General features: G+C 65.8%; 41 protein-coding genes and 1 pseudogene (1 of these 42 running past the window's edge). 21 read left to right on the top strand and 21 right to left on the bottom strand.

Annotation, left to right across the window (positions count from 1 at the left end; translation table 11 throughout):
- From AC24YW_RS14130 to AC24YW_RS14105, 6 genes are all read left to right on the top strand, one after another.
- The coding region (locus tag AC24YW_RS14130; protein WP_487483288.1) for a response regulator at positions 1-313 on the top strand (313 nt) is incomplete at its 5' end.
- A gap of 27 nt (positions 314-340) precedes the next feature.
- Complete coding sequence (locus tag AC24YW_RS14125) at positions 341-817, top strand: chemotaxis protein CheW (RefSeq protein WP_487483287.1); 477 nt, start codon at positions 341-343, stop codon at positions 815-817.
- 31 nt (positions 818-848) lie between these two features.
- Positions 849-1,235, top strand: a complete 387-nt coding sequence (locus tag AC24YW_RS14120; protein ID WP_018321619.1) for a response regulator — start codon at positions 849-851, stop codon at positions 1,233-1,235.
- A 61-nt stretch (positions 1,236-1,296) separates the two neighbouring features.
- Positions 1,297-2,175 (top strand): CheR family methyltransferase, encoded by an 879-nt coding sequence (locus tag AC24YW_RS14115; protein WP_487483286.1) that lies wholly within the window; start codon positions 1,297-1,299, stop codon positions 2,173-2,175.
- Between the two features lie 2 nt (positions 2,176-2,177).
- Positions 2,178-2,495: a hypothetical protein gene (locus AC24YW_RS14110; RefSeq protein WP_011083221.1), complete on the top strand. Its 318-nt coding sequence runs from the start codon at positions 2,178-2,180 to the stop codon at positions 2,493-2,495.
- A gap of 140 nt (positions 2,496-2,635) precedes the next feature.
- On the top strand, positions 2,636-3,139 hold the full coding sequence (locus tag AC24YW_RS14105) for a response regulator (protein ID WP_487483285.1): 504 nt from the start codon (positions 2,636-2,638) through the stop codon (positions 3,137-3,139).
- Positions 3,140-3,160: 21 nt separating this feature from the next.
- On the opposite strand, the gene AC24YW_RS14100 is transcribed toward AC24YW_RS14105, so the two are convergent.
- Positions 3,161-3,463: a hypothetical protein gene (locus AC24YW_RS14100; RefSeq protein WP_487483284.1), complete on the bottom strand. Its 303-nt coding sequence runs from the start codon at positions 3,461-3,463 to the stop codon at positions 3,161-3,163.
- 149 nt (positions 3,464-3,612) lie between these two features.
- On the opposite strand from AC24YW_RS14100, the gene AC24YW_RS14095 reads away from it, so the two are divergent.
- Positions 3,613-4,248 (top strand): response regulator transcription factor, encoded by a 636-nt coding sequence (locus AC24YW_RS14095; RefSeq protein ID WP_026202588.1) that lies wholly within the window; start codon positions 3,613-3,615, stop codon positions 4,246-4,248.
- 72 nt (positions 4,249-4,320) lie between these two features.
- Here AC24YW_RS14095 and AC24YW_RS14090 read toward each other — a convergent pair whose 3' ends face one another.
- Positions 4,321-7,929 (bottom strand): PAS domain S-box protein, encoded by a 3,609-nt coding sequence (locus AC24YW_RS14090; RefSeq protein WP_487483283.1) that lies wholly within the window; start codon positions 7,927-7,929, stop codon positions 4,321-4,323.
- Positions 7,907-8,326: a response regulator gene (locus AC24YW_RS14085; RefSeq protein WP_487483282.1), complete on the bottom strand. Its 420-nt coding sequence runs from the start codon at positions 8,324-8,326 to the stop codon at positions 7,907-7,909. The genes AC24YW_RS14090 and AC24YW_RS14085 overlap by 23 nt, the downstream gene beginning before the upstream one ends.
- A gap of 265 nt (positions 8,327-8,591) precedes the next feature.
- Here AC24YW_RS14085 and araD point away from each other — a divergent pair, with 265 nt between their 5' ends.
- Both araD and AC24YW_RS14075 read left to right on the top strand, forming a co-directional pair.
- Positions 8,592-10,331 (top strand): L-arabinonate dehydratase, encoded by a 1,740-nt coding sequence (gene araD / locus AC24YW_RS14080; protein WP_487483281.1) that lies wholly within the window; start codon positions 8,592-8,594, stop codon positions 10,329-10,331.
- Between the two features lie 96 nt (positions 10,332-10,427).
- Complete coding sequence (locus AC24YW_RS14075) at positions 10,428-11,147, top strand: ribonuclease activity regulator RraA (RefSeq protein WP_487483280.1); 720 nt, start codon at positions 10,428-10,430, stop codon at positions 11,145-11,147.
- Here AC24YW_RS14075 and AC24YW_RS14070 read toward each other — a convergent pair whose 3' ends face one another.
- Entirely contained in the window at positions 11,148-13,247 is a 2,100-nt protein-coding gene (locus AC24YW_RS14070; protein WP_487483279.1) for a S9 family peptidase, read from the bottom strand.
- 304 nt (positions 13,248-13,551) lie between these two features.
- On the opposite strand from AC24YW_RS14070, the gene AC24YW_RS14065 reads away from it, so the two are divergent.
- Positions 13,552-14,988, top strand: coding sequence for an MBOAT family O-acyltransferase (locus AC24YW_RS14065; RefSeq protein ID WP_487483278.1), 1,437 nt, complete (start codon positions 13,552-13,554; stop codon positions 14,986-14,988).
- The gene (locus AC24YW_RS14060) at positions 14,988-16,094 is read left to right on the top strand and encodes a hypothetical protein (protein ID WP_487483277.1); all 1,107 of its coding nucleotides are present in this window, start codon (positions 14,988-14,990) and stop codon (positions 16,092-16,094) included. Before AC24YW_RS14065 ends, AC24YW_RS14060 begins: the two co-directional genes overlap by 1 nt.
- 178 nt (positions 16,095-16,272) lie before the next feature.
- Here AC24YW_RS14060 and AC24YW_RS14055 read toward each other — a convergent pair whose 3' ends face one another.
- The 3 genes from AC24YW_RS14055 to AC24YW_RS14045 all read right to left on the bottom strand — a co-directional run bounded on the left by AC24YW_RS14055 (position 16,273) and on the right by AC24YW_RS14045 (position 20,284).
- The gene (locus AC24YW_RS14055; RefSeq protein ID WP_487483276.1) at positions 16,273-17,460 is read right to left on the bottom strand and encodes a pyridoxal-phosphate-dependent aminotransferase family protein; all 1,188 of its coding nucleotides are present in this window, start codon (positions 17,458-17,460) and stop codon (positions 16,273-16,275) included.
- Positions 17,461-17,566: 106 nt separating this feature from the next.
- On the bottom strand, positions 17,567-18,292 hold the full coding sequence (locus AC24YW_RS14050) for a thermonuclease family protein (RefSeq protein WP_487483275.1): 726 nt from the start codon (positions 18,290-18,292) through the stop codon (positions 17,567-17,569).
- A gap of 264 nt (positions 18,293-18,556) precedes the next feature.
- Positions 18,557-20,284: a hypothetical protein gene (locus AC24YW_RS14045; protein ID WP_487483317.1), complete on the bottom strand. Its 1,728-nt coding sequence runs from the start codon at positions 20,282-20,284 to the stop codon at positions 18,557-18,559.
- Between the two features lie 422 nt (positions 20,285-20,706).
- On the opposite strand from AC24YW_RS14045, the gene AC24YW_RS14040 reads away from it, so the two are divergent.
- Positions 20,707-21,555, top strand: coding sequence for a caspase family protein (locus tag AC24YW_RS14040; protein ID WP_487483274.1), 849 nt, complete (start codon positions 20,707-20,709; stop codon positions 21,553-21,555).
- A 186-nt stretch (positions 21,556-21,741) separates the two neighbouring features.
- Here the strand turns inward: AC24YW_RS14040 and AC24YW_RS14035 are convergent, their stop codons facing one another.
- From AC24YW_RS14035 to AC24YW_RS14020, 4 genes are all read right to left on the bottom strand, one after another.
- A complete protein-coding gene (locus tag AC24YW_RS14035; RefSeq protein ID WP_487483273.1) occupies positions 21,742-22,635 on the bottom strand; it encodes an efflux RND transporter periplasmic adaptor subunit in 894 nt (297 codons plus the stop codon).
- A gap of 206 nt (positions 22,636-22,841) precedes the next feature.
- Complete coding sequence (locus tag AC24YW_RS14030) at positions 22,842-23,012, bottom strand: hypothetical protein (protein WP_487483272.1); 171 nt, start codon at positions 23,010-23,012, stop codon at positions 22,842-22,844.
- 68 nt (positions 23,013-23,080) lie between these two features.
- Positions 23,081-24,202: a lactonase family protein gene (locus tag AC24YW_RS14025; protein WP_487483271.1), complete on the bottom strand. Its 1,122-nt coding sequence runs from the start codon at positions 24,200-24,202 to the stop codon at positions 23,081-23,083.
- Between the two features lie 128 nt (positions 24,203-24,330).
- Positions 24,331-24,462 carry a hypothetical protein gene (locus AC24YW_RS14020; protein WP_487483270.1) on the bottom strand — a complete coding sequence of 44 codons (132 nt, stop codon included), beginning with the start codon at positions 24,460-24,462 and terminating at the stop codon, positions 24,331-24,333.
- A 139-nt stretch (positions 24,463-24,601) separates the two neighbouring features.
- Here AC24YW_RS14020 and AC24YW_RS14015 point away from each other — a divergent pair, with 139 nt between their 5' ends.
- The 3 genes from AC24YW_RS14015 (at position 24,602) to AC24YW_RS14005 (ending at position 27,349) form a co-directional block, all read left to right on the top strand.
- Positions 24,602-24,778 carry a hypothetical protein gene (locus AC24YW_RS14015; protein ID WP_487483269.1) on the top strand — a complete coding sequence of 59 codons (177 nt, stop codon included), beginning with the start codon at positions 24,602-24,604 and terminating at the stop codon, positions 24,776-24,778.
- Between the two features lie 101 nt (positions 24,779-24,879).
- Positions 24,880-25,002: a hypothetical protein gene (locus AC24YW_RS14010; RefSeq protein WP_256375387.1), complete on the top strand. Its 123-nt coding sequence runs from the start codon at positions 24,880-24,882 to the stop codon at positions 25,000-25,002.
- Between the two features lie 166 nt (positions 25,003-25,168).
- Positions 25,169-27,349: a PAS domain-containing sensor histidine kinase gene (locus AC24YW_RS14005; protein WP_487483268.1), complete on the top strand. Its 2,181-nt coding sequence runs from the start codon at positions 25,169-25,171 to the stop codon at positions 27,347-27,349.
- A gap of 282 nt (positions 27,350-27,631) precedes the next feature.
- On the opposite strand, the gene AC24YW_RS14000 is transcribed toward AC24YW_RS14005, so the two are convergent.
- Both AC24YW_RS14000 and AC24YW_RS13995 read right to left on the bottom strand, forming a co-directional pair.
- The gene (locus AC24YW_RS14000) at positions 27,632-30,295 is read right to left on the bottom strand and encodes a bifunctional diguanylate cyclase/phosphodiesterase (protein ID WP_487483267.1); all 2,664 of its coding nucleotides are present in this window, start codon (positions 30,293-30,295) and stop codon (positions 27,632-27,634) included.
- A gap of 138 nt (positions 30,296-30,433) precedes the next feature.
- Complete coding sequence (locus tag AC24YW_RS13995) at positions 30,434-31,177, bottom strand: hypothetical protein (protein WP_487483266.1); 744 nt, start codon at positions 31,175-31,177, stop codon at positions 30,434-30,436.
- A 127-nt stretch (positions 31,178-31,304) separates the two neighbouring features.
- On the opposite strand from AC24YW_RS13995, the gene AC24YW_RS13990 reads away from it, so the two are divergent.
- Complete coding sequence (locus AC24YW_RS13990) at positions 31,305-32,336, top strand: LysM peptidoglycan-binding domain-containing protein (protein ID WP_487483265.1); 1,032 nt, start codon at positions 31,305-31,307, stop codon at positions 32,334-32,336.
- A 221-nt stretch (positions 32,337-32,557) separates the two neighbouring features.
- Positions 32,558-33,880 carry a Spy/CpxP family protein refolding chaperone gene (locus AC24YW_RS13985; protein WP_487483264.1) on the top strand — a complete coding sequence of 441 codons (1,323 nt, stop codon included), beginning with the start codon at positions 32,558-32,560 and terminating at the stop codon, positions 33,878-33,880.
- On the opposite strand, the gene AC24YW_RS13980 is transcribed toward AC24YW_RS13985, so the two are convergent.
- Positions 33,881-34,747, bottom strand: a complete 867-nt coding sequence (locus AC24YW_RS13980; RefSeq protein ID WP_487483263.1) for a hypothetical protein — start codon at positions 34,745-34,747, stop codon at positions 33,881-33,883.
- A 190-nt stretch (positions 34,748-34,937) separates the two neighbouring features.
- Between AC24YW_RS13980 and AC24YW_RS13975 the strand changes: the two are divergent.
- From AC24YW_RS13975 to AC24YW_RS13965, 3 genes and pseudogenes are all read left to right on the top strand, one after another.
- Positions 34,938-35,081: pseudogene (locus AC24YW_RS13975) on the top strand (BrnT family toxin); the annotation flags it as partial.
- Between the two features lie 246 nt (positions 35,082-35,327).
- Positions 35,328-35,717, top strand: a complete 390-nt coding sequence (locus AC24YW_RS13970; RefSeq protein ID WP_487483262.1) for a GIY-YIG nuclease family protein — start codon at positions 35,328-35,330, stop codon at positions 35,715-35,717.
- Entirely contained in the window at positions 35,714-35,869 is a 156-nt protein-coding gene (locus AC24YW_RS13965) for an AbrB/MazE/SpoVT family DNA-binding domain-containing protein (protein ID WP_487483261.1), read from the top strand. The genes AC24YW_RS13970 and AC24YW_RS13965 overlap by 4 nt, the downstream gene beginning before the upstream one ends.
- Positions 35,870-36,131: 262 nt before the next feature.
- Here the strand turns inward: AC24YW_RS13965 and AC24YW_RS13960 are convergent, their stop codons facing one another.
- A complete protein-coding gene (locus tag AC24YW_RS13960; protein WP_487483260.1) occupies positions 36,132-38,579 on the bottom strand; it encodes an adenylate/guanylate cyclase domain-containing protein in 2,448 nt (815 codons plus the stop codon).
- Between the two features lie 204 nt (positions 38,580-38,783).
- Positions 38,784-40,856 (bottom strand): AsmA family protein, encoded by a 2,073-nt coding sequence (locus tag AC24YW_RS13955; RefSeq protein WP_487483259.1) that lies wholly within the window; start codon positions 40,854-40,856, stop codon positions 38,784-38,786.
- Positions 40,857-41,104: 248 nt separating this feature from the next.
- Here AC24YW_RS13955 and AC24YW_RS13950 point away from each other — a divergent pair, with 248 nt between their 5' ends.
- Complete coding sequence (locus AC24YW_RS13950) at positions 41,105-41,779, top strand: Crp/Fnr family transcriptional regulator (protein WP_487483258.1); 675 nt, start codon at positions 41,105-41,107, stop codon at positions 41,777-41,779.
- A gap of 3 nt (positions 41,780-41,782) precedes the next feature.
- Here AC24YW_RS13950 and AC24YW_RS13945 read toward each other — a convergent pair whose 3' ends face one another.
- The 5 genes from AC24YW_RS13945 to AC24YW_RS13925 all read right to left on the bottom strand — a co-directional run.
- A complete protein-coding gene (locus AC24YW_RS13945; protein ID WP_487483257.1) occupies positions 41,783-42,148 on the bottom strand; it encodes a DUF5615 family PIN-like protein in 366 nt (121 codons plus the stop codon).
- Positions 42,145-42,384 carry a DUF433 domain-containing protein gene (locus AC24YW_RS13940; protein ID WP_487483256.1) on the bottom strand — a complete coding sequence of 80 codons (240 nt, stop codon included), beginning with the start codon at positions 42,382-42,384 and terminating at the stop codon, positions 42,145-42,147. The genes AC24YW_RS13945 and AC24YW_RS13940 overlap by 4 nt, the downstream gene beginning before the upstream one ends.
- Positions 42,385-42,446: 62 nt before the next feature.
- Positions 42,447-45,593, bottom strand: coding sequence for an efflux RND transporter permease subunit (locus tag AC24YW_RS13935; RefSeq protein ID WP_487483255.1), 3,147 nt, complete (start codon positions 45,591-45,593; stop codon positions 42,447-42,449).
- Complete coding sequence (locus tag AC24YW_RS13930; protein ID WP_487483254.1) at positions 45,593-46,522, bottom strand: efflux RND transporter periplasmic adaptor subunit; 930 nt, start codon at positions 46,520-46,522, stop codon at positions 45,593-45,595. The genes AC24YW_RS13935 and AC24YW_RS13930 overlap by 1 nt, the downstream gene beginning before the upstream one ends.
- A gap of 158 nt (positions 46,523-46,680) precedes the next feature.
- Positions 46,681-46,902, bottom strand: the end of a protein-coding gene (locus tag AC24YW_RS13925; RefSeq protein ID WP_487483253.1) for an OmpA family protein. It continues 450 nt past the right edge of the window; 222 of the gene's 672 nt are visible here — the last part of the coding sequence; its start codon lies beyond the right edge, outside the window; its stop codon occupies positions 46,681-46,683.

Raw genomic sequence — 46,902 nt, 5'->3', positions numbered from 1 at the left:
CACCGCGCCGACCGCGCAGGAGGGCCTGGCGGCACTGCGCGCCCAAAGCTTCGACGTGATCCTGACCGACATCGAGATGCCCGACATGAACGGGTTCGAGTTCGCGGAAGTCATCCGCTCCGACAACAACCTCGCTTCGACGCCGATCATCGGCCTCTCGGCGCTGGTGTCGCCGGCGGCGATTGAGCGCGGCCGTCAGGCCGGCTTCCACGATTACGTCGCCAAGTTCGACCGTCCCGGTCTGATCGCGGCGCTGAAGGAGCAGACCGCGGGCGCCGCCGGCGCCTCCGAGCTGAGCCGGGCAGCGGCGTAAGAGCAGGACAGGGATCAGGAGACACACATGACCAGCAAGAAGACCCAGTCCGCCGAAGGCGCCATGGTCGAGTACGTCACCGCCATGATCGGCGGCCAGCTGTTCGGCCTGCCGATCTCGCGCGTCCAGGACGTGTTCATGCCCGAACGCGTCACCCGCGTGCCGCTGTCCTCGCGCGAGATCGCGGGCGTCCTCAATCTGCGCGGCCGCATCGTCACCGTGGTCGACATGCGCTCGCGCCTCGGCCTGCCCAGGGACGAGGACGGCAAGACGCCAATGGCGGTCGGCGTCGACCTGCGCGGCGAATCCTATGGCCTGCTGATCGACCAGATCGGCGAGGTGCTGCGCCTGCCCGAGGCCGGCAAGGAAGAGAACCCCGTCAACCTCGATCCCCGCATGGCCAAGCTCGCCGGCGGCGTTCACCGCCTCGAGGGCCAGCTCATGGTCGTCCTCGACGTCGACCGCGTCCTCGAGCTCGAAACCAAGACGCAAATGGCCGCCTGAGCCAACGAAACATCGAAGCCGGAGAACCGAAATGAAGACGTGTTTGGTGGTCGATGATTCCAGCGTGGTGCGCAAGATCGCGCGCCGGATCCTGGAAGGCCTGGAGTTCGAGGTCACCGAGGCCGAGGATGGCTCGAAGGCGCTCGAGATCTGCCAGCGGCAGCTGCCCGACGCGGTGCTGCTCGACTGGAACATGCCGGTCATGGACGGCTTCGAGTTCATGGGCCACATGCGCCGCCTGCCCGGTGGCGACCAGCCCAAGGTCGTGTTCTGCACCACCGAGAACAACGTGGCTCATATCGCCCAGGCGCTCAGCGGCGGCGCCAACGAGTACATCATGAAGCCCTTCGACAAAGACATCATCGCCGACAAGTTCGCTGAAGTTGGTTTGATCCCGGTCGGACAAGCCATGGTCTGAGTGTGTCCGGCCCAAAGTGCTTGGGCCAGAGTGTTCCAGTACAGCTTTCGAGAGGCCATCCGTGACCCCGACCGAGTATGAGTATCTGCGTAAGTTCCTGAAGGACAATTCCGGTCTCGACCTGTCCACAGACAAGCAATATCTGATCGAAAGCCGACTGCTGCCGCTGGCCCGCAAGGCCGGGCTGTCCGGGATCGCCGAGCTCGTGCAGAAGCTGCAGGGCGGTTCGCGCCAGCTGATCACCGACGTGGTCGAGGCCATGACCACCAACGAGACCTTCTTCTTCCGCGACAAGGTCCCGTTCGATCATTTCCGCGACCACATCATGCCGGAGATCATCAAGGCGCGCGCGGCGCGTCGGAGCGTACGTATCTGGTGCGCCGCCGGCTCGACCGGGCAGGAGCCCTATTCGCTGGCGATGTGCCTGAAGGAGATGGGCGCGGCCCTCACCGGCTGGCGCGTCGAGATCATCGCGACCGATCTGTCGCAAGAGGTGCTGGAGAAGGCCAAGGCCGGCGTCTACAGCCAGTTCGAGGTGCAGCGCGGCCTGCCGATCCAGATGCTGGTGAAATACTTCAAGCAGACCGGCGAGACCTGGCAGATCAATCCCGAACTGCGGGCGATGATCCAGCACCGCCAGCTCAACCTGCTGCACGATTTCGCCCAGCTCGGCACCTTCGACGTCATCTTCTGCCGCAACGTGCTGATCTATTTCGATCAGGACACCAAGATCAACATCTTCAACCGCCTGGCGCGCCAGATCGAGCCCGACGGCTTCCTGGTGCTCGGCGCCGCCGAGACCGTGGTTGGACTGACCGACACGTTCCGGCCGATTGCGGAGCGGCGCGGCCTCTACAAGCCGAACGATCCGCGTGCGGCAGCGGCCAAGCCGGTTCTCGCCGGTGCGGCGCCGCGCATGGCGGTGATGGCGGGACGATAATCATGGCCGAGGATGGCAAGGGCGCGGAGCGTGTGACCTTCAGCCGCGGCTATGATGTCTGCATCATGGCCATCGACGGCACCTGGCGGCGCGACTGCAAGCTCAACGCGATCTCCGACACCGACGCGATTCTCACGGTGGAGGGCTCGATCCAGGGCTTGAACCTCAAAGAGTTCTTCCTGCTGCTGTCGTCCACGGGTCTCGCCTATCGTCGCTGCGAGCTGGTCCGTGTCAACGGCGCCGAAATGGACATCCAGTTCCTGCGCGGCAAGAACCGGAAGAAGCGCGGTGCGGCCGGCGGCCACGACGCCGCGGCGTGATCTCGCCGCCGCCGTCGCTGCGCGTTCCGCCCTTTGCTTCACATTTGCTGAACGTTTCCGAGTCAATTGCTCGTGGCAGCTTTACGCGGCTTCAGCGCGCGCCGTGTATCCATTGATGCTCTCAATCCCAGGATACGGCAATGCCCAGAAGTTCTCTTTCCCCGATCTCGTCAAATCTGCCCGACGGCACTGAACGGCGTGCGCTTCAGCTCCTGGTGGTCGACGACGACGCCACGCAGCGCCGCCTGATCACGGTCGCGGCCAAGCAGGCGGGCCACGAGGTCACCGTGGCGCCATCGGTGGCGGACGCAATCGAGAAGCTGCGCGCCGCGCGCTTCGACTGCGTGACGCTCGATCTCGTGCTGGAGGATGGCGACGGCATCGACGTGCTGCGCGAGATGGCGAGCGCGAAGTTTGCGGGCGCCGTGATCGTCATCAGCGGCATGGACGGCAAGCGCCGCAGTGCCGCCCGCAGCTTCGCCCGTTCCGTCGGGATCGAGCTCCAGAGCCTGCCGAAGCCGCTGGATCTCGCGGCGCTGCGCATCAGCCTCGCCAATCTCGGCAAGACCGCGATGGGCCTGCCGGCGATTCACACCTGGGGTGGTGTCGCCACCGACGCGATCGTGGAACGGCACCGCGCCTGAGCTTGCGGAGCCGCCATGCGGTCAGACGCGGCTTCCGGCCGCGTTGCCGGATTCCGATAGACATTGCAGGGCGTGGCCGAGGCCCGCCCGGCAGGCATTGAGGGCCGCGCAAGCGCTGGCGTAGCGGGGCGTGACGTCGTCGAGCAAGACGACATTTGCGGAACCATCCGGATCGCTGCCGTGTTCTTGATCCATGGCTGCGGCGATCCGGCGCATGCTGGTCTCGATCTGTGCGATCAGCAAACGAAGGTCCGCCGCAATCAGCTCACGGCTCTCGACTTCGGACGTTGCGACGGGAGGCGGCGTGTCGGCTAAATTTAGCATGGATATTCTCCGTCCACCGCAATTAGGCGCCATGCCGCTACTTGTGCGTTAAGTCCATGTCCCGTACAAATACGGGTGGGCCGAATCCGCGCCGAGCGTCATAACGATTGGCGCGGACGCGAGTCCTTCATGCCAACCGGATGTGGCACATGGCCGAACAAAGCTCTCGCGGTGAAATCTTCGTCGTCGATGACGACCCTGCCGTTCGCGACACCTTGTCGATGGTGTTGAAGGCGGCGGGCTATGAGGTGATCTGTTTCGCGGACGGTGCAGCGCTGCTTTCCGTGGCGCGAAACCGCACGCCGGCTGCAATCCTGCTCGACGTGAATATTCCCGGGAAGTCGGGTCTCGACATCCTGAAGGAGCTGCACGGCGAGGACTATCCGGCTCCGATCTTCATGATCTCCGGGCAGGGCGACATCGCGATGGCGGTGGGCGCGATCAAGAGCGGCGCGCTCGACTTCATCGAGAAGCCGTTCCGCGGCAGCGAGATCGTCGGCCGCCTCGACGAGGCGATCGGTGCCTATGCGCGCAGGCAGGCGGAGAACGCGTCGCCGAAATTCGGCTCGCTGCATTTCCCCGGCCGCGAGCCGCTGACGCGCAGGGAGCGCGAGGTGCTGGAGCAGTTCGCCTCCGGTGCCTCCAACAAGGAGGCCGGCCGCACGCTCGGCATCAGTCCGCGCACCATCGAGGACCACCGCGCAAACATCATGAAGAAGCTCGGCGCCCGCAATGCCGCCGACCTGATCCGCATCGTGATGACCGCGGCCCAGCGCGCGTCGTAAGAGCGATTGCATTGCGGACATTTCTTCGTCATTCCGGATCGCGCTACGCGCGTCCGGAATGACTCGCAAACATCACCCGCTCAGCGCCTTGCGGATGATCCGCGCCAGATCCGATTTGCGATAGGGCTTGGCCAGCAACATCACGCCGGAATCCAGCCGGCCGTGATGGATGATGGCATTCTCGGTGTAGCCTGAGGTGTAGACCACCTTGAGATCCGGGCTCGACTTCATCATCTCGTCCGCGAGCTGCCGTCCGTTCATCTTGCCGGGCATGATGACGTCGGTGAATAGAAGGTCGAACGGCTTGCCGGCGGCGACGATCGCGAGCGCTTCCGCGGCGTCCGCGGCCTGCAACGTGACGTAACCCAGCGAATGCAGCTGCGCCAGCACGTAGTCGCGCACCAGGCGGTCGTCCTCGACCACCAGGATCGTCTCGTGCCCGCCCTCGATCGTCGCCGGCGTCACGCCCTCGCCGACCGCCGCCGGCGTCTTGCCGGGCGGCAGATACATCTTGATCGTGGTGCCGTGGCCCTCCTCGCTGTAGATCTTGATGTGGCCTGCGGACTGCTTGATGAAGCCGTAGACCATCGAAAGCCCGAGCCCGGTGCCCTTGCCGGGTCCCTTCGAGGTGAAGAAGGGATCGAACACCCGGGGCAGCATGTTCGCAGGGATCCCGGTGCCGGTGTCGCTCACCGCGATCAGCACGTAGTGCCCGGGCGGCACGTCGTTGGCGCCGGCATAGACCTCGTCGAGATAGGCGGCGCCGGTCTCAACGATCAGCTTGCCGCCGCCGGGCATGGCGTCGCGCGCGTTGAGCGCGAGATTGAGGATCGCGGTGGTGAGCTGGTTGGGATCGACGATGGCCACGCAATTCTCGTCCTCGAACACCGATTCGATCTGGATCTGCTCGCCGAGCGTCGGACGCAACAATTTCGCGGTGTCGACGATCAGCGAGTTGATATCGATCTCGCGCGGCTGGAGCGGCTGCTTGCGCGCGAAGGCGAGCAGGTGCTGGGTCAGGTCGGCGCCGCGCGCGGCGGCCTCGTCGATCATCTTCGTGATCGCCGCGAGCTGCGGCTCCTTGGCGACCGCCTCCGCGAGAATCTCGATCGTCCCGGTGATGACGGTGAGAATGTTGTTGAAGTCATGCGCCACGCCGCCGGTGAGCTGGCCGACGGCCTCCATCTTCTCGGCATGGCGGATGCGCTCCTCGGCGGCGATCTTGTCGGTGAGGTCGCGGTAGAAGACGTTGAACAGCAGGCCCTCGCGGCGCTTCAGCGCGGTGACGCTCAGCTCGGCCTTGAACTCCTTGCCGTCGCGGCGGCAGCACATCAGCTCGCGGCGGCGGTTCAGCGTCCGGCCACCCTCGTCTTCGAGGAAGCGTTTCAGGCCGGCCCGGACCCGGTCACGTTCGCTCTCGGCGACGATGAGGTCGATCGTGCTCTTGCCGAGTACCTCCTCGCGGCGCCAGCCGAACAACTGCTCGGCCTGCGAGTTCCAGTTCAGGATGCTTCCGGTTTCGTCGGTCTGGACGAAGGCGTCGAGCGCGGTTTCGACGATGTTGCGGGCGAGCCGCTCGCTCTCGCGTAGCGATTCCTGTGCGAGCCGCGCTTCGGTCATGTCGCGCCCGACGAAGAAGAAGCGCTGGGCAGACGAGGACCAGCTGCCGAGCCAGGACAGCCAGACCTCGTGCCCGTTCTTGTGGAAGCAGCGGGTGTCGGCCAGCTTGACGCGCTCGCCGCGGCGCATCGCGCGCATCTCGGCGCGGGACTGCTCCAGATGACCGGGATGGATGAAGTCGGCGCCGCTGCGGCCGATCATCTCGTCCGGCCGATAGCCGAGAATGGCCTCGCTGCTCGGGCTGATCTGCGCGACATGGCCGTGCGCGTCCATGATCATGATCAGGTCCTGCGAGGTCTCGAAGATCTGCCGCCGCTCCTCGAGCTGGTGCTGCAGCGCCCGCTCGGCGCGCCGCGCATCGGTGAGGCTACGCGCGCTTCCCGACGCGCCGATGACCTCGCCCGACGGTCCCTTGATCGGCGACAGGCCGAGCGAAATCTCGACCGGCGTGCCGTCCTTACGCAGGCGGACCGTCTCGAAGCGTTCGATCGGCTCGCCCCGCGCGATCCGTCGCAGGTACTCCTTGCCTTGTTCGCGGCGGTCGGGCGGGACGATGATCGACGTCGGCTTGCCGATCGCCTCCTCCGCCGTATAGCCGTAAAGGCGTTCGGCGGCCGGATTCCAGCCGGTGATGATGGCATCGAGCGTCTGCATGACGATCGCGTCGTCGGACGATTCCACCGCGGCACTGAACAGGTTCTCGCGCGCCGCGTGATGGCTCCGCGCGGCCTCGGTGCGGCGATGCTCCTCGATCTCGCGTTCGAGCGCGGCCGTTTTCGCGCGCATCTCCTCCACCATCCGCGCAAAGGCCCGTGCCAGCACGCCGGTCTCGCCGCTGGCATCGACGGGGATCTCCGCGGGACGTCCGCTGCCGATGGCCTGCACCGCCTCCGTCAGACGCCCGATCGGGCGGGTCAGCGAGCGCGCCAGCAGCACCGCGAGCGCAGCCGCGGCGAGAACGGCCAGCACGCCGACCAGCAGGGAGGTTTTTTGAATGGCCGCCGGCACGCGGCCGAACACGGACGGGGGAACGGTCACGACGATGGCGACCCATTCCTTGCCCGCAAGCGGTACCGGCACGAATGTCGCGCCACTCGTCCGGCCCGACTCGTCGGTCGTGACGCGCGTGGCCACCTCCGACGTGCCGGCCAGGGCTGAGAAGAACGGAAGGTCCTTGCGCCAATCGGCCGGATGGCCCCGCGATGAGCCGAACTCCCGCGTCCGGTCGGGATGGACGAGATAGTCGCCGCGCGCATTCACGACGTAGATCTCTCCGCCCGAGGTCGTCGTCGCGCGGACCCGGTCGAGTGCCGGGCGCATGTCGATATTGGCCACGATGATGCCGAACGGCTTGTCGTCGGTCGTGAACAGCGGCATCGCCACGCGTAAAGTCGGTGCCTGACGCGCCGTCGTTCCGCCCTGACGGGTCGCGAGCTCGATGGAAGACACATAGATCTCCCCGGGCCCAAGCCGTATGGTTTCCTGGAAGTAGGCGCGGTCGCCCCTGCGCTCCAGTTCGCCGTCCGGGGCGATCCGCGCTGCTCCGTTCGGACCCGAACGATCGACGTGGACCAGTTCGCGCTGGTCGTTGTCGACGCCGATGATCCTGAACTGCCCGTAGATGGGCTTGGCGTCGATCTCGGCCGCGAGCCGCGCCGCGATGCGCGCGCGCCAGGTCTGCTCCGAGACACCGTCCGCAGGATCGATCCCGCCCGCGCTATGAGCGCGGATCAGGCCGTTGATGGCCGCTGCGGCGCGATAGCCGACCAGATCGCCGCGGACGCCGGCAACGTAGGATTCAAGGTTGTTCGCGAGCAGGCGCGATTGGGCTTCGACCCGCTCCAGCACCCGCGGAATGACGGCCTGTGTGGTGTTGCGATAGCCCAACCATCCGACTGCGGCCACGGTGACCGCAACCAGCAGGATCATCGCGATGGCCAGCCGCGTGGCCAGCGTCGTTGCTGCTCGCATGGGGAGTTTCGCCGGACCTGCCGCATCGCTGCGCCATTTCTGGCTTGCAGCAGAGGAGGCGTTCTTGTCATCGGCGGCCGGAGCGGACATCGGACCCCTCCGGCGCGTCGGCCTTCAGGCAATCTGCGACCACGGCAAGCAGTGCATCGGGCCGGAACGGCTTTTGCAGGCTGGCCACCGCGCCGAGCTTGGTCGCCATCTTCAGGAAGTCCGGCTCCGCATAGGCATCCGGCGTGATCGAACGGCCGGAGATGACGACGATCGGAATGGCCGGGGCCAGCGCCCGAATGTGACGCATCGTCTCCAGTCCGTCCATACCGGGCATGAAGATGTCGAGAAACATCAGGTCGAACCGGCTGGCCTCGAACAGCGCCAGCCCCTTGCGGCCATCCCCGGCGACCGTCACGTGATGACCCGCCCGTTCCAGCAGCAGCCGGATGGTGAACTGGACGGCCGGATCGTCATCCACGATCAGGATGTTGGCCACGTCTGAAATCCTCCACGGTCGGAGGGAGTGTCCCAGCGACCGCAAATCAAACCAATGAACACGAAATTGTTGCGCGGATTCTCGACGGCCGGCAAGCGCTTCGGAACCCCTTGGGCCCGGGCTGCCGCTTTATTGCGCTGCACTGTGCGGTGTGCACGCCTGAGTGCATAGCAGAGGCCCGCCCCTCCGCCCGCCCGGCGCCTTGCCGGGGATGGATCGCCTGTGAGAAGAGCAGGGCGAAGCCTCCGGATCGACAAGGAACGAGATGACCAACAAGAGGAAAACACCCGACCAGCTCCGCAGCGCGCGCTGGTTCGCACCCGACGATCTGCGCTCGTTCGGCCATCGCTCCCGCGCCATGCAGATGGGTTACGCGCCGGAAGAGTGGAAGGACCGCCCGATCATTGCGATCCTCAACACCTGGTCGGACGCGCAGCCCTGCCACATGCACTTCAAGTCGCGCGTCGAGGACGTCAAGCGCGGCATCCTGATGGCCGGCGGCCTGCCGCTGGAGCTGCCGGCGCTGTCGCTGTCGGAATCGCTGCTCAAGCCTACCACCATGCTCTATCGCAACCTGCTGGCGATGGACGCCGAGGAGCTCTTGCGCAGCCATCCCGTCGACGGCGTGGTGCTGATGGGCGGCTGCGACAAGACCACGCCGGCGCTGCTCTTGGGCGCAACCTCGATGAACATTCCGGCGATCTATCTGCCGGCAGGCCCGATGCTGCGCGGCAATTGGAAGGGCAAGACGCTGGGTTCCGGCTCCGACGGCTGGAAATATTGGGACGAGCGCCGCGCCGGAAAGATCTCCGACAAGGACTGGCTCGATATCGAGGCCGGCATCGCCCGCAGCTACGGCACCTGCATGACCATGGGCACCGCCTCGACCATGACCGCGATTGCGGAAGCGATCGGCATGACGCTCCCCGGCGCTTCCTCGATCCCCGCCGCCGACGCCAACCACATCCGCATGGCCAGTGAATGCGGCCGCCGCATCGTCGAGATGGTGTGGGAGGATCTGACGCCGAAGGTGATCCAGACCCGCAAGGCGTTCGAGAACGCGATCGCGGTCGCGATGGCGATGGGCTGCTCCACCAACGCCATCATCCATCTCATCGCGCAGGCCCGCCGCGCCGGCCAGGATATCGGCCTCGACGATTTCGAGACCGCGAGCCGCAAGGTGCCCGTCATCGCCAACGTCCGCCCGAGCGGCGATACGTACCTGATGGAGGATTTCTTCTACGCCGGCGGCCTGCCGGCGCTGATGGGCCAGATCAAGCCGCATCTGCATCTCGACTGCATCACGGTCACAGGCAAGACGGTGGCTGAGAACATCGAGGGGGCCGAGGTCCACAATGCCGACGTGATCCGCGGCATCGACAATCCCATCTACGAGGAAGGTGCGCTCGCCGTGCTCAAGGGCAATCTCGCGCCCGACGGCTGCGTCATCAAGCCCTCCGCCTGCGCACCGCGCTTTCTCAAGCACATCGGGCCGGCGCTGGTGTTCGACGACTATCCCGCGATGAAGAAGGCGGTCGACGATCCCAACCTCGACGTCACCGAGGATCACATTCTCATCTTGCGCAATGCCGGGCCGCAGGGCGGGCCGGGCATGCCGGAATGGGGCATGCTGCCGATCCCGACCAAGCTCGTGAAGCAGGGCGTGCGCGACATGGTGCGCATCTCCGATGCGCGCATGAGCGGCACCAGCTACGGCGCCTGCATCCTGCACGTCTCGCCGGAATCCTATATCGGCGGCCCGCTAGCGCTGGTGCAGAACGGCGACCGCATCACGCTCGATGTCGCCGCGCGCACCATCAATCTCGATGTGAGCGAGGCCGAGCTCGCAAAACGTCGCGCCGCCTGGAAACAGCCCGAGCGCCGTTTCGAGCGCGGCTACGGCTGGATGTTCACCAAGCACATCAAGCAGGCCAATGACGGCTGCGATTTCGACTTTCTCGAGACCGATTTCGGCGCGCCGATCGGCGAGCCCTCGATTTATTGACCGTCGTTCCGGAGCGATGCGAAGCATCGAACCCGGAACCTCGAGATTCCGGGTTCGCTTCGCGCCCCGGAATGACGAACGAGAGAGAAAACGCCAATGTCAAAACTGTCCGAAGCCACTCGCACAAAACTCAAATCCGTCTCCACCGCCACCGTCGCCACCGCCTTGTTCAAGCGCGGCCTGCGCATCCAGATGATCCAGGATGTCCGCCCCTTGAGCCCGGACCAGCCGACCATGGTCGGCGAAGCCTTCACGCTGCGCTACATGCCGGCGCGCGAGGACCTCAACACCATCGACGTGTTCAGGGACCGCTCCCATCCGCAGCGCAAGGCGGTCGAGGATTGCCCGCCGGGCGCCGTGCTGGTGATGGACAGCCGCAAGGATGCGCGAGCGGCCTCGGCCGGCGCGATCCTGGTGACGCGGCTGATGAAGCGCGGCGTCGCCGGCGTCGTCACCGACGGCGGCTTTCGCGACTCCGCCGAGATCGCAAGGCTCGGCTTTCCTGCCTTCCACCATCGCCCCTCGGCGCCGACCAACCTGACGCTGCATCAGGCGATCGAGATCAACGTGCCGATCGGCTGCGGCGATGCGCCGGTGTTTCCCGGCGACGTCATCCTCGGCGATGCCGACGGCGTCATCGTGATCCCCGCGCATTTGGCAGACGAGATCGCCAACGAAACCTTCGAGATGACCGCGTTCGAGGATTTCGTCACCGAGGAAGTAGGCCGCGGCCGCGGCATCTTCGGTCTCTATCCCGCCACCGATCCGCAGACGCTCACCGATTTCGCGGAATGGCGCAAGAAGAACGGAAGGTAGCTACGCCTCCGCCATCCCCGTCGCCCACAGCGCGAACGCGTACACGATCGCGACCTCGTCGAGCCGGTCGAAGCGGCCCGACGCGCCGCCGTGGCCGGCGCCCATATTGGTGCGCAGCAGAACCGGGCCGCCCCCACGCATGGTGGCGCGCAGGCGTGCGATCCACTTTGCGGGCTCCCAATAGGTGACGCGTGGATCGGTCAGTCCACCCATCGCCAGGATCGCCGGATAGTCCTTTGCCGCGACGTTGTCGTAAGGCGAATACGACAGGATGGTGCGGAAATCCTTCTCGCTCTCGATCGGGTTGCCCCATTCCGGCCATTCCGGCGGCGTCAGCGGCAGCGTGTCGTCGAGCATGGTGTTGAGCACGTCGACGAACGGCACCTCCGCGACGATGCCGGCGAACAATTCGCCGGCACGGTTGGCGACCGCGCCCATCAGCATGCCGCCGGCCGATCCGCCATGGCCTATGATGCGCTTGGCGCTGGTGTATTTCGCGTCGATCAGTGCCCGCGCGCTCGCGGCGAAATCGTCGAAGCTGTTGGTCTTCTTCTCGCGCTTGCCGTCGAGATACCAGCCCCAGCCCTTGTCGGCGCCGCCGCGGATATGCGCGATGGCATAAACGAAGCCGCGATCGACCAGCGACAGGCGGTTGGCGCTGAAGGACGCCGGCATGGCCATGCCGTAGGAGCCGTAGCCGTAGAGCAACAGCGGCGCCGCGCCGTCGAGCTTCAGCCCGCGGCGATAGAGGATCGAGACCGGCACCTCGGCGCCGTCATGCGATTTCGCCATGATGCGCGTCGTGACGTAGTCGACCGGGTTATGACCTGACGGAATCTCCTGCCGCTTGCGCAAGATTCGCGTGCGCTTGACCATGTCGTAATCATAGACTTCCGACGGCGTCGTCATCGACGAATAGGCAAAGCGCAAATTCGTCGTCTCGAATTCGTAGGAGCCCATCGTATCGAGCGAATAGGCGGCCTCGTCGAAGGCGATGGCATGCTCCTCGTTCGAGGCGAGATCGCGGATCACGACCGACGGCAGCGCATTGGCGCGCTCGAGCCGCACCAGATGGCCGGCATAGAGATCGAGGTCGATGATGTAGATGCCGGGCCGATACGGGATCAAATCGCGCCAGTTCTTGCGCTCGGGCGCCTGAAGCGGCGCGGTGACGATCTTGAAGTCGATGGCGTCGTCGGCATTGGTGAGGATGAACAGCTCGTCGCCGCGGTCGGCGAGCGAATATTGCACGCCCTCCTCGCGCGCAGCGACCAGGCGCGGCGGCGCCTCGGGGTTGGCGAGATCGATCAGCCGCTGCTCGCTTGTCTCGTGATCGCCGCCGGCGATGACGCAGAAGCGGCCGCTGGTGCTCTCGTGCAGGTGGGTGAACCAGCCGGCATCCTGCTCCTCATAGACCAGCGTGTCGTCGGCCTGCTTGGTGCCGAGCTTGTGTCGCCACACCTGCATCGGCCGATGATTGTCGTCGAGCTTGACATAGAAGAAGCTCTTGCAGTCCGCGGCCCAGACCACGCCGCCGTCGGTCTCCTCGACGACATCGTCGAGGTCCTTGCCGCTCGCCCAGTCGCGCACGCGGATGGAGAAATATTCGGAGCCTTTGGTGTCGGCGCTCCAGGCCTGCAGCTTGTGATCGTAGGAGTGGCGGCTGCCGCCGAACTTGAAGTATGTGTGGTTCTTGGCGAGCGCGTCGCCATCGAGCACGATATGGCCCTCGCCGCCGTCGCGCGGCATGCGGCCGAACAGCTCGTGCTGCCCGCCCTCGCGAAACCTGCGGAAATAGGCGAACGGCCCGTCGGGCGACGGCACGCTGGAATCGTCCTCCTTGATCCGCCCGCGCATCTCGCGCACCAGCGTCTTCTGCAAGCCTGCGGTATGGCCGAGCAGGCTCTCGGTGTAGGCGTTCTCCTCGTCGAGATATTTGCGGATGTCAGGATCGAGCACGGAAGGATCGCGCAGCACCTCCTGCCAGTTCGCGTCCTTCAGCCAGGCATAGTCGTCGGTCACGACGATGCCGTGCCGCGTGAAGGAATGCGGCCGGCGCGGGGCGACGGGGGGCTTCGAAGGCGTCTTGGCTTGGGTCACTCGGTCCTCATCATCTCTTATTCGCGCGGCGCTCCCTCTTCACCTCTCCCCGCTTGCGCGGAGAGGTCGGATCGCCCTTGCGATCCGGGTGAGGGGGTACAGGTCTCGAATACCTCACGTGTCGAGAGAGCCCCTCACCCCAACCCTCTCCCCGTAAGAACGGGGAGAGGGAGAAGATGCGGCGCGCGCTCCCTTATATCGTCCCGATTCCGCGGATTGCCAGCACGACCGCCTATGCTGCCGGGTTGTTGATCGGCTCCTTGTGTGCTTTGAGGGGCAATATCCCTGCCGCCGGTCCAGCCCGATGCTGTTCAATTCCTATGCCTTCATCCTGCTGTTCCTGCCGGTTGTGCTCGCCGGCTATTTCCGGCTCGGCCGGCGCAGCAATCTGGCTCCGGTGGTCTGGCTGGCGCTGGCTTCGATCACCTTCTACGCCATCGGCAGCTGGCAGTTCGTCGCCCTGCTGCTGCTCTCGATCGCCTTCAACTACGGCGTCGGCCATCTTCTCATCGTGGCGGAGCTCACGCAGCCGCAACGGAAGGCCGCGCTCGCGCTCGGCCTCGCCGGCGATCTCCTCATGCTCGGCATCTTCAAATATGCCGGCTTTGTCGCCGAGAACGTCAACGCGCTGCTCGGCACGCATGTGGCGGTCCACATCCTGCTGCCGGTCGGCATCTCCTTCTACACCTTCACCCAGATCGCGTTCCTGGTCGATGCCTATCGCGGCCAGGTCGCGGCCTATGCGCTGCCGCATTACGCGCTGTTCGTGACTTACTTCCCGCATCTGATCGCCGGGCCGATCCTCCATCACAAGGACATGATCCCGCAATTCGAGCACGAGGAGACCAAGCGCCCGGACGGGCATCTCATGTTGTGCGGAATCATCATCTTCGCAATCGGCCTGTTCAAGAAGACCTGCCTTGCCGACGGCATCCAGCCGCTGGTCGCGCTCGCCTTCGAGGCACGCTCGCCGAGCTTCGACCAGGCCTGGCTCGGCGCCCTCGCCTACACGTTCCAGCTCTATTTCGACTTCTCCGGCTATTCCGACATGGCGATCGGCATCTCGCTGATGTTCGGCATCTTCCTGCCGATCAATTTCAACTCGCCCTACAAGGCGGCCAGCATCGTCGATTTCTGGCGGCGCTGGCACATGACGCTGTCGCAATTCCTGCGCGATTATCTCTACATCCCGCTCGGCGGCAACCGCCGCGGCCGCGTGCTGCGCTACGTCAATCTGATGATCACGATGCTGCTCGGCGGGCTCTGGCACGGCGCGGCCTGGACTTTTGTCGTTTGGGGCGCGCTGCATGGCGCCTATCTCTGCGTCAATCATGCCTTCAATGCCTTGGTGCCGAACGGTCCGCCGCTGATTGCACGCCCGGCTCGCATCGCGGGCGCCGTGCTGACGTTCCTCGCTGTCGTGGTCGCCTGGGTGTTCTTCCGTGCCGCGAGCGTGGAATGGGCGTTGCGCGTCCTTCGCGCCATGGCGGATCCTGCTAACATCGTGCTCGGCCGCGAGGAGATCGCGGCCCTGGTGCAGGTGGCATTCTATGCGGCGCTGGTGTGGCTGGCGCCGAACACGCAAGCACTGCTGGGATACGACCACGCGGGCCGCAAGGTCGGCGAGGCCCTGCGGGCAGGGCGCACCCGGCCCTTGGTGCTCTATGCGGCCTCGCTGCTGCTCGCCTTCGGCGTCCTGGGCATCCAGAGCCACAGCGAATTCATCTATTTCCGGTTCTGATGCGGGGCGCGTTCACCAATCTCGGGCGTCTTGTGCTGGCGAGCGCGGCCTGCGTGCTTGCCGCTGCAGCGCTCACCTTCATCGTCGATCCCCTGCAGCTGTTCCGCCCCTCGCGGCTTGTCCCGGCCTTCTACTCGGAGGACACACGCGTGCAGAATGCCGGGCTGATCCGCAGCCAGTCGTTCGACACCGCGTTCATGGGCACCTCGCTCGCGATCCATTTCCGCCAGAGTGACATCGACCGCGCGCTTCGTGTCCGCTCGCTCAAGCTGGCCATGACCGGCTCCAATTCGCGCCAGCAGGCCTTCGTGCTGGAGCAGGCGATCGACCGCGGCGCAAGACGCGTGATCTGGGAAATGGACGACTTCATCTTTATCGATGCCGCCGATATCGAGACCGACCCTTATTTGTCCGTCGACCTTTACCGCCGCACGACGAAAGGCATTGCCTCCTACCTGTTCAGCGCGGCGATGGCGAAGGAATCGGTGTTCGCGCTGCTGCGGTCCGTCCCGCTGCTGCGGGAGCCGCTGACGCGGGCGTCGCCTTATCTCCCGGTCAAGTTCGCGCTGGCGGACATCGACGACATCTACGCCCTGCCGCGGGATTTCGACGTTGCGCGCGACTACAACGCAAAGAGGACGCTCGCCGCCTTTGCCTATATCACCAGCCCCGTACGCAGCCGCTTCCTCGGCGAGGGCTACGTCTATGAGGCCATGGCCCGGCATTTCGAGCAGGACGCCGTCGGTCTGATCGCGCGCCACCCCGACGTGACCTTCGACATCTACTTCCCGCTCTATTCGATCCTGCAATTCGTCGCGATGCGCGATGCCTCGCCCGAAACGCTGAGGATCGTCACCGCTCTCACGGCGCACATTGCGCAGCGTCTGACGCAACTGCCCAACGTCCGCCTGCACGATTTCCGCGCGATCAAGGCAATCACGCACGATCTGAACAATTACAGCGACGTCATCCACCATTCGCCGGCGGTGGACGCGAAGGTGCTGGGTTGGCTGAAAAGTGGAGAGTATCGCGTCGACCCAGAGGCGCCGCTCGCCTCGCTGAATGAGCTGAAGGCACAGGTGGAAGCGTATCGGCTAGAGCGCTGATCTTTCCCGCTCACCTTGCGGGAGAGGGTGGCTCGCCGCGTAGCGGCGAGACGGGTGAGGGGTTCTATCCGCGCGTAGAACTGTCGCGATGAGATTCGCGGAGAGAACCCCTCATCCGGCGCTTCGCGCCACCTTCTCCCACAAGGGGAGAAGGAAGAGCGCGCGGCGCGCGCGTGAGTTACACCGCCACCTCTTCACCGAGATACGCGACCGCCGCCTCCAGCCCGCCCTTGCCGTGCGGGATCTTCAGCGCATTGAGCCCGACCTCGATCACCCCGAGCGTGCCGAGCAGCATCGGCGCATTGACATGGCCCATATGGGCGATGCGGAAGGCTTGGCCGGAGAGATCGCCGATGCCGGTGCCGAGCACGACGCCGCACTTGTCCTTGCAATAGCGTTGCAGCACCGCCGGATCGTGGCCGTTGCTCATCGTCACCGTGGTCACGGTGTTGGAACGCTCGCTGGCTTCGGCCACGTTGAAGCCGAGCACCTGGCCTTCCGACCAGGCCGAAACCGCGCGGCGGGCGGCTTCGCCGAGCAGGCTGTGGCGGCGGAAGGCGTTCTCGAGCCCTTCCTCGTGCAGCATGTCGATCGCTTTGCGCAACGCGAACAACAGATGCACCGGCGCGGTGCCGGCATATTTGCGATAATTCTCGGTGCCCTCGCGCTCGCTCCAGCTCCAATAGGGCGTCGACATGTTGGCCTTCTTGTGCACCTCGAGCGCGCGCGCATTGGCGGCGACGAAGCCGAGGCCGGGCGGCGTCATCAGGCCCTTCTGCGAGCCGGACATCGCGACGTCGATACCCCATTTGTCCATCTCGAACGGCATGCAGCCGAGCGAGGCGACGGTATCGACCATGTACAGCGCGGGATGGCCGCTGGCCTTGATCGCCTTGCCGATCGCCTCGATGTCGTTCTGCACGCCGGAGGCGGTGTCGACCTGGACCACGACGACGGCCTTGATGCTGTGCTCCTTGTCGCGGCGCAGGCGTTCCTCGACCTCGTGCGGCCGCACCGCGCGGCGCCAGTCGCCCTTGAGCACCTCGACCTCGGCGCCCATCAGCGCCGCCGCGTTGCCCCAGCCGATCGCGAAGCGCCCGCTCTCCAGCACCAGCACCTTGTCGCCGCGCGACAGCACGTTGCTCAGCGCCGCTTCCCAGGCGCCGTGGCCGTTGGCGATGTAGATGTAGGACTTGCCCTTGGTCGCGAACAGCTTCGAGAGGTCGCTGAGCAGGCTCTCGGTGAGATCCAGCATCTCCTGGGAGTAGATGTCGATCGCCGGACGGTGCATCGCCCGCAGCACCTCGTCGGGCATCGTGGTGGGCCCGGGGATGGCCAGAAACTCCCGGCCCGCGCGAACGGTCATTGCTGTCGGTCCTTATTGCCAGAGAACAGGATGGTGGGTTGCTGAGTCTCACTTTTACGTGGCGTTGGAGACCAAGAAAAGCGCGCAAAACGCAGGTCTGGGGCTCTTATCTCTTGGTCTCCCGGCATCCGGCCGCTTCGGCCTCTTCGACCGAGCAGAACCAGCGGGTACCCTTGCTGATCTTCATCTTGATCTGGGTGTACCAGCGGCTGGTCGGCTGGTGATAGATGCACTCGCCAGCGCTGTTCACGTTGCCCTTGATGGTGCAATCCGGCGACGGCGCGACCGGCCCCGAGGCCGAGGCAAGCAGCACCGCATGTGCGCCGTCCGGCGGCTTGGTCGCGCCGAGGATCGCCGTCTTCTTGTTGCGTTCGCGCCAGTCCCACGGCGCGATGAAGGCACCCTGCCACATGCCGGCTTTTGCCTCGCGCGCGGCCTTTTCATCCGCCTCATAGTCGCGCGACATGCGGATGTAGGCCAGCGCCCAGCCGTTGCGCACCAGCCATTTCTGGATGTCCTCGCCGCCGACCTCGCAGCGCGCCACGGTGCGGCCGCGCCGGTCGACCGATCTCGGCTGGCAGACCCAAGTCTTGCCCTCGGCATATCTGGCGAGCTCGTCGCGGGCCGCGATGCCGCAGGTCCAGCGCTCGGTCTTGGTGTTGAGGCAGAGCTGGTCGATTGCAGGCGCATCGATGCCGCCGAGCCGGATCCGCGCGGTGCCGATCACCACGGCATCGCCGGCGCGGACCTTTGCCGTACCGGTGATCTCGGCGGCATCTGCCAGCGAAGGGATGGCGAACAAGGACAGCGCAATCAGGACGTTTCGCAACATGCCGGTCCGGTGTGATGACAATCTCGATAAGCCGCGCAATTGTGGTCGGCTTTTGGCCGCACGGCCAGCGCATGCCGAACAGATGCGCTTTCAACTTCCTGTCATTTTGCGACGCCTCTCTCGTGTCCCGGACGCGCTGCAGCGTGCAACGCTGCTGCGCAGAGCCGGGACCCAGGATCGCGGGCGAGCTTGCGGTGACATGGGCCCCGGCTCAGCAGCGCACCGCTGAAGTAGCGCCGCGCTGCGTCCGGGGCACGAGACCGATTAGCCATTCACCATTCGCCGCCTCGCCACCGCCAGCCCCATCAGCACGAAGGCCGAGGTCACCTCGGGACCACCGACAAGAATCCGCGTCGGCGTCTTCATCTTGTTCCATTCATAGGCGCGGAACGGGCCGCGGCGGCCGCCTTCGCCGAGCCCGGCGACGATCACGTTGAGCGCCGGCGCGAAGGCGCGCGGGTCGGCGCCGAGATGGCCGAGCGCGATCAGCGCCAGCGCGGCGTCGAACACGTTCATTTCGGCTGCCATCAGCTCGGCCTTGACGTAGGACAGCACGCGGTGGCGGATGAAATCGAAATCGCCGGCGGGATCGATCGCGGCCTGCGCCGCCAGCGGCAGCGCCAGGAAGGCGGCATAGCAGCGGCCGAAATAGGCGCTGTAGAGCTCCGGCAGATAATAGATGTGCGAGCGCGGATTGGCGAAGGCGCCGCTCGCCGCGAGGCGCTTCTGGAAACCGATGATGCGATGCACGGTGGCGAGCCGCGACGGCGTCTCCAAGACCTTCCAGCGCTCGAGGTTGCGGAAGCTGACCTCGAGAATGTCGAGATTGAGCGTCGGATCGAGATCGTTGCCGTAAGGGCGCTCGCCCTTAAGATTGTCGATCCAGGTCGCAACCCCGCCCTCATAGTCGATATTGTCGTTGAGCGGCACGGTCACGCGCGGTTCGTTGATTCCGGCGCGCACCTGATAGCCCGCATAGAAGTCCAGGAGCGGCTGGTCGATGATGGCATCAAGGCAGCCGGCCTGCGTCGCCGCCGAGATCGAGCAGGCCGTGGTGTCGCAATCCGGCACGTAGATGCCGAAGCCGAGGTCCTGCTTGATCTGCGCGAAGTAGCGGGAGAAGCGCGGATGCGGCGCCGGCGCCAGTGCGGTGACGACGTCAAAGCGCGCGCCGTCGATGCCCTCAACCTCCTCGCGGCTGATGTTGACGCAGAAATCGACCATGTCGGCGATGGCGCGCTCCGCCGCGATCTTGTCGGCCGGCGAGGCAAGCCCGGTCTCGACGAAGCTGAGCAGGGCCTCGATGAAGAATGCATCGTAATAGGCCGAGCGGTGGCGGATCTGCACCGGCTCCCACATCGGCTCGGCAATGCCTTTCCAGGGCGGATTGACCACGGCGCGCGCGGGCGAGCGCGCGATGAAGACGCGGGCGAGATTGAACAGCAGCGAGGAATTCTTGTAGCCGCGCGCGTTGAGGCCCGTCAGCGCCATGATCAGCTCGCGGCCGCGGACGTCGGGATCGCCGATCAGGTTGAAGGCGGCATAAGTCGGCAGGAAGCCGTTGCGGCGGTACGAGCCGAGCAGATGCTGCGCGCAATCGCGGATCACGCCGTCGATCTGCGCGGCCGGCGGCATGGCGGCGGTGAACGGCACCGGCGGCGGCCTGGGATGGTCGAGCGCGATGCCGTCGACGAGATCGGCGATCGGCTGCCCGACCGCCGCCCAATCGGGCGCGGCCTCGTCGCGGGCCTGGGTGAGGGCCGCGCGCAGCCGCGTCAGCGTCCCCTGGTCGCGCAGTTCGGGCAGGCCGGCGCGGCGGAGCAGGATCCGCAGCGCGGGATTGCCGAGCGCAGTTTTGTAGAATTTGGCCAGATGCGGATCGCCGGCAGGCGCGCCAGACAATACGGGATCGCAGACGTCGTAAAGCGAGGGGCCGTCCTTCCGCGCCGTCAGCGCCCGGCAGGCGGCGCCGGCAAAATAATGAAAGCTCATGAAATACCTGGTCGCGGGGGCCTTGGTCGGGGACATCAGGCACGCCGGCATCTGCGCGCCACCCCCTGCAAGTCGTTGAAAAGGCTACCCGGATTCGCAGGAAATACAAATGTGATGAACGTCACGGAAAAGTCGGCCCAAGGCCTGCATGGTCGATCCCCGGAAGACCACGGGGGAAGCCAGCAAAGCAGGGCCGAAGCTCGGGAGAATTAATTAACACATTCAGTGGCTTAGCTCAAATTTTGGGCAATCTATTGCCCCAGGGCCTATATCCGGTTAAGGGTTTGTTTGGTGCGGCGCCGCAAATTGCGCGCAATTCGGGGGCACTTCCCCGGCCAATCCCTCAAACCTAAAGACGCTATCGCGCTACTCAAACAGTGTGCGCGCGCTTGGATGGTCTTTGGCACAGGAATCGAACCGAGATGAATGTAAAGCAGCTCGACCTTTCCAGACGTACGATCGCCCTCGCCGCAGCCCTCATCGGCACGGTGTCGCTGGTGATCGGCGCCCATGCTGCTCTCAACATGCGTGCGATCGATGCCGCCAAGGCCGTCTCGACCGACCAGATCACCGGTTCGATCGGCCAGACCTCGCGCCTCGCGCTCGTCATCGGCAACGGACATTATCCCGACGCCAGCGCGCCGCTGACGCAGTCGATCAACGACGCCCGCGCGCTGTCCTCGTCGCTGCGCAAGAACGGCTTTGACGTCGACATGGTGGAAGACGCGACCCGCGACGACATGGTCCGCGCCGTCAATCGCCTGAAGTCCCGGATCACGCGCGACAGCGTCGTCATGCTGTTCTTCGGCGGCTACGGCGTGCAGGCCGGCCGCGAGAGCTACATGCTGCCGGTCGATGCCGTGATCTGGAAGGAAAAGGACGTCCGCCGCCAGGGCGTGTCGATCGAGGGCGTGCTGGAGATGATGAAGGAGCAGGGCGCCAAGGCGAAGCTCGTCGTGGTCGACGCCTCCCGCCGCAATCCTTACGAGCGTCGCTTCCGCTCCTACAGCCATGGCCTCGCGCCGATCAGCGCGTCCGACAATGCGCTGATCCTCACCTCCGCGTCCCCTGGCAAGGTCGTCGACGACGTCAAGGGCGAGCACAGCGTGCTGGTCAGCGAGTTCCTCAACAATCTCAGCAAGCCCGGCAGCGCCGAGAGCGTCTTCAACAAGACCCGCCTCGCCATCTCCCGCGCCAGCGAAGGCGACCAGGTCCCGACCGTGTCGTCGTCCTTGCTCGAGGACGTCCGTTTCGGCGATGCCGGCGGTTAGTTTTTCCTGACCCTCCCCTGGAGGGGGAGGGTCGATCGCGCGTAAGCGCGAGCGGGGTGGGGTGATCTCCTCTTGGGCGGTGCCTGTGCGGAGAGATCACCCCACCCCGCTTCGCATTTCGCTACGCTGCATGCGAAGCGACCCTCCCCCTCCAGGGGAGGGTAAGCAAACCTTCTTCAGCAATCCCTACTTCGTCGCTTCCGCGCTCGCCATCACGGGGCGTACCGGATCGCCTTCGCGCAGCAAGGCGCCGGCGCGGGCGACGACGACATCGCCCTCGTTGAGGCCGTCGCGGACCTCGATATTGCCGCCCGACATCAAGCCGACCTCGACACGCTTGGTCTCGACGCGGTTGCGGCGGATCACCTGCACGACGGTGCCGGCGGACGAATATTGCACGGCGGTCAGCGGCACCGCGACGTTGCAGCTCTGCCCGGTTTTGATCAGCGCGCGCGCGCTCGCATTCAGCAGCAGCCGCTTCTGCGAGGAGATGCCGATATAGACCATGCCCTGCTGGATGTTCGGCTCGACGGTCGCGCCGATCCGGCGCACCTTGCCGCTGATGTCGCCGCCGCCTGGGATCCGCACGGTGGCCTGCTGGTTGACCGCGAGCTTGCGCACATCGGTGGTGGCAACGAGCCCGACGAGATCGTACTCGCTGCGCGCCACGATCGTGAACAGGGCCTCGCCCTTGGCCGAGGCGAAGTTGCCGATCTGCGCGGTCGAGGTCGCGATCACCCCCGCCACGGGCGCGGTGACCTGAAGCGTGCCGCCCTCGGGCAGCGCCAGCCGGGCCAGCACCTGGCCGGCGGTGGTGGTGTCGCCCGCTTCGGCCAGCACGTCCGTGACCTTCAGGCCGGGCCGCTCGGGCCGCACCGAGGTTTCCTCCCGCGCGATGATCGTGCCGGTGGCTTCGACGACGTCGGAGAAGCAGGATTTCGCGACCTTCAGCACCGTGACCGCCGGCCCCTTGGGCGCGTCGTCATCGGCGGCGCCGGCCGGATGGGGGCTGAGGGCGAGCAGGCCGGCGACGGCTGCGGGACACAGGTTTCGAACAAGGGCGCGGGGCAAATGACGCATCGGAAAGTCCAATTGGGTAAATTCCACTCGGGCTATGCCTCCAATCGATAGCAGATGGCCGCCGCCCGCACTATGGCCGGGTCGTCGCGAACAGGACGCCGTGCCGTCGCAGGCAGGTCGCGGCAAGTCTTTGATGACAAGTCCTTGATGAGTCGCGCAATTGGAGAACAGGTTCGCTCCGAAGAGCTTGCGCCGCGCGGCGGGCGTCAGCGGCGCCGCTCACCCACCAGCTTGCCGCTGGCCCGCTCGATCAGATGCAGCCGCGTGCAGGCCGGACAGGACACCGACACGTGCGTGCGATCGCTCGGCTCCTCGGTAAGCCGATGCTGCACGTTCAGGCCCGTCTGGGGGCATTTGAAAACGATCTGCCGGTCCATGGCCGAGATATGACGTCAAGCCGGACCACGCGAAATTACGGATGTTTACGTAGGTCGGCGACGGCCCCTCACGGCAGGTTCAGGAACTCGACCCAGTTCGGCTTCTTGCCGGTGGGGTAGGATTTCAGCTTGGTCAGCGCGCCGCTGCCCTGGTCGATGGCATAGACCGTCATGCTGCCCGAGAGCTCGCCGACGGCGGCGAGATAGCGGCCGCTGGGGTCGACCTGGAAGCCGCGCGGCTGCTTCTCGGTCGGCACGTTGCCGATCGTGGTCAGCTTGCCACTCGCGCCGTCGACCCTGTAGGCGGTGAGCGTGCTGGTGGTGCGCTCGGAAGCGTAGAGGAAGCGGCCATCCGGCGTGATGTGGATGTCGGCCGCCCAAGGTTTTCCCGAGAACCCGTCCGGCAGCGCGGTGGTGCGCTGGATCTCGTCCCACGCGCCGCTCCTGGCTTCATAAGTGAAGGCCGCGACGTCGCCGTTCAGCTCGTGGAGGAGATAGACGAACGTGCCGCCGGGGTGAAACACGAAGTGCCGCGGCCCCGATTTCTCCGGCACCTTGTACGCCGGCGGATCGTTCGGCGTCAGGGTGCCGGCCGTGGCATCGAATGCGAAGGCCAGCACCTGATCGGAGCCGAGATTGGTCGCGAATGCGAAGCGGTTGTCGGGCGAGGGCAGGAAGGCGTGGGCGTTCAGCCCGGTCGGGATCACCTGCTTGGGCTCGCCCACGACGCCGTTGCCAAGCAGCGGATTCAGCGCGACCTTGTTGCCGCCATAGGAGGCGCTGAACAGGAACTTGCCGCTGCGGTCGATGGCGATATGGGCCATGCTGTCCGCGAGCGGTCCGTTGCCGAGATGGCTGAGCTCGCCCGTCTTCGGATCGATCGCAAAGCTCACCGCGAGAAAAGGCTGCGAGCGGATTCCGGCGATCAAGACGCGATGGTCGGGCGTGATCGCGAGCGGTGTCGAGGAGCCCGGCTTTTCGACGCCCTTGAAGGCGGCCGTCTGCACGAGCGTCATCTCGCCGCTCTCGCTCATCTTGAACACGCTGATGTCGTTGCTGTCGGCGTTGCCGACATAGGCGAAGGTTTCGGCCATGCCGGGACGGACTCCAGAAACGAGGGTGAGGGAAGCGAACAGGGCGGCGATCGCAGTGCGTGGCGCGCGCCATGCGATGGACATGGATCTCGACATGGGCTCCTCCTGAAAGCCGGCTCACGGCATTGGCGTTTTGCCGCGAGGATAGCCCGCGGCGCGCCGCCGCACCAAATTCCAGTTGGGATCGATCGATGCCGAAATCGTATCGGTCGCGGGATGACGGGTCAGCGCACGGCCACGGCTCGGGAGGGCAGATGCAATCCGGACGGCTGATCCGGTGGCCCCAGCATGGTCCACACGGTGACCGCGACCAGCGCGGACGTCATGAGGGTCCAGAGGATGAGTCGTTTTCGCATCAGGCCAATCCATCCGCGAGGCCAAGGCCCGCGTCAGCCATCCTGCACTGCAAAGAGCGGCGGTTCTATGAGGCCGTTCACAGGACGAAAACAGCCGACACGGCCGCGAACCAACGCGCTGCGAACGCATTGAACCGGCATGCCCCGCGCAAACGATCTCGAAGGCAAGCCCGACATGGGCGGCAAGCATGGCGGTCAGGCCGGCCAGCCCAAGTCTCCACCGCGCCCGCACGAGGGCGAGCGCGATGCGGACGTCGTGGCAAAGCGCCACACCGGCCAAACCGATCGGGCGGCGCCGCCGACCAAACCAAAATAGATTCTCGCCGCGCGCCGTCGCGGCGGGCCTCGCGCCGGGAACGGCGGCATCGCTCTGCCGTTAGCTCGGGACGTGAGAGAAGGAAAGGGAGGCTGGCTCTCGTGTTTTGGATCTGTTGGAACACCGCCTGGTCGCTGATCATCAGCGGCATCTGGGTCGCCACGATTGTCAGCCACCCCGATTCCGAATTCGTCGAAGTGCAGGCCGCCAGACGGCAGATGTGAGCGTGCCGCGCGACGAGAGGGATCGAAGCGCCGTCTCGCGGACGCTTTGACCGCACTCGGCGCCGCCAGGTCTCAACCAGCAGTTGGCAGGCCTTGGAACGCTCCGGACTTCCATGCGTTCAAGCTCATTGCGCAGGCGCCCGCCTGCGGGGCTTCGGGGCTAAGTATGTCGAATGTCGAAGAGTTTCCGCTTTCCGCCCGCAAGCTGACTGAATTCGAGGCCCTCGTGGCGGCGGCTCCTGCAGCGCTCGAGGCCATCCCCGGCGCGGTCTATGTCTGCGATAGCGAAGGCTGGATCGTGACCTACAACGGCGAAGCCGCGGAACTGTGGGGAAGGACTCCCGAGCTTGGCTCGGTCGAGAGGTTCTGCGGGTCGCAGCGTCTCTACAAGATGGACGGTACCCTGCTTCCCCATTCCGAGTGCCCAATGGCCACGGCGGTCCGCCTCGGTCTGCCCGCGCGCAACACCGAGGTCATGATCGAGCGACCGGACGGCTCGCGGATCACCGCGCTCGTGAACATCCGTCCCCTGCGCGATCACGCCGGCCGCATCCAGGGCGCAATCAACTGCTTTCAGGACGTTTCAGATCGCAAGAAGATCGAACAAGAGGTCCGCGCGAAGACCAAGGATCTCGAGGACTTCTTCGACAACAGTGCGGTCGGGCTCCACATCGTGGGCGGCGATGGCATCATTCGCCGGGCCAATCAGGCCGAGCTCGACCTGCTGGGCTACAGCGCCGAAGAATATATCGGTCATCACTTGGCCGAATTTCACGCGGACGCCCCCGTCATCGGCGACATTCTTCACCGGCTGTCCTGTGGCGAAAGGCTGGACCGTTATCCCGCCCGCCTGCGCGCGAAGGACGGCTCGATCAAGCACGTCCTGATCACCTCGAACAGTCGTGTCGAGGACGGCAAGTTCGTCAGCACGCGCTGCTTCACGACTGACGTCACCGAGCTGCACGTGGCCGAGCGGGCGCGCGAGGCGAGCGAGACTCGCCTCGCTGCAACCTACCAGGCCGCCAGCGTCGGCATCGCCGAGGCCGATGAACATGGGCGGCTGCTCCGGGTCAACGATTACCTGAGCGAGATCACCGGGCGATCCCGTGAGGATCTGCTGGCGACGAGCTTTTCCGATTACACCCATCCGGACGATTGCGCCGCGGATCTTGCGCTCTACGAGCAGCAGGTGCGTGGCGACATCCCCAGCTATACCTACCGCAAGCGCGTCCTGCGCCCCGACGGCAGCGTGCGTTATCTCGAAATCTTCAGCTCTTCGGTCAGGGACAGCGCGGGCCGCTTCCGTTACGGCGTTCGCGTCAGTCACGACGTCACCGAAGCCAAGCGTTTGCAGGATCGGATCCGCGAGAGCGAGCAGCATATGCGCGATCTGCTCGAGGCGCTGCCCGCCGCGGTCTACACCACCGACGCAAACGGCCGCATCACCTTCTACAACAAGACCGCCGTCGAGATGGCCGGGCGCACGCCGCTGCCCGGCGACGAATGGTGCGTGACCTGGAAGCTCTATTGGCCGGACGGCACGCCGCTGCCGCACGACCAATGTCCGATGGCGATCGCGCTGCGGGAAGGACGGCCCGTGCGCGGCGTGGAAGCTGTCGCGGAGCGACCGGACGGCACGCGCGTGCCGTTCATTCCCTATCCGACGCCGCTCTACGATTCCGAGGGCAGGATGATCGGTGCGGTCAACATGCTGGTCGACATCACCGAACGCAAGCGCGCGGAAGTGGCACAAGCGCTTCTGATCGACGAGCTCAATCATCGCGTCAAGAATACCTTGGCCACGGTGCAATCGCTCGCCAGCCAGACCGCGCGCCATACCAGCAGCCTCGACGGCTTCAAGCGAACTTTCGAGGGACGGCTGCTGGCGCTCTCCCGTGCGCATGATCTCCTGACCGAGCGCAAGTGGCAGGATGCTCCGCTCCAGCGGCTCGTCGAGGACATCACGGCGCCGGTGGCGGGGGATGGCCGGATCAGGATGGAAGGTCCACCCGTCGCGCTCAATGCGCGCTCGGCGCTCAGCTTTACGATGGTTCTCAACGAGCTCCTGACCAATGCGACCAAGTACGGTGCGTTGTCGGCGCCGGATGGGACGCTCTCGATGCGATGGACCCTGCGGAATGCCGGGCACGGCACCATTCTCGATTATGAATGGGTAGAATCCGGCGGCCCGAAAGTCACGCCGCCCGTGCGCCGCGGCTTCGGCACGCGGCTGATGGAGCGCTGCGTCGAGGCGGATCTCGGCGGCGAGTTCGATCTCGCCTTCGAACCCGGCGGCGTGCGCTGCCGCATGTCGATGCCGGTCACGGGCACGGTCGGATCGAATTGAATTGATCGAGTGACCGCCGCTGTGGCGCGCTAGAAGCGCGATGACATGAGGCTTGATCGTTGCAAAGACGAAGGTGCGCTCCCTCTCCCGCTTGCGGGAGAGGGTTGGCGAGAGGGTGTTTCCGCAATGGGACAATCCCCCAGGAGGATAGAGCCCTCACCCGCGCCGGAGCCTGTCATCGGGCGCGCCTTCGGCGCGACCCGGTGGGCGCGACCTCTCCCGCGAGCGGAAGAGGTTGCACCCAGCCCGTGGCAATCGATTCAACCTAAACCCATCCCACTCTTAAGCCGCGACCGCTTGCGCCGCGAGCAGCTGCTTCAGCTTCGCTGCCGGCACCGCCGGGCTGAACAGCCAGCCCTGCATCTGGCTGCAGCCGAGCTGGCGCAGCACCTCGGCTTGCGCTTCGGTCTCAACGCCTTCGGCGGTGGTCGCCATATGGCGGGCGGCGGCCATGTGCACCACGGCCTGCACGATTGGCGAGGAGTCCTCGGACCGACCGATGTCGCTGATGAAGCTGCGATCGATCTTGATCTTGTCGAACGGGAAGCGGTGCAGGTAACTCAACGAGGAATAGCCGGTGCCGAAATCGTCGAGCGCGATGCGCACGCCGAGCTCGCGCAGCTGCTGCAGGATCGCCAGCGCCTCCTGGTCGTCGCGGATCAGCACCGTCTCGGTGATCTCCAGCTCGAGCCGTCCCGGCGCGAGCCCGGACTCCGCGAGCGCGGCGGCGACCTTGAGCGCCAGGGTGCGCGAGCGGAACTGGACCGGCGACACGTTGACCGCGATATGAATCCGGCCGGGCCATGAGGCGGCTTCAACGCAGGCCTGCTTCAGCACCCATTCGCCGATCTCGCCGATCAGGCCGGTGTCTTCGGCGACCGGGATGAACTCCGCCGGCGACACCATGCCGCGCTCGGGATGGCGCCAGCGCAAGAGCGCCTCGCATCCGGTAACGACATTTGCAGCGAGGTCGACCAGGGGCTGGTAGTGCACCTCGAACTCGCCGCGCGCGAGCGCCTGGCGCAGATCGAGCTCGAGCTGACGGCGCTGCCGCACCTTGGCGTCGTATTCGGGTGAGAAGAGACGGAAGGTGCGGCGGCCCTCCGACTTCGCCGCATACATCGCCAGATCGGCACGCTTGAGCAGATCGTCGGGATTGTCGCCATGGTCGGGTGCCATGGCGATGCCGATGCTGGCACCGGTCGAAATCTCCTGTCCCCTGCAATCCACCGGCGCGCGCAATGAATTGAGAATGGTTTCCGCCAGCGCTGCCAGCTCGGCCGGATCGGAGGTCGCGGCCTTGACGATGGCGAATTCGTCGCCGCCCAGCCGTGCGACCATGTCGTTGCCGCTGACGCAGGCGCGCAGGCGGTTCGCCACCTGGCGCAGCAACTCGTCGCCGACCTCGTGTCCGAGCGAATCGTTGACGCCCTTGAACTCGTCGACGTCGATATAGAGGATCGCGAATGGCTTGCCTTGCGCGAGCTCGGCGACGCGATGCTCCAGATGTCCGCGCAGCAGCACGCGGTTGGGCAGATCGGTGAGCGCGTCGTAATGCGCCAGATGGGCGATGCGCTCGTCGGCGCGGATGCGCTCGGTGACGTCGTCATGGGTGGCGAGCCAGCCGCCGCTAGCTGCCGGCTGGTTCTTGATCTCGATCAGGCGGCCGTCGGCGGTTTCGACGATCGCGCTCTGGGTGCGGCCGACATTGCTCAGGATGTCGTCGCAATAGGGCTCGACGTCGCCCTCGAACGAGCCGGTGTCCCGGCGGTGCCGGATCACGTCGCGGAAGTGGACGCCGGGCTTCACCACAGCGGCCGAGAGCCCGTACATCTCGATGTAGCGGCGGTTGCAGACGATCAGCCGCTCGTCCTGATCGAACATCAGCAGGCCCTGCGTCATCGTGTTCATCGCGGTATCGAGCCGCTGCTTCTCGAGCGACAGGCGGTGCGTCACCTGGCGGAAGATCAGAAAGAGCGTGAGCACCAAGAGGCCGATCGACAGGGCGGCAATGGTGACGAAGAATTTCGTCTGCGTGCGCCAGGTCGCCAGCGTCGCATCGAGCGACTTGGTCGCGACCACGACCAGCGGTTCGCCGGTGAGCAGGCGCGAGGCGACGATGCGGTCCTTGCCGTCGATCGGGCTTGCGAGCTGGGTGGTGACGAAGGTGCGCTCGAACACCGCCATTTGCTCCGGCGTGCCGGTGCGGAAGTTCTGCCCGATCATCGCCTCGACGCGCGGAATGCGGGCGAGCAGCTGGCCGTTCTGGTGGTGCATCGCGATCGAGGAATCCTCGCCGAGCCCGGTCGAGGCGAAGAAGGATTCGAGCTGCTCGGGCGCGATCGCGCGCGACACCAGCCCGAGGAACTCGCCGTGCGGGCCGGAGATGCGCCGCGCGAACACGATCGCCGGTCCGTTGCCGAGCCGGCCGGGCACGACCTCCACTTCCTCTTGCGCGGCCGGATCGTCCTTGAGACGGTTGAAATAGCCGCGATCGGCGATCGAGATATCGGCGACCGGCCATTGCCGCGACGAGTTGATCAGCACGCCTCTGGAATCGAACACATTGGCGCCGGCGACGTCGGACCAGCCGCTGGCTTTCGCGCGCAGCACCTCGTGCACGGCGAGCGTGCCCATCTCGCTGCGGAAGATTTCGGCGGAGGCAATGCCGTGGCGTTCGAGCTCGGCGATGATGCTCTTCTGCAGCACCGCAAAATCCTCGAACTGGCGGTCGAAATGCCGGGCGAGCATGCGCACGGCGCTCTCGAGGCTGTCGCGGCCGCTCTCGATGGCGTTTTGCCGGAAGCGGTCGACGGTGAGCGCCGTGCCGATCGCGGTCGCGAGCATCAGCACGAAGCCGCCGGCGATCAGCCACGTCAGCGGCGCCCCACGCCAACGGCGGAGCAACGCGCGCAACCGCGCGGTCCATCTGATCGATGCGCCCATCCAGCCCTCCCGTGGGCTGCAAGATGCAGCAAAACCGACAAGAGCCCGTTACCATCGACGGTTAGGAAAAGATGAATCGGAATGGAATCAGAGGGTTGGTTCCATCGCGCAGGCGCTTGCGGCGAGACCGCGGGCTCTTCAGCGCTTGATTTCCCACCTCAAGGCTTTCGCATTGCCCTTGGCGAACATCGCCGGCACGTCGAACTTGCCGGTCTTGAGGTCATAGCGGCATCTCCAGTTCGCCAGCCCCTTTACCGCGACGTTCTTCGGATGCTTGTCCATTTCGCCCGATAGCGAGATCAGGAGATAGCGGTTGTTGGGCCACTCGACGCCCAGCCAGCGATACCCATCCTCGGTGCCTTTCATCAGATTGGCCGAGATGTGGTAGTCGAGCTTCATGTTGTTGGTGTCGGGGCGGCCGTGGAAATAGGCCCAGGCGAGATCGCTGAGCGATTGCTTGGTCGCGTTGACGAAGGCGCCGTTCTCGACATGGTAGAGAAACAGGTCCTGCTCGCCCGAGCCGGTCTTCTGCATCCGCACCAGCCATTGCGAGTCGGCCGTGAAACGGAAGTCGGCCGGATAGACCTGCTCGGGCTTCAGCTCGTGCATCTGTTCGCCGCGCCGCGCCCAAACCTGCCATTTGATGTCGAAATCCTCACCCTCCTTCACATACTGCTCGAGCCTGGTGGCGCCGTCGGGCGAGGTGAACGCGAAATCGGCATCGTCGGAGAGCTTGAAGCCGGGCGGCGGGCCTGAGGCGGCTAATGCGGGTGAAGCGGCCAGCGTCAGCAGCAGCGCCAGCGATCGCGCGGCACGGGAGAATACGGTCACGGCAAGAATTCCCTTGAAGAATGCTGCGAGGCGGCCTTGATGCTTGGACATCCGCATGGTCGCGCCGGTTCATTCCGCGCGCTTGGACGGAGGCATAATCCTATCGGCAGTCTTGCTGCCGCAGCCAAATCGGCGCACCTTGCCGGCCTCGGTTGATTTGCTACCCAAGGTCTTTTCAATGATCACCGCATCCAAGGCCTTCATCGCCTTTTGTCTGCTCGCGCTGGTCGGCACCGCGCTGGTGATCGGCCCGGCCGAGCTGCGCCGCCTGCTGCCCGACGGGACCAAGGCCACCGTCGCCGCCAAGCCGGAGCTCAAGGCCGAGCCCAAGCTTGAAGCCAGGGTGGAATCCAAGCCTGAGCTCAAGCCCGGGTCCCAGCCCGAGCTGAAGCCGGAACCGCCGAAGCTCGCCGGCGCGCCGCCGGCCCCCGAGCCGAAAGCCGGCGCTCTGGCCGAGACCCAGAGGCAGGTCGCCGCGCTCGGCGATCTCGTGCCGGTCAAGCCAGCGCCGGCTGCAGATGCCGGCCCGCGTTTCGACGTCGCCCGCATCGACGATCACGGCGAGGCGGCGGTGATCGCCGGCCGCGCCACGCCGGGCGCGAGGGTCGAGCTGCTGCGCGACGGCAAGCCGCTCGAGAGTGTGGTGGCGGACGCCTCCGGCCAGTTCGTGATGACCCCGCCGCCTCTGCCCGCCGGCTCTTACGACCTGACGCTGCGGGCCAAGGCGCCGGACGGCACCGTCACCGAATCCGACCGGACCATGCCGGTGACCATCGCGGCCTTGGCGCCGCCGCCTGCGCGCACCCCACCGGTTGCGAAGCAGGAGACCAAGCAGGCGGCGAAGCCCGACGACAAATCGGATGTCGTCGCCGCTCTGCCGTCGGCTTCGCCGCGCCTGGCGTCGGTGCCCGACAGGCAAGCGGCCCGGCCGAAACTGACCGGCGCGCCGAAGCCCAAGGCTTTCGCGCATGCGCCGGCGGCCACCGCGGTCGCATCGGCCTCGCCGGCAGAGGCGCTCACCGCCGCGCCGGCCGAGGCCGGCGGCAGCCGGATCATCGCCCGCGGCGACAGCCTGTGGGCGCTCAGCCGGCTCGCTTACGGCGACGGTTCCCGCTACGCCGTGATCTTCAACGCCAACCGGGACAAGATCCAAAATCCTAATCTGATCTATCCCGGCCAGACCTTCGTGATGCCGCAAAAGGCCGAGTGACGGCACGGCCGGCGCGTTGCGACGCATTGTCCTGTACCTCTCTGGAACATTCGGTTCCCTCGCGCGTCTTCGTGATGCGACGCATTGCGCACTTGGCGCGGGTGGAGGGCCAAGACGTGGCCGAACAAGTCGTGGCCAAACAAGATCTGGTCAAACGAGATCTGGCCAAACAAGACCTGGCCAAACAAGACCTGGCCAAATTGGTCGTCAGGTCAACGATCATGCGCATGGGATTGGCGCTGGCTGGCGCGATCCTGGTGGTTGCAGCAGTGCTGCTGCCTGACAGGGCCGAGGCGCAGTTCGGCTTGCGCGGCGGTCCGGTCGGGGTTGCGCGCTTCGCCGTCGGCCACGTGATCGGCCTGTCGCGCCTGCGCCATTCCCGCATGGCCGTACGGGGCGGCCGCTACCGCTCCGCGGCGCTGAGGCCGCAGGACCTGCGCGGGGCCGACCGCGGCCAATTGTCGAACCCTTACGTGATGCGTGCTGCCCTGACGGCGCAGGCTGCGCTGGCGGGCTGGCAAGGCGGCCGCCGCCCGCAAGGCTGGTGGCGTCATCCCGACGGCAGCTATGGCTGGGTCGGCCCGGTGTTCTGGCCGTTCGCCCATGACGATCTCACCAATGCGATCATCTTCGGCGACACGACCAGCCTCTCGCTCTACGGCTATGGCGATATCTATGCCGCGCTGTTCACGCCCTATGCCGCCACCGAGCTTGCCGCCTACACCGTGCCCCAAGGCCGTCGCGCGCGAAAGGTCCCGACCGCCGAGACGCTGTGCGAGGCCAGCGACACCGGCGGCCTGCCGGTCGAGCGCATCGCGAGCGCCGTTGCACCGAACGAAGCTCAGCGCACCGCGCTCGACGAGCTCTCATCCGCCTGGAATGCCGCGCGTGACACCATCCGCACCGCCTGTCCGGCGCAAACCCTAGGGAATGCGGCGGAGCGCCTCGGCCTGATGCACGAGCGTGTCGAGGCCATGATCAAGGCCATCGACGTCATGGAAGCGCCGTTGTCGAAATTCGTCGGCCTGCTCGACGACGACCAGAAAGCCCGGCTCAACGGCCTCGCAAATGAGCGCCGCGCCGCGCTGGCGTCCTACCAGTCCAAGAACGCTGACAAAAGCGATACCAAGATCGCGAGCAAGAACGCTGACAAGAACGCATCCAAGGAAGCGCGGGCGGCCAAGGCCTGCCAAGCGGACTACGATCCTCTCTCCGACGAAAACGCGCAGCGCCAATACGAGCAGCTGCTCCAGCAGCAATGGCCCGCCGCCGAGATCGCGGCGACGCTCCACCTCGACGAGGTCGCCCGCGCCCGCTTCGAGGTGCTGCAGGACACCACGCTCCGCACCATGCAGACGCTCAGCGCTTGCCCGGCCGAGCCCGCCGCAACCCCGCAGGCCCGCCTCGCCGCCGTGAAGGCGCGGCTCCAGACCATGCTGCAAGCCGTCGGCGCCATCAGCGACGCGTTCGACGATTTCCAGGCGGACTTGAGCGACGAGCAGAAGGCGGGATTCGAGGCGATCGGGCCGAAGCGGGGGGTGTGATCACCCGCACGCCCAGTCGAACTTCATGTTCTTGAAGTCCAGCTGCGCGTTGCCGCCGCCGAAATTGTAGCCGCCGAAATATTCCTCGAACTCGATGTAGAACGGGCTCATCTCCGGCACCGCCTGGCAGGGCCGCATGGTGCCGCCGAGATGGTTGGGGGCGTGATCCCTAGCCCAGTCGTGCAGGCGGAAATTGTCGCGGCCAGGCTTGCCGCCGACATAGTAATAGTAGGGCTGATAACCGGTTGGCGGATGTTCGCGCACGTACTCGTCCTGCGGGCCCTTGCCGGCGTTGGGATCGGCAGCGCGCGGCGACAGCGCGATCGCGCGCGTCTCGCTGAGATCACCGCGCGGCGGGGCTGCAAACATCTTCTTCGCATAGGCCGGCGCCGCCTCGAAGAAGGCGCTGGCGCCGCCGACATCGAGCCAGCGCGGCCGCTCCACCGTTGCCAGCGCAAGCGGCGCCGGCGGTGTCGCGAATGCGCCGTCGTATTCGGCCTGCGTGAGCAGCAGCGCGGCATATTCGTAGTCGAGAATGTCGGTCATGCGCGACAGGCGCGGATGCGCCGGCCGTGCCAGCACCGCCTCGCGAATCTCGGGATCGTCGGGCGCGCCGCCATCGTTGTGATCGGGAGCCGTGGCGAAGAACGACAATGCGACGATGTCATCGCCATGCACCCGATAATCCTCCGGCAGCTTAAGCGTGAAGCCGTGCATGAGGGGATAGCCGGTGACGGGATCGAGCGGCCATTGCTCGGACGCAATGCCCGGCGGCAGCCCAAAGACCCAGCCCTGGTCGCGCGCCCGGTCGGCGGGCCGGTCCAGCATCTGCAAATCATAGGCACGCGAAGGCAGGGGAAATGCCACGAATCGTCTCCATCCGGATTCAGCCTCGCCGTTGAGGCGAGGGTTGGTCGCGGGGAGGAGAGATGTGGTTCGGGGCGGATTGTCAGCACGCCGAGTTGTCCGATCTCCGGCGGCCCGCAAGGAATCAGATCGCGCGATATGATCGGGAGCCCCCGCCAAGGGCAAACTGAGAGCTTAGGAGCGATGGGTTACTATGGGGCGGAACGCAGCTGGTACCTTGCTTCTGGTCGTTCATACCTATGTCGAACTGGCAGCGGACCGGGCGGCAATCCGCATCATCTCGGCGCGCTACCCGAATCGCCGGGAAATTGGGTCTTATGAGGTTGATCGGTGATCGGATGAAGGACTAATACGATTTCTCAACTGCCGCTCGCGGCAAGTTCTTCAGCAAAGGCGCTCGCCTCGTGCCGCCGGTCCACTTGGAACCCGAGGTTCTGACCTACCTTGCGGATCTCGCTGAGACCCACGGTACCTCCCTGAACGAGCTCGTGAATACCCTCCTGAAGGAAGACATTGAGCGCCTTGACGCAGAGAAGCAGCACTCATCACGACCATAGGCTTGCTCGCGGAGGAGGCCGCGATGAAGGCTTTTCAAACGGAATGTGCTGCGCAAGATCGGGGCACCGGAGGCGACGTGAAGCAGCGAATCGCGAATGCGAAGCTCGACCAGACCTTTCGGATGGCCGACGTCGAGATCGTCGCGACCTACGAGCTCTACAACATCAACCGCACAAGACTTGAAAACGTCATTCATCGCGTCTTTGGGGCAGCGCAGCTCGACATCGAAATTCCAGATCGCTTTGGCAACTCTGTGGTACCGCGGGGTTGGTTCCTGGTGCCCCGTTTCGTCATCGATGAAGCCGTCGAGCGCATCAAGGACGGCACGATCACAGCTTATGCCTGCGACCCGGCGGAAGCCGCGCTGGTGCGCGTGGAAGGCAAGTCATCGCGGGAGGCTCAAGCCAAATGATTGCCACCGTAAAGGTCTTCAAGTGGGACGATGATCTGGCGATCGAGATTCCTCAGGGGCTTGTCGACCGGCTGGCTCTCAAGGAAGGGGACGAAATCGAGATCGTCGAAGCGGTCGCGCCAGGGGACGGGAGCATGGAGCGGCAAGGCTGACCGGTCGGTGGCCGAGTGAGGCCAAGGGCTAACACCCCGATGATGCCAACATACCCCTGTTTTGCCCGACAGTCAACTCTAATTTCGAAAAATCCGTAGTCTGTAAAAATTCGCCAGGATATTCAGTGCCCCGCCTACTGTGCATGGGGTTGTTTCCGGACTTTTTGATTCAAGGGCCCGCTCCTGCTCGCCGCCAGCAGTGGTCAAGGATTCCTTGACTACTGCTTCCCGAGGAACTCGCAGTGGGTGGGGGAGCGGCGTTTTATCCCCTCCGCCGCACGGCCGCGGCATCCACCACGTTCTCCACCTCCTCGCGCCAGCTCAAAATCTCCATCGCCAGCACGGGGTGATTGAAGCCCTTGACCACGAGATCGTCGAGCGCGCGCGCCTCCACCCAGTTCTCGACGATGCCGTAGACACGGCGGCTGGCCACGATCTGGCCTGCCTTGGCTTCGCCGCAGAGGCGGGAGGCGAGATTGGTCACGCTGCCGATCGCGGCATATTCCAGCCGCTGCTCGAAGCCGACCTGGCCGAGCGTGGCATAGCCGACCGCGATGCCGATGCCGAAGCCGAGGCTGTGACCGCGGTTGCGCCAGCGCTCGGTCAAGGGGCCGATGGTGTCGCGCATCTCCACCGCCATCTTCACCGCGCGCTTGGTGTGGTCCTCGAACTGGATCGGGGCGTTGAACAGGATCATCACGCCGTCGCCGGCATATTTGTCGAGCGTGCCCTCGTACTTGAAGATCAGCTGGCCGAGCGCGGCGTGATATTCGCGCAGCACGTTCATCGCCTCTTCCGGCTCGGTCGCCTCCGTGAACGCGGTGAAGCCGCGCAGGTCGCAGAACACGACCGTGACCTCGCGGCGCTGGCTGGTCAGCAGCCCCTCCGGGCTGTCGGAGGAGGCGATCAGCTGCGCCACCTGCGGCGCCAGGAAGCGCTCGAGCTTGCGGATGCGCTCGATCTCGCCGAGCTGGGTCCTGACGCGCTCCTCCAGCGACTTGTTCCAGTCCTTGAGCTGCTCGGTCTGCTCGCGGAGCTTGTCGGCCTGGGCGCGTACGGTGGTGTTCGCCGCCTCCAGCGCGTGGCTCTTGTGGTCGACCTCGCTGAACAGCTGCGCATTGCGCATCGCCAGCACGGCCTGGTTGGCGAAGGTGCGCATCAGGCCGATGATGCTGGGCGCGAACGCGCCGGCGGCGCGGCGCAGCACGACGAGCGAGCCCAGCGTGCCCTGCTGGTCGATCAGCGGCACCACCAGCACCGAGTTGAAGCCGGCCGCGAGCGCGACCTCGCGCAGCGGCTGCTCGGCGGCCTGCCTGAGCTCGGCCAGCGCGATCGGCTCGCCGCTATCAGCGGCATCGCTCAGGATGTTGCCGCCTTCGTCGATGGTGACATGCGCGCCCTCGGCGGATCTGTCGACGCCGTTGGCCTCGACCAGGTTGAAGCGGCGCGCCGCGGCGTCGAAGCCGTAGATCAGCACCGCGTCGGCACGGGTGATCTCGATGGCGCGGGCGGCGATGGTCGCAAGCACGGCGTTGAGATCGAGCGAGGAGGCCACCGCGCGGCCGACCTCCTCCAGCACCTTGAGCTCGTGGATCGATTGCGCGAGATCGCGGGTGCGTTCCTCGACCTTGCTCTCCAGGTTCGAATAGGTCTCCTGGATCTGGTCGGCCATGCGGTTGAACTGTCCGGCGAGGTCTTCCAGCTCGTCGGAGGTGTGCACGTCGATGCGGTGGCTGAAATCGCCTTCGCCGAGCAGTTGCGCGCCGTCGCGCAAGGCCGTGATCGGGATGATCATGCGGCGGGCGAGCAGGGTGCCGGCGAGGATCGCCACCATCAGGCCCATGCCGATCAGCAGCGCGATGCGCACCAGCTGGTCGCGGATCGGCATCAGGGCCTGCGTGGTCGGCTGCTCGAACAGCACGCTCCAGCCGAGCTTCGGCACGATGCTCGCGGCGCTCATCACCGCATGGCCGTTGAAGTCGGTGCCCGAGGTCTCGGCTTCGTGGCCGGGCGCGATCGCGGCCGCCACCTGCGGCAGCTTGGAGAGGTCCTTGCCGATCTCGGGCCCCTTCGACGACGTCGCCAGCACCCGGCCGCGCGGATCGACGACATAGGCGAAGGCGGCCTTGCCGACTTGGGCGTCGGACAGGAAGTCGGAGAGGAAGCCGAGATCGATCTCGGCCACGGTGACCCCGGCATTGAAGCCGGAATGCGCCACCGAGATCGACATCAACGGCGTGCGGTCCGCGAACCAGGCCGGCGCATAGGTGACGCCGCGGGCGACGGCGTCGGTGAAGCGCATGTCGCGGGAGAGGTCGGCATTGCCGCCGGTCGTGGTCGATTGCCGGGAGACGCGCAGCACCTCGCGGCCGTCGCCGTTGAGCTGGAACAGCTGGTTGACGACCGAGACCTGATGCAGCAGCGAGGCGTAGTCGGCGCGGCGCTTCTCCAGCGTGTCCTGGCTCGCACGGGTCACCCAGCTGATCTGGCGGTCGAGCTCGGAAATCGCCTGCTCGATGCGCCGGGCGGCGGCTTGCGCCTTGTCCTCCAGCCCGTCGGTCAGCTGTGTCCGTGTGGCGCGGTAGGAGATCCAGGTCTCCATCGCCCCGTTGACGGCGAGGACGAACACGACGAGGCCGACGAGGGAGACGACGTATTTGGCGAACAGGCCCCCGCGCAGAGATCGTGTCTTGTCGTTCGCTCCTGCCATCCCGATCCTCTCGCGCCGCCACTGACGCCGCGCGCTACGGGCCGTACAGGCCCTTCCAAGCCGTTCTAGCACAATTTGGACCGAACGGCCGTCACGCGGCCGGCGGACCGGCCGGTGTGGTTACCCCTGTGGTCTCCCCTGTAGTCACTTGGGCAGGTGGACCGGCGGCGATGGTCGCAGCCGGATCCGTTCGAAGGAGGGAGCTTATCGATTGAAGAGCTGCCGCAGCACGTCGTTCATTGGCTGACTGTCCTGCTGCGCGGCCGGGGGGTCCTCCGGGGCGGGGGCCGCAGGCGAGGCCTGCGGCGCCGGTGCGGAGGGCGTTGCCGGCAGGCTGCGGCTGCGGCCGGTGCCAGTGCCGGTGCCGCTCCCCGCGCCGCTGGAGAGACCCTGCTGAATCAGGTTGCCGATCGCCTCCCCGAGCGGGCCCCCGAGCAGATTGTTCTGCCCCGGTTGCTGCCCTTGCGGATTGGCATTGCCGGTTGCAGTGCCGCCGCCCGGCGCGGCGGTGCCGCCAAGGCCGAGGTTACCAAGGCTGCCGAGGATGTTGCCGAGCCCGGCGCCGTCGGGCCCGAACAGGCCCTTGCCCATCTCGCGCAGCTTGGCATAGGCGGCGTCCGGATTGTCCAGCATGCCGGCCATATCAGGGTAGATTCGCGGCTGCGACCAGGAGCCCTGGATCATCACGGGAATGCCGAAGCCGACCGGCTCGGAGGTGCGGCCCTGGCCTTCGGTCGTCATCACCAGCTTCGGCTCGACGCGAAAGCCCATCATCTTGGTGTCGAGCGCGATGGTGCCGGCGCCGGTGACGCGCACCAGCGGTCCGATCAGGTTGAGGTCGGTCGTCACCGCCTGGCCCTTGTCGATGCGGAAGGAGGCCGAGAGCTGCGACAGGTCCGTGCTCTGCTCCTGGTTGCTGTTCTGGCTGCTGTTCTGATTGTCTTGCCAGCCGGACAGCGTGCTCGTCGTCAGCGAGCGGATCATCTGCGCGACATTGATGCCGCGGATGGCGCCGTCCTGGAAATTGACGAAGGCCGTGCCCTGCATGTTCGCCATCAGCGCACGCTGGCTGTTGCCGGCGCTGCGCAGGGCGAGCTTGGCCTGCAGCTTGCCGTCGATGCGGTCGAACTCGGCAAGGCCCTGGAGCAGCGGCAACGCGCGCACGCCGACGAGGTCGGAATGCATCGCAAAGCTCGGCGCGCCGGTGGTCGCGTCCAGGACCACCTCGCCCGAGACCTGGCCGCCATAGGCGCCGAGATTGGCCGTGCCGGCCTTCAGCACGCCGCCGGCGAGCTTGGCGTCGAGCGCCAGCGGTGCAATCCGCGCGTCGCCGATCACGGCCTCGCTCGCGGAGATCCGCACCTGCGCATCGACATAGTTGAGCCCGGAGACATCGATCGGCGCGTTGCTCCAGGGCTGCCCGGACACGCCTTGCGGCGATTTCGCCAGCGGTATGGCGAGCCGCTGGAAGTCGATGTCGACCTTGACCAGCGGCTTGCTCGCGATGTCGACGGAAGCCCAGCCGTTGAAGACGCCGTCGCCGAGCCTGCCGTTCACGCCGTTGATCATCACGACATTGCCGCTCAGCCGCATCTCGGCCTGGCCGGTCAGCTGGGACTTCAGCACGCTGGGCATGTCGACGGCGAAATCCACATGAACCGTCGGCCGTTCGGCCGGCGAGGCCGCTTTGATGTCGAACTTGGTCGGATGATCGCCGACGCGCGCGGTGCCGGTGATGTTGACCTTGCGGTCGCGGTCCAGGATCGCGTCGGCATTGATGGCGCTGATGCGGCTCTCGACACGGTCGCGCAGGCGCGAGAATGCGACTTCGCCGTCGGTGATCTTGATGCGGTCGATGGTGGCGCCTTTGGTGTCGAGCGCGAGCGGCTTCGCAGGCGTGGCTGGATTCGGCAGGCGTTCGCGCAGCAGAGGCTGGTAGAGCACGGGATGGGTGACGACGAGCTCGCTGATCTCGGGCGTGCCCGACCACACGCTGGCGAGCGACATGTCGGCCTGCACGCGGTCGATCGTCAGGCGCGTGATGCCGCTGCGGTCCTTGGGGTCGGCCAGCGTGAGGTCGTTCAGCGTGACGTTCAGCGTCGGCCACAGGCTGATCTTGGTGCTGCCGTCGATCGACAGGCGGTAGCCGGTCGCATTCTCGAGGCGCGAGGCGATCGTCGAGGTCAGGAAGCCCGAGGGGATCCCGACCACGAGCAGAAGTGCGATCACGACGATGACGGCGGCCAAAGCCCCGCCGACGAATTTCAATGCTCTCATGTCGACTTTCCAGCGACGGACAATCCGCGTCGAACCCGGCAGATCACCCGTCCTTTGCGCCGGGAGTTTAGCCCCGGACGGGAAGCGGCTCCAAGCGCGTAAAAATAGTCAGGGGGTGCTGCAAAGTTATGTGACTTATGACACACTTCCCCGGCGCGGTTTTACGCGATCTTTGAAGTTGATGGTTTCAAGCGATTTGCCGAGACGATGACCAAGACGATGATCAAGACGTTCACAAGGACATTGATATGAGCAAGCAGGCCGAATTTGCGGTCATCCTGAAGATGAACCCGATGTTCGCCGATCTCGGCCCTGACGAGCTCCAGCGGCTGTCCAATCTCTGCCACACCCAGCATTTGGCCAGCGGCGAGGTGCTGTTCCAGAAGGGCGATCCCGGCAATGCGCTGTTCGGCGTGCGCCGCGGTCAGGTCCGCATCGAGACTGGCGCCGCCGACGGCAGCCGGCTGACGCTGAACTTCATGGGGCCGGGCGACCTGTTCGGCGAGGTCGCGGTGCTGGACGGCCAGAACCGTACGGCGGATGCGACCGCGGGCGAGGCCAGCGAATTGTTCGTGCTGCGGCGCGAAGACTTCCTCGGCTTCCTCGAGCGCGAGCCCAAGGTCGCGATCAAGATCATCGCGCTGTTGTGCCAGCGCATCCGCTGGCAGAGCGAGCGCATGGAAGAATCCATGCTGCAGCCGCTGCCGGTGCGGCTGGCGCGGCGGCTCTGCGCGCTCGCGGCCGATTTCGGCTCCGAGGTCCACATCTCGCAGGAGCAGCTCGGCGTCTTCGTCGGCGCCGCCCGCGAAAGCGTCAACCGCCAGCTCCAGGCCTGGCGCAAGGACGCCATCCTCGATCTCCAGCGCGGACGCATTCTGCTCAGGAACATGACCAAGCTGACTGCGATCGCGCGGAACGAGTAGGGATCAGCCTATCGGGAGCCTGCGCCGGCGGACACGATCGCGGTCGATGGTGATGATGCTGCTCTCGATCTCGTCTTGGGTGAGGGCGGATAGGACCTCTGATAGTCGGGTTCGAACAGCTGCTTCTGTCCAATCGCCACCTCGGAAGAGAACGAGACTTGGGCTGTCGGTGTCAGCGGTTGCGATGAGGCGAGGGTAGTCAAGGTCTGCCGTGACGACTGTGCGCGCCTCCTGCCTGGCGCGATCGATGATTTCAACATCACTCGCAGCATGAAATCCTATCTCTGAGGCATGGACGGCATCATGCCCGATCTTTGTGATCCGGTGCGACAGCACCGGCGAGAGGGGCATGTCGACGAGGAACTTCACTTAGCTGGAAGGGTGGGGCGCAGCTCGACCGCCTCATCCTCAGCGAGGAAGGCCGCATAGCGCAACGCTTCGTCGATGTCTTCACGTTCGAGATACGGGTAGTCGTTCAAAACGGACTCACGCGTCTCGCCGGCGGCCAGCAGGCCGAGCAGCCGTGCCACCGGAAACCGCAGCCCGCAGATACAGGGCTTCCCGGTGCACACGGCAGGATCGATCGTGATGCGCGTAAACGCCATGGGCGCAACATAGCGTCAGCGGCCGCCTTTCGCCGGTGCGCGTCCGGTGAGCCGCCCGAACTCTACTCCGCCGCGGGCCGCGCGACGCTTGTCGGCTGCGGCCTGGTTTCCGCCGGCGCAGCCCCATGATGGTCCGTTTCCGCGTCCTCGCTGTGCACGATCAGCCGCTTGGCAAAGCGCCAGATCAGGGCGCCGAAATCGTCCATCACCATGAACATCGCGGGCACGAACACCAGCGACAGGATGGTCGAGAAGATCAGGCCGCCGATCACCGCGAGCGCCATCGGCGAGCGGAATTCGCCGCCGGCGCCGACGGCGAGGGCGCTCGGCATCATGCCGGCGGCCATCGCGATCGTGGTCATCACGATCGGGCGGGCCCGCTTCATGCCGGCGTCGATCATGGCCTCCTCGCGCGCCTTGCCGGCGTGAATGGCTTCGATGGCGAATTCCACCAGCATGATCGCGTTCTTGGTGACGATGCCCATCAGCATCAGGATGCCGATCCACACCGGCGTGGTGAGCTGCTTGCCGGTGACGAGCAGGGCCGCGATCGCGCCGCCGATCGAGAGCGGCAGCGAGAACAGGATGGTGATCGGCTGCAGGAATGTGCCGAACAGCAGCACCAGCACCGCATACACCATCATCAGCCCCGCCGTGATGGCGGTCGCGAAGCCCTCGGACAATTCGTTCAGGCTTTCGGCATCGCCCGAGGGCGAGACCTTCACGCCCTTGGGCAGGGTCTTCATGACCGGCAGGTCGTAGATCTTCTTGGTGGCATCGCCCAGCGCGGCGGAGCCGACGAGGTCGGCGGCAACGGTCGCCTGCCGTTCGCGATCGTAGCGGCCGATGCTGGTCGGACCCTGGTCGAGCTTGACGTCGGCGATGACCGAAAGCGGCACGCCGCCCTTCTCGCCGCGCTCGCCGAGCGGCACGCGGAGCTGCTCCAGCGTCTTCAGATTGCCGCGGGCGGCGTCCTCGAGCTGCACGCGGATCGGCACCAGGCGGTCGCCGACGTCGAACTTGGCGAGCGCCGGTCCGACGTCGCCGATGGTGGCGACACGGATGGTCTGCGACAGGCTTTCGGTGGAGACGCCGAGCCGTGCGGCGAGATCGGCGCGCGGCTCGATGCGCAGCTCGGGGCGCTCCAGCGAGGTTTCGGAGATGACGTTGGCGATGGTGGGAATGCGCTTCATCTGCGTCGCAAGCTCGCTCGCGACGTTGTTGACGATGTTGGGATCGACCCCGGTCACCACCAGCGAGATCGCGCGCAGGCCGTTCTCGTCCAGGAACCAGAAGCGGATATCGGGAACGTTCTCCAGCTCCTGGCTGATCGAGAATTCCAGCTCGCGCTGGGTGATGTCGCGGCTGTCCTTGGGCGTGTAATTGATGATCAGGGCGGCGCGCCGCACCTCCTGGGTACCCGGCGGGACGCGGCCGCCGTCGACGAAGATGCTCTTGACCTCGGGCCGCTTGCGCAGGCGCGCGACGATGTCCTCGGTGACCTTCTCGGTGTAGGCGAGCTGGGTGCCCGGCGGCAGCTCGAGCGCAAGCAGCGAGCGCGCGCTGTCCTGGGCCGGCAGGAAGCCCTGCGGCAGCAGCGTGATGCTCCAGATCGAGGCGGCGAAGACGCCGAGCCCGATCAGCACCGTGATGAAGTAGTGCCTCACCGACCAGGCAACGATCCGATGATAGGAGCGCAGGATGGCGCCGGGCGGCGGCTCCTCGTGCGTACTGTGCTTGAGGAAATAGGCGGCCAGCACCGGCGTGACGAAGCGCGCGGCGAGCAGCGAGAAGAACACCTGCACCGAGACGGTGATGCCGAACTGCTTGAAGAACTGCCCGGCAATGCCCGACATGAAGCTTGCGGGTGCGAAGATGGCGATGATGGTCAGCGAGATCGCGATGACGGCGAGGCCGATCTCGTCGGCGGCCTCGAGCGCGGCGCGGTAGGGCGACTTGCCCATGTTCATGTGCCGGACGATGTTCTCGATCTCGACGATGGCATCGTCGACCAGAATGCCCGTCGAGAGCGTGATGGCGAGGAAGCTGACGAGGTTCAGCGAGAAGCCGAGCAGGTCCATCGCCCAGAACGCCGGGAAGATCGACAGCGGCAGCGAGATCGCGGCGATGATGGTGGCGCGCAGGTCGCGCAGGAACAAGAGCACGATGACGACGGCGAGGATCGCGCCTTCGAACAGGGTCGAGATCGCGGCGTGGTAATTGCCGTTGGTGTATTCGACCGAGGTGTCGATCACCTTCAGGTCGACGTCGGGATAGGCGGCCTTCAGCGCATCGATGCGCTTCTGCACGGCCTCGGCCACCTTCACGTCGCTGGCGCCCTTGGAGCGCTTGATGCCGAGCGCGACCACCGGCTCGCCGTTGAAGCGGGCGAAGGTGCGGCGGTCGGCGATGGTGTCGGTAACGGTGCCGAGATCGTCGAGCCGGACCTCGCCGCCGCCGAACAGCGGAATCATGGTGCCGGCGAGATCGCCCAGCGTCTTGGCGCCGGCGAGCGTGCGGATCGCCTGGTCGTTCTTGCCGATCTCTGCGCGGCCGCCGGCGACGTCGACATTGGTGCCGCGCAGGCTCTGGCTGACATTGACGGCGGTCAGGCCCATCGCCTGCAGGCGATCGGGATCCAGCGAGACCAGAATCTCGCGCTCGACGCCGCCGATGCGCTCGACCTGGGCGACGCCGCGCACGCCTTGCAGCGCGCGCTTGACCACGTCGTCGACGAAATAGGAGAGCTGCTCCGGCGTCTTGCCGGGCGAGATCGCCGCATAGGTCACGATCGGCAGGCCGATGACGTCGACGCGCTGGATCAGCGGCTCGGTGACGTTCTGCGGCAGGTTGGAGCGCACGCGCGTCACCGCGTCCTTGACGTCGTTGAGCGCACGATCGGTGTTGGTCTCGAGCGCGAACTGGATCGTGGTGACCGACAGGCCGTCGGTGATCGACGAGGTGATGTGCCTGACGCCCTCGACGCCGGAGACCGCGTCTTCAACGGTCTTGGTGACCTGGGATTCGAGCTCGGCCGGCGCGGCGCCGAATTGCGACACCGCCACCGAGATCACGGGGATGTCGGCCGAGGGCAGCCGCGTGATCGCGAGCTTGGTGAAGGACACCCAGCCCAGCACCAGCAGGATGATCGAGAAGACGACCGACGGGAGCGGATGACGGATCGACCATGCCGAAATATTGAGAGCCATCAGCGTACCCGCGTGCGATCGAGTTCATCGGCGAACATGGTCTTGATCTGGTCGCCGTCATGGAGCGAAGAGCCGGCGTCGGCCACGACGATTTCGCCGACCTCCAGCCCTTCCAGGATTTCCGTCGCGCTGTCGGACGACAATCCGACCCGCACCTTGCGTGTCTCGACGACATTGCCCTTGACGACCTGCACCGTGAGGTGATCGATCGCGGTCTTCGGGATCGAGACGCCGCAGCTTCGCTTGGCGTCGATCGAGGCGCGCGCGAACACGCCGACCTTGAGCGAGGGATTGTTGGCGACGCTGATGCGGACCCGCCCGAGCTGCGTGGTGCGGTCGATCTCGGGTGCCACCAGCCGGACCCGCCCGATCAGATCGGGCGCGTCGTCGCGGCTGATGCGCACGGTGGCGCCGGAGGTGAGCTTGGACATGTGCACCGCCGGGACCTGGGCGTCGAGCTCGATCTCGTTGTTGACGGCGATGCGGAACATCGGACCGGCCTGCGGCGAGGCCGGCGCGCCGACGATGGTGCGGACCTCGGTGACGAGGCCCGGCGCGGGGGCCTTCAGCGAGATCGGGCCTTGCGGGCCGGGCCGCTGCGGCTGGCCCGGAATCTGCGGCGGCGCAGTGAGGCGCGCCAGTTCCTGGTTGTCGGTGACGATGGTGCCCTCGGTGACCAGCAGGTCGGTGACCCTGGAGCCTTCCTGGTCGGCGACCACCACCGCCTCGCGGCGCGGTACGAAGAAGCCGGTCACCCGCACCAGATCGGAGAAGCAGGCATTGGTCGACTTCGTCACGATGACGAGCGCCTCGCTTTGCGTCTCCTTCGGCTCGGGACGCTTGCGATGCTCGAACAGATAATAGCCGATGCCGAGCACGGCGACGAACACCACGGTCCCGGCCGGCTTGAGATATTCAGTCAAATTCATCGCCGGATCATCCTGACCTGGCTCACGGCCATCCGCGCGAGGCCCAAACGGAGCGCATTTCTGAAAAGAAGCGGCGTCCCGCAAGGCTGCGGGACGCGCTTTGGACACGAGACCTTACACGACATCACGACTTGTCACTGGCAAAGGATGCGTCGTGCTTACTTCGATGCGGTGGTCTTGTTTTCCATATTGACGACCTGCACGCGCCGGTTGGCCTCCGCCAGCGGCTGGTTCGGGTCCTTGAGCTTGCTCTTGCCGTAGCCGACGGTGACGAGGTCGGTCGCGGAGATGCTGTACTTCTCGACCAGGTAGCGCTTGATCGCATCCGCGCGACGCTCCGAGAGGTCCTGGTTGTAGGCTTCTCCGCCGGCGGCGTCGGT

The sequence above is a fragment of the Bradyrhizobium sp. USDA3516 genome, assembly GCF_057651995.1.
Note: the sequence above shows the minus strand (reverse complement) of the source record. Positions and strands in the feature narration are given on the sequence as shown.

What these genes read in the sequence shown, in the direction of transcription:
- AC24YW_RS14125 (WP_487483287.1), top strand. Translation starts at nt 341, where the DNA reads ATGACCAGCAAGAAGACCCAGTCCGCCGAAGGCGCCATGGTCGAGTAC.
- AC24YW_RS14120 (WP_018321619.1), top strand. Translation starts at nt 849, where the DNA reads ATGAAGACGTGTTTGGTGGTCGATGATTCCAGCGTGGTGCGCAAGATC.
- AC24YW_RS14110 (WP_011083221.1), top strand. Translation starts at nt 2,178, where the DNA reads ATGGCCGAGGATGGCAAGGGCGCGGAGCGTGTGACCTTCAGCCGCGGC.
- AC24YW_RS14105 (WP_487483285.1), top strand. Translation starts at nt 2,636, where the DNA reads ATGCCCAGAAGTTCTCTTTCCCCGATCTCGTCAAATCTGCCCGACGGC.
- AC24YW_RS14100 (WP_487483284.1), bottom strand. Translation starts at nt 3,463, where the DNA reads ATGCTAAATTTAGCCGACACGCCGCCTCCCGTCGCAACGTCCGAAGTC.
- AC24YW_RS14095 (WP_026202588.1), top strand. Translation starts at nt 3,613, where the DNA reads ATGGCCGAACAAAGCTCTCGCGGTGAAATCTTCGTCGTCGATGACGAC.
- AC24YW_RS14090 (WP_487483283.1), bottom strand. Translation starts at nt 7,929, where the DNA reads ATGTCCGCTCCGGCCGCCGATGACAAGAACGCCTCCTCTGCTGCAAGC.
- araD (WP_487483281.1), top strand. Translation starts at nt 8,592, where the DNA reads ATGACCAACAAGAGGAAAACACCCGACCAGCTCCGCAGCGCGCGCTGG.
- AC24YW_RS14075 (WP_487483280.1), top strand. Translation starts at nt 10,428, where the DNA reads ATGTCAAAACTGTCCGAAGCCACTCGCACAAAACTCAAATCCGTCTCC.
- AC24YW_RS14065 (WP_487483278.1), top strand. Translation starts at nt 13,552, where the DNA reads ATGCTGTTCAATTCCTATGCCTTCATCCTGCTGTTCCTGCCGGTTGTG.
- AC24YW_RS14060 (WP_487483277.1), top strand. Translation starts at nt 14,988, where the DNA reads ATGCGGGGCGCGTTCACCAATCTCGGGCGTCTTGTGCTGGCGAGCGCG.
- AC24YW_RS14055 (WP_487483276.1), bottom strand. Translation starts at nt 17,460, where the DNA reads ATGACCGTTCGCGCGGGCCGGGAGTTTCTGGCCATCCCCGGGCCCACC.
- AC24YW_RS14050 (WP_487483275.1), bottom strand. Translation starts at nt 18,292, where the DNA reads ATGTTGCGAAACGTCCTGATTGCGCTGTCCTTGTTCGCCATCCCTTCG.
- AC24YW_RS14045 (WP_487483317.1), bottom strand. Translation starts at nt 20,284, where the DNA reads ATGAGCTTTCATTATTTTGCCGGCGCCGCCTGCCGGGCGCTGACGGCG.
- AC24YW_RS14040 (WP_487483274.1), top strand. Translation starts at nt 20,707, where the DNA reads ATGAATGTAAAGCAGCTCGACCTTTCCAGACGTACGATCGCCCTCGCC.
- AC24YW_RS14035 (WP_487483273.1), bottom strand. Translation starts at nt 22,635, where the DNA reads ATGCGTCATTTGCCCCGCGCCCTTGTTCGAAACCTGTGTCCCGCAGCC.
- AC24YW_RS14030 (WP_487483272.1), bottom strand. Translation starts at nt 23,012, where the DNA reads ATGGACCGGCAGATCGTTTTCAAATGCCCCCAGACGGGCCTGAACGTG.
- AC24YW_RS14025 (WP_487483271.1), bottom strand. Translation starts at nt 24,202, where the DNA reads ATGTCGAGATCCATGTCCATCGCATGGCGCGCGCCACGCACTGCGATC.
- AC24YW_RS14020 (WP_487483270.1), bottom strand. Translation starts at nt 24,462, where the DNA reads ATGCGAAAACGACTCATCCTCTGGACCCTCATGACGTCCGCGCTGGTC.
- AC24YW_RS14015 (WP_487483269.1), top strand. Translation starts at nt 24,602, where the DNA reads ATGCCCCGCGCAAACGATCTCGAAGGCAAGCCCGACATGGGCGGCAAG.
- AC24YW_RS14005 (WP_487483268.1), top strand. Translation starts at nt 25,169, where the DNA reads ATGTCGAATGTCGAAGAGTTTCCGCTTTCCGCCCGCAAGCTGACTGAA.
- AC24YW_RS14000 (WP_487483267.1), bottom strand. Translation starts at nt 30,295, where the DNA reads ATGGGCGCATCGATCAGATGGACCGCGCGGTTGCGCGCGTTGCTCCGC.
- AC24YW_RS13995 (WP_487483266.1), bottom strand. Translation starts at nt 31,177, where the DNA reads ATGTCCAAGCATCAAGGCCGCCTCGCAGCATTCTTCAAGGGAATTCTT.
- AC24YW_RS13990 (WP_487483265.1), top strand. Translation starts at nt 31,305, where the DNA reads ATGATCACCGCATCCAAGGCCTTCATCGCCTTTTGTCTGCTCGCGCTG.
- AC24YW_RS13985 (WP_487483264.1), top strand. Translation starts at nt 32,558, where the DNA reads ATGCGCATGGGATTGGCGCTGGCTGGCGCGATCCTGGTGGTTGCAGCA.
- AC24YW_RS13970 (WP_487483262.1), top strand. Translation starts at nt 35,328, where the DNA reads ATGAAGGCTTTTCAAACGGAATGTGCTGCGCAAGATCGGGGCACCGGA.
- AC24YW_RS13965 (WP_487483261.1), top strand. Translation starts at nt 35,714, where the DNA reads ATGATTGCCACCGTAAAGGTCTTCAAGTGGGACGATGATCTGGCGATC.
- AC24YW_RS13960 (WP_487483260.1), bottom strand. Translation starts at nt 38,579, where the DNA reads ATGGCAGGAGCGAACGACAAGACACGATCTCTGCGCGGGGGCCTGTTC.
- AC24YW_RS13955 (WP_487483259.1), bottom strand. Translation starts at nt 40,856, where the DNA reads ATGAGAGCATTGAAATTCGTCGGCGGGGCTTTGGCCGCCGTCATCGTC.
- AC24YW_RS13950 (WP_487483258.1), top strand. Translation starts at nt 41,105, where the DNA reads ATGAGCAAGCAGGCCGAATTTGCGGTCATCCTGAAGATGAACCCGATG.
- AC24YW_RS13940 (WP_487483256.1), bottom strand. Translation starts at nt 42,384, where the DNA reads ATGGCGTTTACGCGCATCACGATCGATCCTGCCGTGTGCACCGGGAAG.
- AC24YW_RS13935 (WP_487483255.1), bottom strand. Translation starts at nt 45,593, where the DNA reads ATGGCTCTCAATATTTCGGCATGGTCGATCCGTCATCCGCTCCCGTCG.
- AC24YW_RS13930 (WP_487483254.1), bottom strand. Translation starts at nt 46,522, where the DNA reads ATGAATTTGACTGAATATCTCAAGCCGGCCGGGACCGTGGTGTTCGTC.